Origin of the sequence: Limnothrix sp. PR1529 (genome assembly GCF_002742025.1) — a bacterium.
GTDB lineage: Bacteria > Cyanobacteriota > Cyanobacteriia > CACIAM-69d > CACIAM-69d > CACIAM-69d.
The window spans coordinates 57672-98502 of record NZ_LIRO01000126.1 but is presented as its reverse complement, the minus strand read 5'-3'; the positions used below and the strand labels follow the sequence as shown (position 1 = coordinate 98502).

Below are 40831 nucleotides of genomic sequence, written 5' to 3'. Positions count from 1 at the left end.
CATTAATTTGATTCACTACCCCGGTTCCTTCGTATTGACGGTTCAAGGCGCTATCCACCTGAATGAAGGGCTGGAAGAGCCGTTTCAGGTTTTCTTCGCTGATGCCAATGCCGGTGTCGGTGACGCTGAACCGCAGGGCTTCGTAAAGGTTTGGGCTGTTGGGGTCGGGCTGGTCGATCGAGCCGTCCAGGTTGGCATAGCCCACCTCCAGCAAAATGGAGCCACCTTCTGAGGTGAACTTCACCGCATTATTTAACAGGTTAATCAACACTTGTCGCACCCGCCGTTCATCAATGCGGATGGGCGGAAAGTCCCGGGGCAATTTGGTGCTCAGGCGAATTCGTTTTTCCAAGGCCTGTTGTTTCACAAAGGCCAAACTGGAATCGCAAAGGGGGCGCACTTCCACATCGTTGTAGGCCAATTCCACTCGCCCCGCTTCAATTTTGGCCAAATCCAAAATGTCGTTAATCAGGGACAACAAATGATTGCCGCTGCGTTCAATAATTTGCAGCACTTTGATTTGTTGCTCGGAAACGGGGCCAAACACATTCTCTTGCAGCCCTTCCACAATGCCCAAAATGGCATTGAGCGGGGTTCGTAATTCATGGCTCATATTGGCCAAGAATTCATCCTTGAGGCGGGTGGCGCGGGCCAATTCTTCGTTGTTGAGGGCAAGCTGTTGGTTGCGCTCGGTCAGTTGTGCCTGGGCGGCTTGCCGTTGGGTCAGTTCCTGTTTCAGTCGATCGACCAAGGTGGCTTGCTGAATGGCGATCGCCAATTGGTTAGCAATTTGTTGCAGTAACTGAGCCTCAGATTCTTGCCAAACCCGCTTTTCATGGCAAGCATGAACCACCAAAACGCCCCAAAGTTTGTTGGGTGCGGCAGGGGCAACCCAGCGGTGATCTTCGTGGGCAAAGGCTTCCTGCAAAATCGGAGCCACAATTTTGGATTGAATTTGGCCCTCTTGGGAATATTCCCGCAGACAATCAGTCCAGCGATCGTCCATCACGTCGGCCACAATTCTGGCCTTGCCTTGCCAATACCACTCCAAAATTTCCGAAGACCAAACTTCATCTTCCCAATGGCGATCCTTGAGGTGAACTAATCCTTCAAGGACGGCTTCTTCGACGATCGCGCTGCGGCCATCATCAAACAGTTGAAACACAATCACCCGATCGCACTGCATCACCGCTTGCACCTGCTGGGTGACGGTGTTTAAGATTTGGTGCAAATCTAAGGATTGCCGAATGCGTTCGGTAATTTGTGCCAGAACAGTTTGTTCCTGTAACTGGCGGCTGATGCGTAATTCGGCCTGTTGGCGCACCTCCAGTTCTTGCTGCACTTGGTAATAGAGACTGGATTGTTGAATTGCGATCGCCAATTGATTAGCAAGCCGGTGGGCCAATTCCACCTCATCCGGCAACCAGTGGCGCGGGCGATCGCACTGATGAATGCACAGCAAACCCCACAGTTCCGAACCACAAAGCAGCGGCATCACCAAATTAGCCCGCACTTCAAATTGGGCCAGAATATCGCTGTGGCATTTGGTGAGACCGTTGTTGTAAATGTCATCCACCACAAAATAGCGACCATTGGCATAAAGCTGGGAATAGTTATCCCCAAAACAATGGTCATGAATACGAAGACTGAGGGCAGAAGAATAGGGCGGAATCACCGATTCGGCCACGAAGCAACCATCGTCGTATGTCTGTTTGGGGATAAAACTGAAAAATTCCAACTCGATCGGCTTGCAGCACGGCTCGAATTTCATTGCAAGCCACATCAAAAATAGTTTGTAAATTCAAAGATTGCCGAATTCGTTCAGCAATCATGAGCGCTAAATGCTCACTTTCGGCTTGTTTTTTTAAGGTAGCCTCGGCCTGTTTGCGTCTCGTAATTTCCTGAGCTGTTCCCAAAATTCCAAAAGTTCGACCATGAGCATCTTTGAGCGGAATTTTGTTGGTTTCTAACCAAATTGTCGAGCCATCCACCAAGCCATATTCCAATTCACAGCGGAGAACAGCTTCCCCCGATCGCAAAACTTGTCGATCTTCTTCTTGGATCTGTGCCAGAGTTGCTGGATTCCAAGGTAGTTGATCGTCTCCGACTCCAATTAACTCCTCAGCAGAATTTAGGCCAATGATTGTGGCGCTGTAGTTATTAATGCCTTGATATTTCAGGCGCTGATCTTTCCAAAAAACAGCAATCGGAACCGTATCCAAAATCCCTTGCAGGAGTTGTTGGGATGCATGACACGCACGCTCGGCCTGTTTTTGGGCGCTGATATCACGACAAACGCAAATCAATAATCCATCGTCTGTGACGGTGAGGGATAAGCCCTCGTCAAAGCTACTCCCATCAGACCGCTTGGCAATAGCTTCCCCTTGCCAAGCCCGATCGCGGATCAAAATTGGAAAAATGTCTCGTTTAAAGCGGTCTAATTCTGCCTCGCTATAGAGACTGCGCCAAGACTTTCCCAAAAGCTGCTCTGGGCTGTCATACCCAAACATTTCCAAATGGGATTGATTAAGGTAAACGTAAGTATCTTCCTTGAGAATGGCGATCCCATCTTTGGCGCATTCAATGGCGGCTAATTGCTGCTTCAAAATTGCGTTTAGGTGTTGTTGATCGCGCAAATCAAGAGAGAGATGGGAATGTGATCCGGCGCATAATTCAGAAGATGCAGAGCAGGAAGCGATCAAAGACTGAGCTTGTTGAGCATATTGAGCAATTGGTGGCTGAGAAAGTTCAGGATCTGGCTTGGGTTCTGGCTCAACTTTTTGTTCGATCGCCTGTTTAACCAAACTGCGATGCAACAGCACGGCGGCCACTGTTTTGCGGAGGGCCAAACCGGTTAAATGCTCTTTAACTAAATAATCCATGGCCCCCAGTTTCAGGGCCTGTTCCGCCAAGGATTCTTGGTGGGCTTGAATCAACACAATCACCGGCAGTGGCAATTGACGTTTGATGCCCTCGTGGAGACTTTCGAGCACGTGAATGCCCGTGCGATCAATCAAATCTAACAGCACCACATCGGGCCGGTGCGATCGCCACCACTCAACACCCTGTTCCCGACTCGGCGGAACCAAAATTTCATATTGCCGATGGAAATCACTCTGCAAGATCGCTTGCAAATAACTGGTATAAACTTTTACTTCGCTCTTGGAGGCCCCAATTAATAAAACTTTTGTCGGTGATTGCATCGGCGGAGTAACAGCGGTATTGAGGCGTAGTTGGCTCATGGATCAAGATAGCGCGGTAATTTAGGGAGAGCGAGTTGATTGCGCTGAAGTTGGCAAAAAATACACAGAGCAAAATCTTCCCACCCCAACCGAATCAGGCGAGCATGATGAAATTCCAAAAGACATGGAAAAACTGAAAAAGGGTGAAAATTGTTCAAAACTAGCCCTAATTTGCCATTTGCTGCCCTCAGGGTTCGTTCTCCTTATTTCTAGGATAGATGAATTTTGATGGATGATGATCCGTGAACAAGAGAGAATTAGGATTAAATAGGGTATTAATTTACACAAGTATGGCTTTCTTGAATATTCGTTAAAAATTTAATTCTGAAGAACATGGTCGCGACTGAGTGACCGATGCTGCAAAATCTTTCTGGATTAATTTCCACGGTCAGGGTTTTGAAAGTCCTGACCACAAGAAACTTAATGGGTGAAACGAATCACCCAGTCCCAATATTTTTAATAATCCCTGGTTTCTAGGCTAACAGGGCGAAAAGGCATTGTCTACCGTGATGAAGATGTTCTGAATCTTCAAAAATACCCGCTTAAAACAATTAGAACTTGAAAAAAGTTGAAATACTTGAAAAAAGCTGAAATTACAGGCTGTCTGATTTCTATTCCTGGTTCTGGCTGCCGCTGACGGTGAGTATTGATACCTCTCGGGAATCGCTGATGCCACCAAAATGGCCCAGCCCTGGAAGGCTCATTTTGGAAGCATGATTGAAAAGCATTTCCCAGCCCCTGCTATGACTGTTTTCAGGTCGGTTAGCCGATCGCCCGGAGCAGAGCATACATAGCCGGAGCGATCGCCAGGGCTGGCAAAAACGAACCGACCCGAATTTGAGTCACCGCCAACAGGTTCAACCCGATCGCCACAATGGCCAAGCCGCCCACACCAGTGAGAGCCAAGACCTGGGGATCGGTGGCTGGGTTGGGCACAAATTGGGTCAGCAAGCCCGCCGCCAGGGACAGGGCCCCTTGATAGATCCCCAGGGGCAACACTGAAAAGGCCACCCCCAACCCGGAGCTACCGGCCAGGGCGATCGCCGCCAGTCCGTCCATGGAAGCCTTGAGAATCAAGATTCGATCGTCGCCCGTGAGACCGTTGTTCAGGCAGCCCACCAGGGCCATGGGTCCCACGCAGAACAACAAACTGGCGGCCACAAAGCCTTCGGTGAATTGACCGTCACCCTTGACTTTGCTCTTGAGCCAGTCGCCCCACTGTTGCAAGCGGCGTTCGATTGCCAAGGCTTCTCCCACCAGGCCGCCCACCACCAGCGCCACCAGCCCCAACACAATCCCATCGATCGCAATGCCCTGAAGCCGGCTCAGGCTTTGGGCCATTTGCAACCCCACCAAAATCACAATTAGCGCCACGCCTTGGGTGACGATTTGCAGCATGTTGGCAGACCAGTAGTTGCGCAGTAGCAAACCCAGGCCGCTGCCAACCAAGATGGTGGCAATGTTGATGATGGTTCCGCTGAGGGGATTAAAGGGGGCCATGGGGCGATCGGGGAAGGTTAAGCGAGCAGGTTGAGAAGACGGGGGCGCGAACGCCGCGATCGCGCAACACAATCGACCAGCGTAGGGCCATTTCAGGCGATCGCAAGGGGCTGATTGGTGGGCTGATTGGGATCATGCTTAGGATTTGCTGGGGAGCCATTGGGCCGCGCCAGTGAACAGACCAGCTTTTAAATCTGTTCCTAAATCAAGTTTCTGAATCCCCTGAATTAAATTTCTGAATCATTTGAATGAGTTGCGAGCAATTTGGCCGCGCCAGCGGAAACACCGGCTTTTAAAATGGGCCAGGGAGCCAACTATCAACGCTGCCAATCTTTGTCATAAATTCTGATCATCCATGACCCCACTCAGCTCCTTTAATCCCCCACCCCGTCACTCACAGTCCCCCTTGGGCCGCCGTTTGTGGGCCCTGACCCTGGCGTTGGTGGCCACCGTTGGCCTTTGGTTTAGTGCCAGCGCCCCTGCCGCCGCCACGGGGGTGTATGACATGCCGACCTTTGACCCGCAAACTTGGGTGCTCGATCGCGCCGATTTGTTCAGCCGCCTCACCAAAGGCAGTCTCGAAAAGTCCCTGCGCGATGTGGCCCAGTCCACGGGGGCAGAAGTTCGGTTTGTGACGTTCCGCCGCTTGGACTATGGCGAAACGATCGATAGCTTTGCCCAAGAGTTATTTGAAACCTGGTTTCCGGAAGCCGAAGACCAAGCCAACCAGGTGTTGATGGTGTTTGATGCGGTCACCAACGATGCGGCGATCGAGGTGGGCAGCAACGCCCAAGCAGCCCTCACCGCCAACATTGCCACCAGCGTGGCCCAAGAAACCCTGCGCGTGCCAATCCGCGATGGCAACTACAACGAAGCGTTCATCGCGGCCAAGGATCGGCTGGCGACGGTTTTGGCCGGCGAACCGGATCCCGGCCCGCCGGTTGTCGTCAGCAAAATTTCCGTAGAAAGCACCTTCAAAAAGGCTGAAGAGACCGATCGCAATGGCTCCACGATCCTGGTCGTGGTGCTGTTGATTTTGGCCACCGTGATCCCCATGGTCACCTACTTCGCCTACGTGCGCTGAGGCCGATATTTTTGGGCCTGCGCTGGCGGAGATGTCTTCAGACCTAGACCTGAGGTTGGCTGAGTGCTTCCGAGTTGCCAGAGCCTCTGGGGCCATGGCAAAAGCCATAACCTTGGCTATGGTCGTCTTTCAAGTCATCTCGCGTTGCGGGGGCTGGCCTGGGGCGGTCTAATGGGAGGGGCAAAAATTTCTGGCCCTTCCCTGAATCAAGACCAATTTCGCCGAAATTCAGGCACAATTACGGGCACAATTAATAAAATCATTAACACTCTTGATAGTAGTAATTCCTTCCGGTTAGTTCTGCTCATCTTTAGGCTCAGTTCTAGGACGCTTCCTGACCAATTCAAGGGGCACTGACCCATAGCCCGCCATCAGCCCGAATCAACACAGACCGGCTCGATCGGCTCCTACCCTGGGCCAGATACTTGCCCAATTCAATCGCTGATTACCCCCCATCCTGACTGCGCTCCCCCCCTGGGAACCTATGGCTAGGGTGATAGAATTTCAAATATTTGTTCGGGACAGCGCCGGAAAGCAGCCGCGCGTAGGTGTTGCAGCTCTCAGTGCAGCCCTCCAGTGATGAGCAACCCGATCTCAGTCAACGTTTTCCGACCGTTACCCACGAGGAGAAAAACTACCTATGCCGCAACTCGAGGCACCCGCTGCGATCGACTACCAAAGTGAAACCTACAAAGATGCCTACAGCCGCATCAATGCGATCGTGATTGAGGGCGAAGACGAAGCCGCCAGCAACTACGTGCGTCTAGCCGAGCTGATGCCCACCCATGCCGAAGAATTGGCTGACCTGGCCAAGATGGAGGCCCGCCACAAAAAAGGCTTCACCGCCTGCGGCAAAAACCTGAACGTGACTCCCGACATGGACTTCGCCAAGAAGTTCTTTTCGGATTTGCACGGCAACTTCCAAGTGGCGGCGGCCGGTGGCAACATCGTCACCTGCTTGCTGATCCAAGCGCTGATCATCGAAGCCTTTGCGATCTCGGCTTACAACGTCTACATCCCCCACGCCGATGACTTTGCTCGCAAAATCACGGAAAACGTGGTCAAGGATGAATATCTGCACCTGAACTTTGGCGAGCAATGGCTTAAGGCGAACTTTGAAAGCGCTAAGGATGAGCTAGAGCGTGCCAATCGCGAAAACCTGGCGATCGTCTGGCGCATGTTGGACGAAGTGGCCGCTGACGCACTGGTGCTGGGTATGGAGAAGGAAGCCTTGATGGAAGACTTCACGATCGCCTACCAAGAAGCGCTGCAAAACATTGGCTTCACCACCCGTGAAACCCTGCGAATGCTGACGGCCGGCTTGGCAGCCGCTGCCGCCTAAGGCGAAGGGCAGGCTTGGGGGGTTCCAGTTCACGCTGGGCCCCCCAGCCCAATTCCCGCCGCCCGATCGCTGTAGATTTGCGCCCAGCTTGGGGCCATGATTTTCCAAGACTGTTGCTGTGCAGTCTCCGACCTCGATCGTGATGATTTGGCGATCGGGGTCATGTTCTTGAACGCAGTCACCCCAGCCCGGCCCGTCCTGACAGGGCTTGCAAAAGGGCAGAACCAGTAAAAGGCCAAATCAGTAGCCAAAGCGGCTGATTCTGGCCCAAACCGCTGCTTTGATCACTCTGTGATGGGCTTGTGCAATGGGTTGGATTCCTGCGCTTCCCTGTTCGTTCCCTTCGCTTCCTTATCCCCCTTCAACCCGTTTAGCAAAGAGATGTTTGGTCTTATCGGTCACTCCCCCAGCTTAGAAAGAACGCACGAAATCGCGCGCGAGTTGGGTCTTCCCGAATGTGCCGATCGGGATTTGGAGTTTTGGTGCAGTGCGCCGCCCCAAGCGGTCGATACCGTGCGGGTGAAGAGCGCCACTGGACAAGAAATCGAAGGTCAGTATATTGACTCGGGATTTTTGCCGGAAATGCTCACCAGCAATCGCGGGAAAACCGCTGTGCGCAAGGTGCTGAACGCGATGGCCCATGCCCAAAAGCTGGGGTTGTCAGTGACGGCGCTGGGGGGCTTTTCCTCGATCGTGTTTGAAAATTTCAATTTGTCTCAAACCCGTTTGGTGCGGAATGTAGAGCTAGACTTTGCTCGCTTCACCACCGGCAACACCCACACGGCTTACATCATCTGCCGCCAAGTGGAAGAGATGGCCAAGCGGTTAAATCTGGAACTGTCCCGAGCGACCGTGGCCGTTTGCGGAGCCACGGGTGATATTGGCAGCGCCGTTTGTCAGTGGCTCAATGCCCGCACAAATATCCAAGATTTGCTGTTGATTGCACGCCAGGAAGATCGCCTGCAAGCGCTGCGGGATGATCTGGGACGCGGCAAAATCCTGTCCTTGGAAGAATCTTTGCCCCTAGCGGACATTATCGTTTGGGTGGCCAGTATGCCCAAGGGGGTGGAAATTGATCCGACAATGCTGAAAAAGCCTTGCCTGATCATCGATGGTGGCTATCCGAAAAACATGGGCACCAAAATCCAAGCGCCGGGTGTGCATGTGTTGAGCGGTGGTATTGTGGAGCACACCCTGGACATTGACTCGCGGATCATGCGGGCGATCGGGATGGTGAATCCAAAGCGCCACATTTTTGCCTGCTTTGGAGAATCAATGCTGTTGGAATTTGAGAAGTGGTACACGAACTTTTCGTGGAACCGCAACCAAATCACGATCGAGAAGATGCTGCAAATTGGAGAAGCCTCGATTAAGCACGGTTTCAAACCCTTGTTGCTCGATCCTGTCGGCTAAAGACCCCATGCGCCAGCTTTGGGGCCCCGTTGCCCACCGGGGCCCCTGCTGAAGTTGGCAACCACGACCGTTGCGCGATCGCGCCTGTGTTTGACCTATGGCTACTGCAAATCGAAAACCTCTGTATCTGGACTTTGAAAAGCCGCTCGTGGATCTGCAAGAGCGCATTGAGCGGATCCGTCGCCTCGCGGAGGAGAACGGGGTGGATGTGAGCGATCAAATCCAGCAGTTGGAGGAGCGATCGAACCAGTTGCGCCAAGAGGTCTATGGCGGTTTGTCGGCGGTGCAGCGGTTGCAAGTGGCTCGCCATCCCCGCCGCCCCAGCACCTTGGACTACATCAACGCCATGACCGATGATTGGCTGGAGTTGCACGGCGATCGGCGCGGGGGAGATGACCCAGCGATTGTGGGCGGCGTGGCCAGTTTGGACGGAATGCCCGTGGTGATTTTGGGCCACCAAAAAGGCCGCGACACCAAAGACAATGTGGCCCGGAATTTTGGCATGGCAACCCCCGGCGGCTATCGCAAGGCCATACGCCTGATGGAACATGCCGATCGATTCGGAATGCCGATCATTACCTTTATTGACACGCCCGGTGCTTGGGCGGGGGTTGATGCCGAGCGGCTGGGCCAAGGCGAGGCGATCGCCTATAACCTGCGAGAAATGTTCCGGCTCAATGTGCCCATCCTTTGCACCATCATTGGCGAAGGCGGCTCCGGCGGGGCCCTGGGAATTGGCGTTGGCGACTGGCTGATGATGTTTGAGCACTCGGTCTACACCGTGGCTTCACCGGAAGCTTGCGCCTCAATTTTGTGGCGAGATGCGGGCAAGGCGGCCCAAGCGGCCGAAGCCTTGAAGATCACGGCGCGTGATCTGAAGGATTTGGGAATTTTGGATGAAATTTTGTCGGAACCCTTGGGCGGGGCCCACTCCAACCCGCTGGAAACGGCCGAAACCCTGAAGCAGGCGATCGTGCGGGCCTTGGAACAACTCCTGAGCCTGTCGCCCCAGGCCCGGCGCGATCGCCGCTATCAGAAATTCCGCAAAATCGGTCAATTCACCGAGGGGCCGATCGAATCGCTGGCGACCTCCGCTTCGTAGTCGTTGCCGTGGGCAGATCCAATTAAGCGTCTGTATCCGATCATAGAAATGAGCATCCTGTATTTTTCCCGTGGGGATCAGTCTCGCAGGGGCCTTGGAGGTATCTATGAGCGATGCGACCAGCGGCGCGATCGACAGTGCGATCGCCCCATCTATGGAGTTTTTTGATGGGGTGGTTGAAGATCCCAGCAACGTGAGCCTGCGACGGGATCCCGCCACGGGCGCAAAGATCGTGATGATGGTTTTTGAGCAACTGAACTGCATTGAGCGCTTTCGGGCCGTGACCAATCGGTTTTCCGGGAGCCTGCGCCTGCGAGACGAGGAAGGTGACATTTTGGTAGAACCTTCCAGCGTGCGGTTTATCTTCGGCGGGCCCGAAGGCGATGATTTTGAGCGGTTTGAATGCCAATTTCGGATTGAAATCCCGGAACAGTGGGATCGGTTCATGCGGTTCATGAATCGCTATGCCGATGCCAATGGAATGGGCTATGCCCCGCGCTAGGCGATCGCCATGGCCGGCGATCGGGTGGGTGAATCAATGGCTAATTCACGGCTAATTCATGGGGGCTGATCGACAAATCGACAATGGATCGACAATAGGATGAGTCGATCTTTAGGCATGGATGATGTGTTTTCGGGATCTGAGTCCTTCAAAGCTACTCAGCCAAAATCACTCAGATCCGTTGCGCCCATCCATCCATTCAGATCCCGCGTTTCTACCGTTTTTCTGGCGAAGAGTCCCCCATGAAAGTTGCAATCACTGGAGCAACCGGTTTCGTTGGCCGTGCCTTGGTGCAGCGGTTGAATCAGCAAGGGGATTCCCTGGTGCTTTTCAGTCGCGATCGGGCAAGGGCGGAGCGCTGTTTTCCCCGATCGGCCTTTCCCAACCTGTCAATTGTGGGCTATGAACCCACGGCCGCTGGCGATTGGCAACAGGCGATCGCGGGGTGCGATGGGGTGGTGAACCTGGCCGGTGCGCCGATCGCGGAAGGCCGCTGGACCACGGCCCGCAAGCAAGAAATTTTGGACAGTCGCCAACTGGGAACCCGGCGAATTGTGGAGGCGATCGCGGCGGCCAATCCCAAACCCACCGTTTTGGTGAATTCCTCCGCGATCGGGTTCTATGGCCCCAGCGAAACGGCCACCTTCACCGAGGCCAGCTCGGCCGGCCAGGGCTTTTTGGCCCAGGTTTGCCAAGCTTGGGAAGCGGAAGCCCAGGCCGTCACGGCCCAGCAAACCCGGTTGGTGATTTTGCGCACGGGCATTGTGCTGGGAGATGGGGGTGCTTTGGGCAAAATGCTGCCGGTGTTTCGGGCCTTTGCGGGCGGCCCCTTGGGCACGGGCCAACAGTGGTTTTCCTGGATTCACTTGATGGATGTGGTGAACCTGATTGAGCGATCGCTCAAGGATCCCAGCTTCAGCGGGGTTTATAACGCCACCGCTCCCAAACCGGTGCGGATGGGGGAACTGTGCCAGGTGCTGGGCAGTTTGCTGAATCGCCCCTCTTGGTTACCGGTGCCTGCCTTTGCGCTGGATCTATTGCTGGGGGAAGCGGCTCAGGTGGTGTTGGAAGGTCAATGTGTGCTGCCCGATCGGGCCCAACAGGCGGGCTTCCAATTTGACTATGGGGATTTGTCGGCGGCCTTGCGGGCGATCGTCTAGGGCTTGTCGGGGCCGGGGGAGCCAAAACGGTGGATGCCCCCGCTGCCCGGTGGCTCCTGTTCCTTGCTGGCGCAGAGTCTCCGGTATTTGGACTTCTGGCTTTTTCAACCTTGTTTCCGGTTTTGGTTACAGCCCTATTGCCAGCCCTATTGTCAGCATTAATATCTTTGGCATCCGTCATCTCGCCCGCCCCCCTCTGCCATGTCTCCTCGCACGCTGGATCTGAGCGATCGCCTCTATGACTATCTGTTGGCCGTGTCCCTGCGGGAAGCGCCAATTTTGCAGGAACTGCGGCAGGTAACCGCTCGCCACCCCGCCGCCCAAATGCAAATTGCGCCGGAACAGGGTCAGTTCATGGCCCTGTTGGTTCAACTGATTGGGGCTGAGCGGGCGATCGAAGTGGGAACCTTCACGGGCTACAGCACCCTTTCGGTCGCCTTGGCCATGCCCGATCGGGGGCGGATTGTGGCCTGCGATGTGAGCGCCAACGACACCGCGATCGCCCAGGAATTTTGGCAGCGGGCCGGCGTTGCCCACAAAATCGATCTGCGAATTGCGCCGGCCCTCGAGACGCTCGATCAATTGCTGGCGGACGGTCAGGCAGATTGCTTCGATTTCGCCTTCATTGACGCGGACAAGAAAAATTACCCCAATTATCTCGATCGCTGCCTGGCCCTAGTGCGACCCGGCGGCCTGATCGCCATTGACAATGTGCTGTGGGCCGGGCGCGTGGTCGATCCCAACAACCAGGAAAACAACACGGAAGCGATTCGCGAATTCAACGCTCGGTTGCACCAAGACCCTCGGGTGGATCTAAGCCTCGTCCCGATCGGGGATGGGATGACCCTCGCTCGCCGCCGTCCCTGCCCAAATCTGGCAAGCTAGACATGGGCCGCCCCTTGGAGGGGTTAATCAACAGCCCAACTCGATAGATCCTGTCCATTGCTTCATGACCGCTTGGTTGCCTTTGCCATGACCCTGCCCCTATCCCTCCCGATCGCCCTTGGCCTGTTCGTTGGTTTGCCCCTTTTGGGTCTGGCGTTGTATCTGTGGTCTCCTCGGAAGTACCAATCCGCCAACTCCGTCGCCAACGCCTATGACGAGTGGACCACAGACGGCATTTTGGAATTCTATTGGGGTGAGCATATCCATTTGGGTCACTATGGCTCTCCCCCGCGCCGCAAGGACTTTTTGGCGGCCAAAGCGGATTTTGTCCATGAAATGGTGCGTTGGGGCCAGCTCGATCGCCTGCCAACCGGCACAACCCTGCTGGATGTGGGCTGTGGCATTGGCGGCAGCAGTCGCATTCTGGCCAAGGACTATGGTTTCCAGGTCACAGGCATTACGATCAGTCCCCAGCAGGTGGCCCGGGCCCAATCCTTGACCCCGCCGGATGTGACAGCGCAATTCGCGGTGGATGATGCCATGGCCCTGTCGTTTCCCGATGCCAGCTTTGATGTGGTTTGGTCGATCGAAGCGGGGCCCCACATGCCCGACAAGGCCGTTTTCGCCAAGGAACTGCTGCGAGTGCTCAAACCCGGCGGAATTCTGGTGGTGGCTGACTGGAACCAGCGGGACGATCGACAAGTACCCCTCAACGGCTGGGAGCGCCCCGTCATGAAACAACTGCTGGAGCAATGGGCCCACCCGGCCTTCGCCAGCATTGAAGGCTTTGCCGAAGACCTGGCCGCCACGGGCCTCACGGATGGCGATGTGATGACGGCTGATTGGACTCCTGAAACCTTGCCCTCTTGGCTTGACTCCATCTGGCAAGGGGTAGCCAGACCCGCCGGCCTGATCAAGTTCGGCATTCCGGGCCTGGTGAAGTCTTTGCGGGAAGTGCCCACCTTGCTGCTGATGCGTTTGGCCTTTGGGGCCGGGCTTTGTCGGTTTGGCATGTTCCGAGCAGTGCGGGCGGCGGCTCCGGTTTCGGCTCAACCGGCCACGACTGCCACCGCTCGTTAAGGCAAAAGGCTCGCTCAAGTCGATCGCCCAAGTTGATCGCCCCAGTCGATCGCTCAAGTTGATCGCCCCAATCGATCGCCCAAGTTGATCACTCAAATCGATCGCCCCAATCGATCGCCCAATCTGACGTTCCTCGCAAGTCATGCTTTTTCCCAATCCTGTGCCGAGTCCCGCCGGGTGGCAACTGTTTCGCTGGCTATTTGATCCGCTGACTTTTCTGGATCAATGCACCGATCGATGGGGGTCAACGTTTTCCCTGGGACTGGTCACCGGGTTGCGCATGACCCTTGTGGCGGATCCAGAGGCGATCGCGGATGTGTTTTCTCTAGATCCCAACCACATCGAAAGCGGTTCCATGAATTATCTGCTGGAGCCGCTGGTGGGTCTCAATTCCCTGCTGTTGTTGGATGGTAATCCCCACCGTCGCCATCGCAAGTTGCTGTTACCGCCGTTCCATGGCGAACGCATGACAACCTATGGGCGGTTGATTTGTGACTTAACCCGCCAACAGGCGGCGGATTGGGGATCGCAGCAGGTCATTGCTGGGCGCAAGGTAACCCAAGTCATTACGCTGAAAACCATCCTGAAAGCGGTGTTTGGGCTGGTGGATGGCGATCGCTATGGCCAAATCCAAGTTTTGGCAGCCAAAATTCTAGACCTGCTGGGATCTCCCTTCACTTCTAGCCTGTTGTTTTTGCCGTCCTTGCAGCGGGATTGGGGGCCCTGGAGTCCTTGGGGCTATTTTCTGAAGTTGCGGAATCAGCTTGATGTCTTGCTCTATGGGGAAATTGCCGATCGCCGCGCTGAGCAAGTCCAAGCTCAACAGGACGCTGCTCAACCGAACCCAGCCACCAATCGGGGGCCGAGCGATCGCACCGATATTTTGAGTTTGTTGTTGGCGGCTCGCGATGAAGCGGGCCAGCCCATGAGCGATGAGGAAATTCGCGACGAATTAATGACCCTGCTGCTGGCCGGCCATGAAACCACCGCCACGTCCTTGGCTTGGGCCCTGTGGTGGGTGACGCAGTTTCCGGCCATGGGCGATCGAATCCGGGCGGAAATTGCCGAACTCGGGCCGGATCCGGAACCAATGGCGATCGCCAAACTGCCCTACCTGAACGCTTTTTGCCAGGAAACCTTACGCCTGTATCCCGTGGCCCTGATTGGCAGTCCGCGCCGCTTGCTGAAGCCCACGACGATCGGGCGCTATGACTATCCCGCCGGGGCCATTGTCTCGCCCAACATTTACAGCGCTCATCGTCGGCCGGATTTGTATCCCAACCCAACCCAGTTCCAACCCGAACGATTTTTGGAGCGATCGTTCAGCAATTCGGAATTTTTGACCTTTGGCGGCGGTAGCCGAAGCTGCATTGGCATGGCCTTTGCCCAGTTTGAAATGAAGCTGGTGTTGGCAACGCTGCTGATGGACTGGTCGGTGGCCTATGCCGGGGTGTTGCCTCCCCGCCCGGCCCGCCGAGGGGTGACCGTGGGGCCTGATGGGCCGCTGCGATTGCGGATGACCCGGCGCGATCGGGTGGCTCCTGCCCCAGTGCCCAAGCCCCAAACGGTGGTCTAGGGCTGATCGATCGGGCGGTGAATGATGGGGCCGCGATCAAGTCGGCCCAAGCAAACCGGCCCAAGCCAGCCAGGCCGTGCCATAGGCCGCCTCCGTCTGCTTTGCCGATCGCACGGGACAACCCAAATGACGCGATCGAATGGCCGTCCATACATCATTTTTTGCCCCACCGCCGGCCGTCTGCACCGATTGCAGCGGGCTGGCTCCCAATTGCTGAAGTAACTGATAGCCTTGGGCCTCAATCCGGGCTAAACCCTCCAAAATGCCTTGCAAAAAGGCGGCGGGATCCGCCGGTCGAGGCGTGAGGCGCGGTGGCAAATGGGGATCACAAATGGGGAAGCGATCGCCCGGTTCCAGCAGGGGGTAATAGTCGAGGGGGCTGGGCTGCTGGGGATCAATTTGGGCAGTGAGCCGTTGTAACTCTTGGTCAGAAAAAAAGTGCCGCAACACCCGGCCGCCGGCATTGGAAGCCCCACCCACCAACCAGCGATCGACCAAGGGGGGGTTAACAGTCGCGTCGCCACCTCCAGGGGCCAAGGGGGCCATGGCCAAGCGGGCCATTAACGATCGTCCCAAAAAGTGGCTATAGACCCCATGGGCGCGATCGGCCACGGGCTGCTCGCTCAGTAATTTAATCGCCAGGGTAGACCCCAAGGACGTGACCGCCTGGCCGGGTTCCTGGACTCCGCTGGCCAAAAATGCGGCAATGCTATCGGTAGTGCCGGTGCAAATTTGGCAATCGATCGGGAAATTCCAGCGATCGACCCACAGGGGCAAAATGGTTCCGATCGCCTGGCCCGGTTGTGCAATCTTGGGCAGCGATGGCCCAATATCCAAACGGCGCAACCATTGGGGATAGGTTTGGCGGATCGGGTCGCCCCCCAACTTCAGCGCGTTGTGATAGTCCGTGATGCCAAATTGACCGTGCAGTTGGGCCCCGAGCCAATCCGCTTGATGGAGCAATTGGGGCGGATCCACCGTGGGCCACTGACCGCCATATTCTGTGGCCCGCCACCACAGCAGCTTGGCTAGGCTGGAGGTGGCGCTGTGGGTGACGTGATCTGCCGGGGCGATCGCGGCAATTTGGGGCAAAACAGATTGGCCCCGATCGTCATCGTAAGCAAGAGGAGCGGTCAGGGGATGGCCCTGGCGATCGCACAGCAGCACGGTTCCCGAAGTGCCATTGATGGCGATCGCCCCCGTTTGTTGCCGCACCGATCGGGGCAAATCCGCCAGCAGCGCCGTCAATTGCGCCAGCCAATCCGCTGCACTCCCCGATCCCGTCCCCGATGCGCTTACCTGCGCTTGGGCCACCACGGCTCCCTGTCGATCGACCACCATGGCTCGGGCCCCGGAGGTTCCAAAGTCAATGCCCATGGCCAACTGATTAGCCCATTGTTCATCAAGGCCCCAATCCTGACCCATCATTCCTGCCCATATCGCTAGTTAGTCAATTGCCAATTAACTTGCAAACTAAGATTGCAAATTGCTCGTAATTGCTTGTCGTTGAATCAATGGTTAACGTTGAAGCTTGATTGCTGCCTTTGCCCGATTTTGCCCCTATGCCCCAGCCGATCGCGACTTCTGCCACCTCGCCCCAGGAACTGGTGAAAACCCAGCACGACTTTTTTAAGTTGGGCTACACCCGCGATGTGGATTATCGGCTGCGGCGGCTTCAGGATCTGCGCCGGGCCATTGAAGAACAACAGGATCAGCTCCTGCGGGCCTTGCAGGTGGATTTGGGCAAACCTCCCTTTGAAGCGGTGCTGGCGGAGTTGGAATTTTGCCTGCTGGAAATTGACCACGCCCTCAAACATCTGCGGAGTTGGACTAAGCCCCGATCGGTCGGGTTGCCCGTCACCCTCTGGCCCGGTCGAGCCAAGGTGCAGCGGGAGCCGTTGGGTGTGGTGTTGATTATGGGGGCCTGGAATTATCCGGTGCAGTTGACCTTGGGGCCGCTGGTGGGGGCGATCGCAGCGGGCAACTGCGCAGTGATTAAGCCCTCAGAGGTTGCCCCCCAAAGCTCCCGGGCGATCGCGGATTTAATTCGTCGGGCCTTTGACCCGATGTACGTGGCGGTGGCGGAAGGGGGAATTCAGGTCAGCCAAGCCCTGTTGGAAGAACCCTTCGACCATATTTTCTATACGGGTGGCCCCACGGTGGCCAAGGTGGTGATGGCCTACGCAGCCCAGCGACTCACACCGGTCACCCTGGAACTGGGGGGCAAAAATCCTTGCATTCTCGATCGCTCGGCCGACTTCCCGATCGCGGCCCGGCGAATTGTGTGGGGCAAGTTTTTCAACGCAGGACAAAGCTGCTTGGCTCCTGACTATGTGTTGGTGCCGCGCGATCGGGAAGCGGAGTTTCTGGCGTTGGCCCAAGCGGCCATTACCGACTTCTTTGGCCCCACCCCCAGCCTCAGCCCGGATTTTGCCCGGATTGCCAATGACTATCACCTAGAACGGTTGTTGCGGCTGATTCCCGGTTCGGGCCAGGTGGTGATCGGCGGGGATGCGGATCCGCTGCAACGCTACTTGGCCCCGACCCTGTTGGCGGCGGTGCAGTGGAGCGATCCCGTGATGCAAGAGGAGATTTTTGGGCCCATTTTGCCGGTGTTGGCCTATGACCACCTGGACGGGGCGATCGCCCAAATCAATGCCCGACCCCATCCCTTGGCTTGCTATGTGTTTGCCAGCGATCGCACCATTAGCCGGGCGATCGGCCGGGAAACCACCTCGGGATCCCTTTGTGTGAATGATCTGTTGGTGCAAGCCACCGTGCCCGATTTGCCCTTCGGCGGCGTGGGAGCCAGCGGCATGGGGCGCTATCACGGCCGGGCTGGGTTTGAGCTATTTTCCTATCAGCGCAGCCACCTGTGGCGATCGGCCAAGCCGGAATTTCCGATGCGCTATCCGCCCTACGACGACAACAAATTATCCTGGCTGTCGCGATTGCGGTCTTAACCGTTCCTTAAGCCCAAAGAAACCCTAGGGGACGATCGTGATCGTGATCACCCCCTGTAGAATAGGAGGCTGCAAGTTAGCCCAACCCGCTCCTAAATCACCCAATCGCAGATCCTCAGTGATTTGTCGCGATTTTGGCTGGCAACTTTGGGCCAACCCCTCGCTTCGTCAACCCGCAGCGAACTAGACCTTTCCTATCTGCCAACCGCACACTCGCCCCATGCCGAAGGTACTTGTCTCCGATCCGATCGACAAAGCCGGCCTCGACATTCTGTCGCAAGTGGCCCAAGTCGATGTCCGCACCGGCCTGCCCGAAGATGAGCTGGTGCAAATCATCGGTGAATATGACGCGCTCATGATTCGATCGGGTACCCGCGTCACTGCCCGTGTGATCGAAGCCGGCCAAAGCCTGAAAATTGTTGGCCGCGCTGGGGTCGGAGTCGATAACGTGGATGTGCCCGCCGCCACCCGCCAAGGGGTTGTGGTTGTGAACTCGCCGGAAGGCAACACGATCGCCGCCGCCGAGCACGCCCTGGCCATGATGCTGTCCATGTCGCGCTACATTCCCGCCGCCAACGAATCCACCAAGGCCGGCAACTGGGATCGCAAGAACTTCACGGGCGTGGAAGTTTACAAAAAGACGCTCGGGGTTTTGGGCTTGGGCAAAATTGGTTCCCATGTGGCCTCCTGTGCCAAGGCCATGGGCATGAAGTTGCTGGCCTATGACCCCTTCATTTCCAAGGAACGCGCCGAGCAGTTGGGTTGTCGCTTGGTGGATTTGGACTTGCTGTTCCGTGAGTCGGATTTCATCACCCTGCACATGCCGAAAACGCCGGAAACGGCCAACCTGATTAATGCTGAAGCGCTGGCGAAGATGAAGCCCACGGTGCGGATCGTTAACTGTGCCCGGGGCGGCATCATCGACGAGCAAGCGCTCTACGAAGCCCTGAAGGAAAATCGGATTGGCGGCGCGGCCCTTGATGTGTTTTTGGATGAGCCGTTGGGAGATTCGCCCCTCAAGGGCTTGGGCAAGGAAGTGGTGCTAACTCCGCACTTGGGTGCTTCCACCGAAGAGGCCCAGGTGAACGTGGCGATCGACGTGGCGGAGCAAATCCGCGATGTGCTGTTGGGGCTGCCAGCGCGATCGGCCGTGAACATTCCGGGTCTTTATCCCGATGTGATGGAGCAACTGCGGCCCTACCTGAAGTTGGCGGAAACCCTGGGCACTTTGGTGAGCCAACTGGCTGGCGGTCGGGTGGAATCCCTGACGGTGCGCCTGCAAGGGGAATTGGCAGAAAAAGACAGCAAACCCATCACGATCGCAGCCCTGAAAGGTTTGTTATCCCAGGCTTTGCGGGAGCGGGTGAACTACGTCAACGCCAGCATTGAAGCTAAGGAACGGGGCATCCGGGTGATTGAAACCCGCGATTCTTCCGTTCGGGACTACACCGGCTCGCTGCACCTGTCGGCGGTGGGTTCGTTGGGCGAGCACTCGGCCACGGCCACCCTGCTGAGTGACGGGGAAATTCACATCACCGGAATTGATGATTTTCCGATTAACGTCACCCCCACCCGCTACATGCTGCTGACCAAGCACCGGGATATGCCGGGGATCATTGGGAAAATTGGTTCGCTGCTGGGGAGCTTCAATGTGAACATCGCCAGTATGCAGGTGGGCCGCAAGATTGTGCGCGGCGATGCGGTGATGGTGTTGAGCATTGATGATCTGCTGCCCGATGGCCTGCTCGAAGAGATTGTGAAGGTTCCGGGCATCCGCGATGCCTTCACGGTGGTGCTTTAGCGATCGCTCAGATTAGGGTTCAGATTAGGGTTGGGAAACCCAACCCCTACGGCGGTGGCAATGACGACGGATCCTAGGCTTCTTTGCTGAAAAACTATCCGGAGCTAATGACTGGAGGGCTGAAAACCACTCCATGTAGATGCACCCCGATTGAAACCTCGATTGCTGGCTGGCCCAGCTCGAGGTTTTTTCTTGCGCAAAAACCGGCTGATCACAAAAATCGGCTGATAAGTAGATCGATGGGCTAACCCATGAGTCAGCCTATGAGCAAAATTAATGGTCACTCCCTGACAAAAAAACTAGGCGATCGGGCCTGACCCTGCTACCATACGGCCTAAGTTTTGTTACAAAGACAACAGTTTGCTGGTCGCATCTTTATTGATGCTGCTCACCGAGTCTGGCTGAGTCTAGCTGGATAAAACCTAAAAGGGGTCGGCAATTGGTCGGAGCAACGGCAAAACCGGATAACCGATTAAGCGCGATCCATAACGTTGGCAAGCTGTCCTATACCCATTTGGCTTCGATCGCCCGATCGATCCCAATCATTTCACTGTGGTATGAGCCTCAAGCCGGAACCACTACCGAAGGGAGTTTCACGCTCAAGGCTTTTACGCTTTCGTGCATTGGTCTAAGATTCCCTTCAGTTTGAAGCTCAACCAGTTCAACCACGTTAACGACCAGCAAACCTGAAACCGGGAGGCAAACGTGCTGCGTTTGGAACGCATCCAAAAAATTTACCCAACGGGCCAAGTCCTGCGGGATGTGAGCTGGGAGGTCAAGCCCGGCGATCGGGTTGGGTTGGTTGGTGTGAATGGGGCAGGTAAATCCACCCAACTCAAAATCATCATGGGTGAGATTGAGCCAACGGCCGGGCAAATTATTCGCCCGGCTGATTTGCGCATTGGTTATCTCAACCAAGAGTTTGATGTGGATCCTTGCCGCACGGTGCGCGAAGAACTGTTCTCGGCTTTCACGGAAGCTTGCGAGGTGCAGGATCAAATGCACCAGGTGCAAAACGAGATGGGCGCGGCGGATCCCGATCGCCTAGAAGCGTTGCTGCGCGATCTCGACCACCTACAACGCCGGTTTGAAGCCCTGGATGGCTATGGGTTAGAAGCCCGGGTCGATCGCCTGTTGCCGGAGTTGGGGTTTGAGCCGGACGATGGCGATCGGCTGGTCAGCTCCTTCAGTGGCGGCTGGCAAATGCGGATCTGCTTGGGCAAGGTGATGCTGCAAGAGCCGGATCTGTTGCTGTTGGACGAGCCGACCAACCACTTGGATCTCGAGTCGATCGAGTGGCTAGAAGGCTACCTGAAGCAACTGGGCAAACCGCTGGTGCTGATTTCCCATGACCGAGAATTTCTCGATCGACTCTGCACCACAATTGTGGAAACCGAGCGCGGTGTGTCCACCACCTACTTGGGTAACTATTCCCAATACCTGGCCCAAAAAGAAGAAAATCGCAGCGCCCTCCAGGCGGCCTACGATCGCCAGCAAAAGGAACTAGACAAGCAACAGGCCTTTGTCGATCGGTTCCGGGCCAGCGCCACCCGCAGCACCCAAGCCAAGAGCCGCGAAAAACAACTGGAAAAAGTGGAGCGCCTCGAAGCTCCCGTGGCCGATGTGCGCACCCTGCGATTTCGGTTTCCGCCCGCCCCGCGCAGCGGTCGCGAGGTGGTCAAAATTGAAGACCTGACCCACGCTTGGGCCGATAAGATCCTGTTCCTGGGTGCGAACTTGACCGTGGAACGGGGCGATCGGATCGCCTTCCTTGGGCCCAATGGTTGCGGTAAATCCACCCTGTTGCGCATGATCATGGGTCGGGAAGCCCCCACCGAGGGAACCGCCCAAATTGGTCAACACAACGTGATCCCCGGGTATTTTGAGCAAAACCAAGCCGAAGCCCTGGATTTACACAAAACCGTCATTGACACCCTGCGGGACGAAGCCCCAGACTGGAAAGAGGAAGAGGTGCGCAGCCTCTTGGGCCGTTTCCTGTTCAGTGGCGAAGCGGTTCTCAAGAAAGTTGAATCCTTGAGTGGGGGCGAAAAGGCGCGTTTAGCCCTCGCCAAAATGCTCGTTCAGCCCGTTAATCTGCTGATTTTGGACGAGCCAACCAACCACTTGGACATTCCTGCAAAAGAAACCCTCGAATCAGCCCTGACGCAATTCGATGGCACTGCCTTGATCGTGTCGCACGATCGATACTTTATTTCGCAAGTTGCCAACAAAATTGTGGAAGTTCGTGAAGGCGAACTGCGCGTTTATCAGGGCAACTATCGCTACTATCTCGACAAGATTGCCGAGGAACAAGAGCAAGCAAAGTTGGCAGCCATTGCCCAAGAGAAGGCGGACAAAGCGGCCGCCAAGCGCGAGAAAGAGCGCGAAAAGCAACGGGCCAAGCAGGACGCGAAAAAAGCAAACACCGGTTTGTAAATACCTTGTAACGTCTGGGATGCGCCACAAACCATCCCAGGCTTATAGGTTAAATCTCGGTGCTATTATGGCGGGAAAATTAAGCAAATATGAAGAGCAATCAGAGTATGGTGGAGTCAACTGTCTCCCCTGTCGTGCTGATCATTCTTGACGGCTGGGGCTACCGCGAAGATCGCAACGGTAATGCGATTGCCGAAGCGAAAACCCCGATCGTTGATAGCCTTTGGGCAGCCTATCCCCACACACTGATCCGCACATCAGGTAAGGCGGTTGGACTGCCCGAGGGGCAAATGGGTAACTCTGAAGTGGGCCACCTGAACATTGGTGCGGGTCGGATTGTGCCCCAAGAGTTGGTTCGCATTTCCGATGCCGTTGAAGACGATTCAATTTTGAGCAATCCTGCCCTGGTCGCCACCTGTCAGCAGGTTAAAGCCAGTGGCGGCAAGCTCCATCTGATTGGCCTTTGTTCCGATGGGGGTGTGCATTCTCATTTGGATCATGTGGCCGGGTTGCTGAAGCTGGCAACGCAACAGGGAATCACGGAAGTCTGTATCCACGCCATCACCGATGGTCGCGACACCCAGCCCAACAGTGGCATTGAGTTCCTGACTCGACTGCAAGGGCTGATTGATGACGCGGGGGTGGGTCAAATCACGACGGTTTCCGGGCGCTACTACGCGATGGATCGCGATCGCCGCTGGGATCGGGTGCAAAAGGCCTACCAGGTGATGGCCACGGAGGGTGAAGTGGATGGGCGATCGCCCGTGCAGATCCTTCAGGACTCCTACGCGGAAAAGGTTTTTGATGAGTTCATTCTGCCGGTGCGGGTGGCTCCGGGGGCCGTGGCGGCCCAAGACGGCGTAATTTTCTTCAATTTCCGTCCCGATCGGGCGCGGCAGCTCACCCAAGCGTTCATGGATCCTCAGTTTGATGGGTTTGAGCGCGAACTGGTGCAACCGATCCATTTCGTCACCTTCACCCAATATGATCCCGAGCTACCCGTAGCCGTGGCCTTTGCGCCGCAGGATCTGAAAAACATTTTGGGTGAGGTGTTGGCGAATCATCGCCTTCGCCAGTTTCGAGCCGCCGAAACGGAAAAATATGCCCATGTCACCTACTTCTTCAATGGTGGTTTGGAAGATCCCTTTGAAGGGGAAGATCGGGTGCTGATCCCGAGTCCGATGGTGCCAACTTACGATCGCGCGCCGGCCATGTCTGCGGACGCGGTAACCGATGCGGTGGTTTCCGCCATCCAAAAGGAGGTCTACTCCTTGGTGGTGGTGAACTATGCCAATCCGGACATGGTGGGCCACACCGGACAGATGGAAGCGGCCATTCAGGCCATTGAAACGGTCGATCGCTGTTTGGGCCGGGTGTTAACGGCGGTTTCCAAGGTGGGCGGCACGGTGCTGATCACCGCTGACCACGGGAATGCGGAATACATGTTCGATGAGGCGGGTAATCCCTGGACGGCCCACACCACCAACCGTGTCCCATTCATCGTGGTGGAAGGAGAGCGCCGAAAGGTGGTCGGCCATGGCTGCGATGTTCAGTTGCGGGATGATGGTTGCTTGGCGGATATTGCGCCGACGATTCTGCAATTGCTGAATTTGCCCCAGCCCTCTGAAATGACGGGCAAGTCGATCGTGGCTCCGGCGGCCTATGAAGCCAAGTTGAATCGCACGCCGGTCACGGTAGGCGTTTAGACCCACGGGGGCCGCTGGGGGTCTCCATCCGGCCGTAAAATGTTGATTCCGCTATTGCTGGGTACAATCCTGCGTTTCCTATGTTGACCACGATTTTGGAAATAATCTGGGCCCTGTCTGCCCTCGGTTTGGTGGTGTTTGTGCTGTTGCACAGCCCCAAGGGTGACGGTCTCGGCGGCATTGGCGGCCAAGCTCAACTGTTTTCGAGCACCAAGAGCGCGGAAGCCACGCTAAATCGCATTACCTGGACGCTGGCTTTGGTGTTCATGGGTTTGGCGGTGGTGCTGAGTGCCGGCTGGCTGAAGGGTTAGGGGCGATCGCCCAATGGGTGGGGTGTCCCGCAACCGACAACGATGGCAGAGCGCGATGGTCTATGGGGCGATCGCGCTCTGCTGTGTTTTGGGCGGTTGGGTCTGGAGTGGTCTGGGAATTTCGGGGCTAGCCGATCGAGGGGGTGATTCGCTCGCCCAAGCAACGGAACCACTGCCGGCCCTGCTCTCCCAACTACCACCGCCCCAGGTACACCCGTTGCCAACCTGTTTGCAACAGTGGCGCGATCGCCCGGCGGCCCAATCAGGACTTGTTTCGCCGCGTAACGGGGCCGGGGATGACTTCGACCCAGATTCCTTTGGCTCAGATTACTTCGACCAAATTGAACCCTCGATCGTGGGTCACCTAATCTGGTCGCAGTTTCCGATCACCGTTGCCCTTGCCCCCACACCGCCCCGCGCGGCAGCTTGGCGCAAGGCCGTGACCCAGGCGATCGCCGATTGGCAACCCTATCTATCGCTGCAACTGCTGGACGCTGGGGATTCAACCCCGGCCGACATCACCATCGCCCTGGGCAATCCCACCCTGCGCAATGCGGCCGGTTTGCCCCGAGCCGCCAACGCCCGCACCACCTATGAGTTCTATTGGGATCTACGGGGCGATCGCCCCCGACTGGCCCACCGATTTACGATGCTGTTGCGGGGCGATCGCGCGTTTGCTCAACTGTTGGGCACGGCTCGCCATGAGTTGGGCCATGCCCTGGGAATTTGGGGCCACAGTCCTAATCCCCAAGACGCGCTTTATGCCGCCGCCGTGGCCAATCCGCCCCCCATTTCCGATCGGGATCTGAACACCTTGGTCAAAGTTTATGAACAACCAACACGCCTCGGTTGGTCTCTAAATTCCTATCAAATTCCCAATTAAAACCATGCCTAATCGTCTGATCCAAAGTCAAAGTCTTTATCTCCAAAAACACGCCCACAACCCGATCGACTGGTGGCCTTGGTGTGAGGAAGCCCTTGCCCAAGCGAAACAGGAAAATAAACCGATTTTTTTGTCCATTGGCTATTCCAGTTGCCATTGGTGCACGGTGATGGAGGGTGAAGCCTTTTCAGATCCGGCGATCGCGGATTACCTGAATGCGAATTTCTTGCCCATTAAGGTCGATCGGGAAGAGCGCCCCGACATCGACAGCATCTATATGCAAGCGCTGCAAATGATGATTACCCAAGGGGGCTGGCCGTTGAATATTTGGCTGGATCCCTACGATTTAGTGCCGTTTTATGGGGGAACCTATTTTCCGGTGGAGCCGCGCTATGGCCGGCCAGGATTTTTGCAATTGTTGCAAGCGCTGCGCGATCACTACGACCAACAGCCGGAGCAAGTGGCCCAAATTAAGGGGCAAATTCTGGCGGCTCTGCAACCAACGGTGGATTTGGCCGCGGGGGCCAACTTGTTCGATCGCACCCTGGTTGAGCAAGGTTGGCAGGAAAATGCAGCGGTTTTGGCCGAAGGGCGATCGAGCAATCGGTTTCCAATGATTCCCTATGCGGATTTTGTGTTGCGGGGCTATCGGGTCACCAGTCCCGAGCCTTGGAGCGACCAAATTCCAGAAGCCCTGCGCCCCAGTTTGCAACGGGGGGTGGCCCTGGTCCTGGGCGGCATCAACGACCATGTGGGTGGCGGCTTTCATCGCTACACCGTTGATCCCACCTGGACTGTGCCCCATTTTGAAAAAATGCTCTACGACAATGGGCAAATCGTGGAGTTTTTGGCGAATCTGTGGAGTGCGGGGGCCCAGGATCCCTCCCTGCGATCGGGCATTTTCGGAGCGATCAACTGGCTCCGCCGTGAAATGACCAATCCCGATGGCGGCTTCTATGCGGCCCAAGATGCCGACAGCTTCACCGATCCCGCAGCGGCGGAACCGGAAGAAGGTGCATTTTACGTTTGGGGCTGGGATGAGCTGGAATCTTTGTTGGAACCAGAAGCCCTCTCGGCATTGGTGGAACAGTTCACGGTTTCCGTGCCGGGCAACTTTGAAGGTGTGAATGTGTTGCAGCGGCGATCGGGCGGGACTTTGCCGGATGGGGTGACAGAGGCGCTCGATCGCCTGTTCACGGTGCGTTACGGCCAACCCCGCGCCCAGTTGGCCCAATTTCCACCCGCCCGCAACGCCACCGAGGCCAAAACCGTCGCTTGGCCCGGCCGCATTCCCGCTGTCACCGACACCAAAGCGATCGCCGCTTGGAATGGTCTGATGATTGCCGGGTTGGCCCGGGCGGCCGCCGTGTTTCAAGACTTGCCCGCCTACCAGTTAGCTGCCGGAGCAGCCCACTTTTTGCAAACTCACCACGGTGCGGGCGATCGCTTCTATCGGCTGAACTACGACGGACAACCGGCGATCGGGGCCCAAGCAGAAGACTACGCCGAAGTAATCCGCAGCCTGCTGGAACTGCACCAGGCCGCAACGGCCCTGATCGCCACGGGGCAAATTGCTCCCTCAGAGGCGGATCAGTGGCTAGCCTTAGCGACCCAACTTCAGGCGGAATTTGATCAGCACCTCTGGGATGCCGATCATGGCGGATATTTCAACGCGGACGATCGCCCGGATTTAATCATTCGCGAGCGAAGCATCATCGACAACGCCACCCCCGCCGCCAACGGCACAGCCCTGGGCAACTTGGTACGCCTGGCCTTGCTCACGGAAAATTTGACCTATCTCGATCGCGCTGAACAGGGCTTCCGCAGTTTCCATCGTTTCTTAGACGAGCACCCCCGCGCTTGTCCCAGCTTGCTGGCAGCCTTGGATCAGTTCCAGCGGCCCGTGCTGGTGCGGGCCAAGGCGGAAACCCTGGCCCTCTTGGCCCAGCAATATTTGCCCACTACGGTTTTGCGGCTGGATCAGCAATTACCGCAAGGGGCGATCGCCCTGGTTTGCAAAGGGCTAACCTGTCTGCCTGCCGCCACGGATCAAGCTCAACTCTGGTCTTTGCTGAAGCAATGCCAGGGGTAGGCTTGTGGCGGTTAATCCCGGCCAGAGATGCCCCAGTGCTCCTACAAGCGATCGAATCAGCCCTAGCGATTCAGGTATTTCATCGCCAACCCCATCAAATCCGACATATCAATATCCCCATCCCCGTCACTATCCAAATAGCCACTAAGGAGCGAATTGCCTTGCTCGTTGGACTTTAAAAAGTTCAGCATCAAGGGCACTGCCATCGGCAAAATCGGTTCGATCGACCCGGCGGGCAGCCCTGTGCGGGCCTCAATTTCCCCCAGCATTTGTTCCACCTGGGGTTGATTCAAAAACGCCTCGATTGCCGCCGCATTGGGTTCCGTGCCGCCCAATTGATCAACCAACGCTTGGGTTTGCTCAAAACCATTGGCCGCCTGGTTAGCCTGCAAGCCCTCTTTCAAATATTTCGCCACAATTCCCATCACCGCTTGGGTGTTCGCCAAGTCCAATCCCCCTTGGCTACTGATGGCTTGGAAGGTTTGCAACATAGCTCCCAAGTCCCCTGAACCACCGGCCAGGGCAGGATTTCTCAGCAGCGAAGACAACATATCCAACATGGTCGAATCCTCAAGTTTTCCAATCAAGATCGCAAGCAGGCGTTAATTCCCAGGTTTTAATTCCCAGGTTTTAATTCCCAGGTTTTAATTCTCAGGCTTTGATTGCCATCAACAGCCGTTGGTTAACCCCGTCGCGACAAAAACAAACAAGGGCAAGGTCTGTGGAATCCTTGCCCCTGCTGTTGATTTTATGCGCGCTTTTGCAATGACTCCAGACGGCGCTTCGCCACATCATTTTTGGGATCGGCCGCCAAGGCTGCTTCATAGGCTTCCAAGGCTTGCTTCACCAGTTGTTTTTTCTCGTAGGCAAATCCCAAGTTATTCCAGGCGGTCACGTAGCCGCCGTTGAGTTTGACGGCTTCTTTGTATTGCCGAATGGCCAAATCAAACTGCTCTTGGGCCACGTAGGCAAATCCCAAAGCGTTGTAAACAATGGCCAAGTTATCGGTGGATTCTTCTTCACCTTTCTTGAGCGATCGCTGGAATTGCTCGATCGCCTGGCCATACATTTTTTTATCCATGTAAATACTGCCCAGTTCATAAAACGCCTGAGCACCTGCTTCCCCACTGCTGGCGGCTTTTTGCAAGCGGCTGAGGGTATTTTCTAGGCGACGGGTCTTGAACACCTGACGCAGTACAAAAAAGGCCACGATCGACAGCAGCCCCACCAAAATTGAAATATAGACAATACCAACTGAGCCTTCCATAGGGATTAAAGCAAGAGGATTGAAAGGGGGACTCGTTAATTAAAAAAATTGAAATTGCTAGGGTTTGTCGTTGACCAGCAGCTACATCAATAGCACCACATCAATAGCATCACATCAATAGCAAAGGGCGCGATCGCCCGCGCCCTCACTATCCAGAAGGATCGATGTTGCTATCACGCCTGAGCACCACTGGCCATCGCCATCATTTTGCTGAACGAAGTGCTGAATTAAGCTACACCCATTGGCTGGATTGATTCGCAAAATCAAGCGATCGCACCCTTAGCCCGCAGCTTTTGCCTTGGCAGCCTCGGCCACCTTGCCAAACACTTCAGGATCCAGAACAGCCAACTGGGCCAGCATTTTCCGGTTCAACAGAATATCAGCCTTCTTCAGGTTGCCCACCAATTGGCTATAGCTCGTGCCATTGATCCGAGCAGCAGCGTTGATCCGTGCAATCCACAGGCGACGGAAATCGCGCTTGCGGCGGCGGCGATCACGATAGGCGCTCCGCAGGGCCTTCATCACCTGCTGGTTAGCGGTGCGGAACAGACGCGAGTGGGAACCACGGAAGCCCTTGGCGAGCTTCAGAATCTTTTTGCGGCGTTTGCGAGCAACATTGCCGCGCTTAACACGTGCCATAGGGGTTGACTTTGCTTGAAACTAAAGCAATACAGAAAAAACAGAGGAAAGCGGGGAAGCGCCGATCGAGATAGCGGCAACTAGCATTGACAGGTTCCCCGGGCAAAAGCTGCGAGGATTTTGTCCTTAGAGATAAGGCAACATGAGTTGCACGTTGTCTGCATCGCGCTCGTGCACCAGAGCCGCACCGGCCAAACGACGCTTACGAACAGCGCTCTTCTTTTCTAGAAGGTGGCTACGCAGGGCGCTCCGGCGGGCAAATTTACCGCTACCGGTCTTGCGAAAGCGCTTGGCGGCAGCTTTGCGAGTTTTGAGTTTAGGCATGGACTTACCTCGGGGTTGGGCGCTTGGTTGGCGCGATTTCAAATCCTATCACTGCTAGCCCCATTGCGTAAATGATCGACCTGTGCGGTCAAGGGGGCGCTGGGGGCAATGAAGTCTCCGAGGTCGATCGCGCTAATTGGTTGAAGGTAACAGGGCCTAGGGTTCGTCGCTGGCCATGTCGTCGTCGTCATCCAGCTCGTAGCCCGTTTCTTCGCCCACGAGCATATCGGCGATTTCTTCGTCGCGCTCGTTGTACTCAAAGTCCCGTTCATCGCGATCGCGCAGCCGACCTGATGATTCCAGCCAGTCCAAGATCGAAGCGTTGGTTTGGGCCGGGATCACGCCCGCACGAGCACGGCGCGGTTCTTCACGCAAAGCAGGAGTGTTCATCAATAGTTTAGGGATAGGTTGCTAGCGATATGGTGGATAGGGGCTTGTGCCTGTTGGGCTGGAAGCGGATCCTAGTGTTTCCACAAGAGGCCTCCCCTGTCAAGTGTGCCACGATCGCTCCGCCGCGTCCTACTGGATTGTTGAATTCATCATGCTGGGAAAATCAGATTTGCTTGCGGCCCTGGTGGGTCAAAACTTGGGTTTAAAAACCACGACCTCTGACAAGGCGGCTATTTTGGCGCTGATTACGCGGCTGGAGGAACGCAACCCAACCCCCAGCCCGATCGAGCAGCCGGCCAAGCTCGCGGGCGATTGGCAACTGCTTTACACCACCAGTCGAGAACTATTGGGTATTAATCGCCCCCCGATCGCCAATTTGGGCGCGATTTATCAATGCATTCGCCCCGATCGACAAACGATCTATAACTTGGCGGAACTCAACAACAACTTCCCTTGGCTGGAGGGCTATGTGGCGGTGGCGGCCCGGTTCGAGGCCCTGTCGGCGGTGCGGGTGGCGGTGCGTTTTCAGCGAATTGTGGTGGGTTCCCAGCGGTTAGCGAACTATCGCCAAATTACCGATTGGGTCGATCGGGCTGAACAGGGCGATCGGTTTCGAGCACTGAATTTCACCCTGAACCCCGTCCAGCAACAGGGTTGGTTAGACGTGACCTATTTGGATGATGATTTGCGAATTGGTCGGGGCAACGAAGGAAGCGTGTTTGTGCTGCGGCGAGTCTAGGTTTTTGCCCCAAGGGTTAAGCAACAGCTATTCACTCAAGCGGCTCGATCGCTCCGTGCTGCGCGGATCCAAAGCATCCCGTAGCCCATCGCCCAACAGATTAAAGGACAGCACCGTCAGCACCACCGCGATCGCCGGGGGCCAAACCAACCAAGGCTGCAATGTCAAAATCGAAGCATTGGTTCCCAAAGACAACAGATTGCCCCAGGAAGGATCTGGCTGCTGAATCCCCAGCCCCACCAAGCTCAACACCGATTCCGCCACAATGAAACTCGGCACGGCCAAAGTTGCGGAAATAATCGTGTAAGTGGCCGTTTGGGGCAACACATGCAACACCACAATCCTGAGAGTCCCGGCCCCCATGGCTCGGGCCGCCTGCACAAAGGGCCGCTCCTTGATGGACAACACTTGGCCGCGAATCACCCGTGCCAGTCCCGACCAACTGATGAATGATGTGATGGCCACAATCAGGAAGAACCGCTGGGCACTGCTCAGGCCGGGGGGCAAGACGGCAGCCAAAGCCACCAACAGGTAAATGCCCGGAATGGTCATCAGCACTTCCGTGAGCCGCATGATTGTGCTGTCAATCCAGCCGCCAAAGTAGCCAGAAATGCCGCCAACTAACAGCCCGATCGGGAAAGAAATCGCAATTCCCACCAGTCCAATGCTGAGGCTGATGCGGCTGCCATAGACCAAGCGACTGAACTGATCGCGCCCTTGCTCATCGGTTCCTAACACGTTCCAGCGCCCGGGCCCATCGGTGCCAAATAAATGCCACCGAGCGGGGATCAATCCCCAAAGCCGGTATTCAGGGCCCGTCGTTAGCAGTCGCAGTCGAGAAGGCTGCGATCGATCCACCCGCAAAGGGCGATCGCCCGTCTGCAAATCCGTTGCCCCCAGCGTTGTGGGATAAACATGGGGCCCCAAAAACTGCCCAGCCTGATCCTGCCAATGAATCACCGTGGGTGGCAGCAGGGCCCCCTGCGCTTGGACGCTGTAGGGGTCATAGGGAGCCACAAACTCCGCAAACAGGGCAACGGTGTAAAGCAATCCAAGCACGATCGCGCCCCAGCGTGCCAGCGGACTTCCCTTCAGCTTTTGCCACCATTTCATCGTTACGGAGGCCCCTTAGAATGTTAAGAAATGAATCTGTGCTGACCAATCTTAACTGACCAGCCCCAGCGGGTTTTCCCGGCCGTTCGGCGCTGCCCAGCCTCACCGCCTCGATCGCCCCATTTTTCCTTCCCCTATGACCGCTTCCTCTGACCTCGACCAGCCCCACATCACCCCGCCGGCCATGCCGTCGCCCGAGCCGATCGACCCGATCGACCCCAATGATGAGCTGCCCGATGAAGTGGAAATGTCCCTTTTTGAGCACCTAGAGGAGTTGCGATCGCGCCTCTTTGCGGCCCTGGGGGTGGTGGTGTTGGCAATGGGCGTTTGCTTCGTCTTTGTCCGGCCGATCGTGCGGCTGTTGGAAGCACCGGCCAATGGGGTGAAGTTCCTGCAACTGACACCCGGTGAATTTTTCTTTGTCTCGATCGAGGTCACTGGCTACTCGGGTTTGCTGCTGGCAACCCCCTACATCCTTTACCAAATCATTCAGTTCGTCCTGCCCGGCCTCACCCGGCGCGAGCGGCGGTTAGTGCTGCCCGCCGTTGTGGGATCCAGCGTCCTGTTCATCATGGGGCTAGTGTTTGGTTACCAAGCCCTTGTACCAGCGGCCCTCAACTTCTTCGTGAGCTATGGCGGCGATGTGGTCGAACAGGCTTGGTCGATCGAGAAATACTTTAAATTTGTGCTGCTTTTGCTCTTCAGCACGGCCCTCACCTTCCAAATACCCGTTTTGCAAGTGATGCTGGGTTTATTGGGAGTGGTTTCCTCGGGGCAAATGCTGGCGGGGTGGCGCTACGTGCTGTTGGGCGCGGTGATCCTGGGCGCGGTGCTGACTCCCTCCACCGATCCCTTGACCCAGGGACTCTTGAGCGGCGCAGTCCTTGGCTTGTATTTCAGTGGTGTTGGGGTGTTGCGCCTGCTGGGTCGTTAATTGGGTTGTTAATTGGGATCTTGATTCTACCGAGGCATTTCCCCCGTGCCCCGCGTTGAGGGCCGCCCATCCTGCCAGGAGCCTAAAGAAAGCGACCTAAAAAAGCGACCTAAAAAAGCTGATTCACCAAACTTTCCAAGTTCACGTAGGGTTGACCACCCGATTCTTGTACCGGGTTGCCGCTGCTGAGAACACGCGTGTTGAACAGTCGCTCCAACACTTCACGGGGATCGTTCGATCGGCGGTTGGTTTGGCTGAGGGTAAAAAGCACGTTGTTGCGATTGCAGCCCGATCGCATGTTGCCCACACTACAAACCACCGTGTGGCTATTCACCCGTCCCACGGTTAAGTAGATATTACTGAGGCGATTACCGTTCTCCCGCAGCACACCGTTTAACCGGCTGGTGACTTCGCCGCAACGGCGCTGGGGGGTGTAGCCCGCGTCGCTAAATTCTTCACTGGTCCAGGCAATGACCGGAGCTGTGCGCCCATTTCGCTGAACCGCCACGGTGGCGTAATAGCCATTGACCTGTTGGCATTGGAAGGAGGCTAAGGATTTAATAGCGCCGGCTCTGGCGGTTTCGGCGGTCATCCAAGGCAGGTTGAGGGCCACCAAACCAGCGATCGCCCATTTCATAGCTGACTTCATCGAAAACTCCTGGGTCTGAAACCCCGTACTTTGAGGATGACTTGGCGTTAAGTTTGACTGTATACCGGGGAATATTCGGAAATTCAAGTCTGGGGAGCGAACAGAAAACCGTAACTCCCGCAACCCTTTGAAATCAGGTCAGCACATTGGAGTAGCTTACGAAGCGCAATGGCTGGGGTCTCTGGCCTGAAAGGGGAGCGGATTTCGGCACTATCAAGAACAGCACCACCTGAACGGCATTTCGTTGATAGCTTCTCAGACGTGCTAAGCCCCCAAAAAGCTCCCAGGGATCTCTAACCTGGTGTCTCAAAATCCCAAGGACAGGGGCGCATGGTGACTGATCCTTAGCGCGATCGACGATTGCGCAAAGCGAGGCAGCAACTTAATCAAAAGAATCGGCAAAACGCCACAGGGGCGCAATGCCGATCCGAGGGCTGTTCCGTTTGAGCCGTCTATTCGATGATCAGGGCGCGATCGACCACCGATCGCGGCGTTTGACCAGTGGGCGAAGCGGCCGGCTCCGTGGGGGCCAGCGTTGGCGATTGGCTAGACAAGGCCAGGGACTGCTCAGGAGTCGATCGATAGCTCGCCATTTGCCAGCTTGGCTCCTGCCAGCCCGTGCTGATGGAAGCCAAGGCCGCCGTCACCACCGCCGCGATCGCGGAGCCACCAACCCATTGCAGTCGCTGTTTCCGGCGATCGAGCTTGGCCAACACGCCTTGCACCGTTTGCTCGATCGGGGCCGCAGCGGGCACCGGGATCTGAGTGATCGATCGGCTCAAACCACCCATCGTTCTAAAAACCTGTTGCACCGCTGAATCCGTCGCCAACCAGGCCTCAACCTGCTGTCGCTCTTCAGGGGTGACTTCATCATCAAGATAGGCACTGAGCAACTCAAACTGCTCAAGGCCAATGGGGGAACCCGAACCCCAAGATTCCGTAATCGCAGGATCGGAGTTTGGGTCGAGGTAATCCCGCTCTAGGCGATCGCCGTCTAGGTCTTGGTTGAGGCTGCGATCAGAATCCGATGCCGCAACCCGAGACCAGAACGCTTCGGACCAATCAGGGTCTTGTCCATGGGGACGCATTTCAGAAGTCATAGCAGCACCACAGCCCTTAACAAACCAATCACAACAGCACTCGCGACACACCGTTCAATCACACAAGACCTTGGAACCTGCTAATTGGTTCCAGCTTTAGTCTAAATCTTTAGGAACCGAGATTTCTACCCTGAAACGCTTTCAATGATCAGCATTTGATCGCTGATTTCCTGATGACTTCGCTCGGTTTTTTCTTGGGTATTTGGCAAGTTCTCATTGGAACATCCAAGCAACCGGAACTTTCCCGATTCAAACCAATTTTTGAGTATACGGAGTAGCGAATATAACCTCAAGCTTCTCCGCAATTCAAACCCCAATTTAAATCCCAATTCAAGCCCCTATTCAAACCACTGGCTTAGTCCATTGAGATTAATGGCTCAGCACTAGTGATTGAGGTAATTTTGCAGTTGCGTTTGCAAGCGGGCCCGGGCCCGAGCAATTCGCGATTTCACTGTGCCCAATGAAACTCCGGTCATTTCCGCAATTTGCTCGTAGGGCAAATCTTCAATTTCCCGCAGAATGATCGTGGTGCGGAAGGCTTCAGGCAAATCGGCGATCGCCTCTCGCAGCTTCTCGTAGAACTCTTGCGAGGATAGGTTCTCTTCGGGGCTGGGGTCAGGGGAGGCAATTTCCCAATCCAGTTCGCCATCGTCCAGTTGCCGTGTGGCATCTAAGGAGACGGGAGCCCGATCGCGCTTCCGTTTGCGCAATTCGTCATAGAACAAATTGGTGGCAATGCGGCTCAACCATCCCCGGAACTTTTCTGGCTCCTTGAGGCGGTGGAGGTGGCGATAGACCCGCAACCACACCTCCTGCGCGAGGTCTGCCCGATCGGACCAGTCCGGCGCAAGGTGATACAGCACGCGATCCACATGGGGCTGGTAGCGCCGCAGCAGTTCTGAAAAAGCAGCCCGATCGGGCTGCAAGCCTGCTTGGCAACGCAGCACCAAATCAGCGCTTGATAATTTCTGAGGCGGCACAGGCGTTTGGGGCAAGGCGGCCTCGATCTTGGACCAGGGCACGGGCGGGGAGTAGCTCATACGCGCATCTGGGTTGATGGATATCCCATGCTTTCCAGACGCGGGGGTGGTCTTCAGAGTTCCTGGCTTAAGGATTTTGCGATCGCTCGGGTCTAAAATCACCCGTTCTGGCGCAAGCTTTGGCGGCTAGCGGTAACCCGTCGCTGGACTGAAAACCAGCAGCGACGGGCAAAACGAATTGAATAACCGGGGCCTAGCGTTTGGTACTACCGGGCACATCGGCCTCGAAGGCCGGGGCCGAAGATTGCAACAGGGCGCTAACTTGCGAGAGCACATCGCCGCTGGGCTTGCCAAGGGGTTGCCGCTCCGGGAAGAATTCCGGCTTGGATTGGCTGTGAACAATGGCTTCGTTCACTTGGCTGGCAATCAGGTCTTGGAGCTGTTCCTTGGCCCGTTGGCGTTGGTAGTTGGCTCCCTCCTCAGTGGTGGCATAGAGGGGCGGCAAGCGATTGAGGGCATAGGCAGCAATATCGCCCACATCCAAAGCCCGATCGCTGGTGGTTTCAATTTCCGCGACTCGGGTAATGGCCTCCGTGAGCACCAATTCTTCCATGACGTTGATAAATTGCTTGCGCGGCAGCACAACCACTTCACCAGTCAGCAATGCACCCATCAATCGATCGAGAGCCATATACTCCTCGATCGATAACTCGGAAGCTGTATCGCAAATCCGCCCCACTTCCGCTTCCATGGCCGGAGTCAAATAGCCATCGCGTAACGCTTGTTCAACAATTTTTTCGATGCTCATAACTCTGCGTGATACCAGGATTCGAGGTCAGTCGGGGTCAGATTGACGGGACTTATAGACAGGGTAAAGTATGCGCGGAAAGCCAGCGACCTAATCCCTCCCTCAAGACGTAATGATGATTTGACGTAATGATGATTTGGAGGTGCGGTGCGATTTTCTGCCGTAGCCACTCACACCGGTCTAGAAACGGTTTGATCTAGAAATCCAATCTAGAGGCAAACGTTTTCCATCACCATTTTTTTAATCACTATTTTTGGGTGGCCATTCTTTCACAATTTTCCGCTGCTAATTTGACGTTTGCCAACTTAACCCTACGGCCGATGGCTACCCCGCTCCCATTTAACCTTGCTGGTTTCTCCCTCAATCTCAGGGAACGGCAGGCAGGCGATCGCCCGCTAAGTAATTGTAACTAGCTCCTCAAGGCATCAAACCCAGTCATGGCAGTAGTTTTGGAGCAAGTTCCCCGATCACCACGGGCCACCACCGGAACCGAACCAAACTGAGTTCGGTTGCTGGCTGCTTAACAGTAAGTTACATTTGGTTAAGACTCGGGATCGCCCGAGCCGCATAACAGGCACATAACAGGCATTGATTGAGGGGCAACTCATCAGATGAAATTCTCTTGGAGAGTCGCGCTGCTGTGGACGTTGCCCGTCCTGATCGTAGGGTTTTTCCTATGGCAGGGCGCAGTTTCGGGCCCCACAGCAGACATGGGTAAAAACGCGGCGAATACCCGGATGACCTACGGCCGCTTTTTAGAATATTTGGATGCAGGCCGGATTGTTGAAGTTGACCTGTATGAGGGTGGCCGCACGGCGATTGTCGAGGCTGTCGATCCTGAGCTGGATGGTCGTCTTCAGCGTTTGCGGGTTGATTTGCCCGTGGCCGCGCCAGACTTGATTGCCAAGCTGCGCGAAGCTGGGGTGAACCTGGATTCGCACCCGATGCGCAACGATGGGGCCCTGTGGGGTCTCCTGGGGAATTTGGTGTTCCCAATTTTGTTGCTGTCGGGGTTGTTTTTCCTATTCCGGCGATCGAACAACGTTCCCGGTGGCCCTGGCCAAGCCATGCAATTTGGCAAGTCGCGGGCCCGGTTCCAAATGGAAGCCAAAACCGGCGTGATGTTTGATGATGTGGCCGGCGTGGACGAGGCCAAGGAAGAACTGCAAGAAGTTGTGACCTTCCTGAAGAAGCCGGAACGCTTTACGGCGGTGGGCGCACGAATTCCGAAGGGCGTGTTGTTGGTGGGCCCTCCGGGAACCGGCAAAACCCTGTTGGCCAAGGCGATCGCCGGGGAAGCGGGCGTACCGTTCTTCAGCATCTCCGGTTCGGAATTTGTGGAAATGTTTGTGGGCGTGGGTGCTTCCCGCGTGCGCGACCTGTTCAAAAAAGCTAAGGAAAACGCCCCCTGCATCATCTTCATTGATGAAATTGATGCGGTGGGTCGCCAACGGGGCGCAGGCATCGGCGGCGGTAACGATGAGCGTGAGCAGACCCTGAACCAAATGCTGACCGAAATGGACGGCTTTGAGGGCAACACGGGGATCATTGTGATCGCAGCAACTAACCGCCCAGATGTGTTGGATTCGGCCCTGCTGCGACCGGGCCGGTTCGATCGCCAGGTGACGGTGGATGCGCCGGATGTGAAGGGCCGTGTGGAAATCCTGAATGTCCACGCCCGTAACAAAAAGCTGGCGGATGAAATTTCCCTAGAGGTGATCGCCCGTCGGACTCCTGGCTTTACGGGGGCTGACCTGTCGAACCTGCTGAATGAAGCGGCTATCTTGACGGCCCGCCGCCGCAAGGACGCAATCACGATGCAGGAAATCGATGATGCGGTCGATCGGGTAATTGCTGGGATGGAAGGCACGCCCTTGGTCGATAGCAAGAGCAAGCGCCTGATTGCCTATCACGAGATTGGCCACGCGATCGTGGGGACACTGATGAAGCACCACGATCCGGTGCAGAAGGTGACCCTGATCCCGCGCGGTCAAGCTCGCGGTCTGACCTGGTTCACCCCCAGCGAAGATCAGATGCTGATTTCGCGATCGCAAATCATGGCTCGGATTTCCGGTGCTTTGGGCGGTCGTGCGGCGGAAGATGTGATCTTCGGTGATGCGGAAGTGACCACCGGGGCCGGCGGCGACCTGCAACAGGTGGCCAACATGGCCCGGCAAATGGTGACCCGCTTTGGGATGTCGGACATTGGCCCGATTTCCCTGGAGACCCAATCGTCTGAGGTGTTCCTGGGTCGCGACTGGCTGACCCGATCGGACTATTCCGAAGAGATCGCAGCCCGGGTGGATGCCCAAGTGCGCTCGATCGTGGATCACTGCTATCTGGAAGCCAAGCGGATCGTTCGCGAAAACCGGACGGCGATCGATCGCCTGGTGGATCTGCTGGTGGAAAAGGAAACGATCGATGGTGATGAGTTCCGCCAAATTCTGGCCGAATACACCACGATTCCGGACAAGGAACAGGCCTCGACCCAGTTGGTGTTTTAGGCTGAGCCAACCTTGAGGGCGTAAGCCACAATCTCAATGAAATGACCGGGAGCGATTGACCCATGGGGCGATCGCTCCCGGCTTTTTTGCGGGATCGCCTGCCCGATCGCCCCGAGCAACACCTGGGGGCGATTAACCAACAGGGGCGATCGACTGGATTTTTCGAGCGATCGGGATCAGCAGTGCGGAATCAAAATTCAGCATTGGCAATTGGCTGATCCTGTGCCACAACAATTCTTAATGGATTTTTGATGAGGATTTTGCCAGTCGATCCGGGTTCGGAATTCCAAGGAGCGGATCGCCGATCATCAGGATTCGTGCTTTAATGAGCGCCTAAGGTTGCCCATCCCGTATCTAATCAAACGGGTCATGGTTTTAGCCCCTCAGCGCGGTTTCCTAACATCGTTATCATCCATGCTGCAACACCGTTAACGACCATCTTCGCGCGATGCCCAGGGTCTACCTCCGGGGAGTCAGGGAATGATGGAAAACGTTAAACCGGGAACGCGGCACGGATAGAAGCGATGCTTGGACAGATGGTGTGTGTGGTGTGACGAGTGAGTTACTGGTTTTGTCGTGGATGCTAAATTTCCAGTTCAAAAATCCTTTGCACTAACCGGCACGCAGCTATTTTTGCTGCTGACGGGTTGCCTGAGCGCTGCCGCAGTGACAATCGACGGCCTGTCTGGGCGATCGCCCTATGGCCTGGAATCGCTCACCTTGCCGCTGGTGACAGCCGTCGCTGTGACCGCTGCGATCGGGTCTTGGGTAGTGCCCCTGCTGCGCCGTCTCAAAACCGGCCAGGTGATTCGAGAAGATGGCCCCCAATCCCACTTTGTGAAAGCGGGAACCCCCACCATGGGCGGCATCTTCTTTGTGCCCACGGCCGTGGTTTTGACCCTACTTTTAGGAATAGGTTGCGGTTGGTCTGGTTCCCAGTGGGCCGATGCACTGGCGGTGGGAGCCTTGACCCTAGCCTATGGTTTCATCGGTTGGATTGACGATTGGCAGGTCTTGCGCCGCAAATCAAATAAAGGCATTACCCCGCGCCAAAAGCTGGCGCTGCAAGTGCTGTTTGGTGGATTGTTTTGCATCTGGTTGGGGCTGACAAAATCTTGGGATTTAACAACGGTGGCCTTGCCCTTGGGGTTTGCGCTGCCCTTGGGAATTTTGTTTTTCCCGATCGGCTGGTTCACCCTGGTGGCGGAAAGCAACGCTACAAACCTCACCGACGGCTTGGATGGACTGGCGGGCGGCACTGGGGCGATCGCCCTCTTGAGCCTGGGAGCGATTGTTTACCCCACTTCTCCGGCCCTGGGTCTCTTCTGTGCTTGCCTGTCGGGAGCCTGCCTGGGTTTTTTGGCCTATAACCGCAATCCAGCCCGCGTGTTCATGGGCGATACGGGATCTTTGGCCCTCGGCGGTGCGTTGGCTGCCGTGGCCCTGTTGACCCACTCGCTCTGGAGTTTGGCCATTGTTGGCGGGGTGTTCCTGGCTGAAACCCTTTCGGTGGTGTTGCAGGTGAGCTATTACAAAGCCACCAAAGGCCCGGACGGCAAGGGCAAGCGACTCTTCAAGATGGCCCCGCTGCATCACCATTTTGAGCTTTCTGGCTGGTCAGAATTGCAAGTGGTTTCCACGTTCTATCTGGTGGCTGCGGCCCTTGGTGCTCTGGGACTCTGGTGGCGTTGATCATCCCCTTCATTGCAGTTGCAGTTGCAATTGCAATTGATCTGGTTGCTAGCGCAATTCCCTGCCATCCAAGACTCAGACCCTCAGAAACGCCTGAAACGATACCTGAAATAACGCCTGAAATTGCGGGGCCCCGGGCCCCGTTTTTTGTGGGGCAATCATCCCGTGGAATGGCAAACTCAACAGTATCCTGAAGGGGGCAAGCTGCCGGGGCTGTGGCGATCGCCTGACCGATCGAGCCGATGGCCTTGATCAACCAGCGAATTGAGTCAGCGAATTGAGTCAGAGCATCAAGCCCATTGGTTAAGCAGCATGATTTTTGGATGTTCCTTGGCGTTCTAGCAAGCATGGACGATTCTGATCTGGATTCGAGGGAACCGGTGAGCGCAGAGGGGCGATCGACCGTTGCCATGGAGCCGGAGTCTTGGCCCATGGTGTCCGTGATTGTGCCGATTTATAACGGTGAGGCGGACTTGCCTCCCTTGGTTGATTGCCTGTTGGCTCAGGACTATCCCCCCAGCCAAGTGGAATTTATTCTGGTGGACAATCGCAGCGGCGATCGCTCCTGGGATTGGCTGCAGCGGGCCCAGCAAATGGCTAGCGATCGGGGATGG

Annotated in this window: 36 protein-coding genes (1 of these 36 running past the window's edge); 22 read left to right on the top strand and 14 right to left on the bottom strand. The window is 56.1% G+C overall.

Going from position 1 to position 40831, the window contains the following annotated elements; translation table 11 throughout:
* From AMR42_RS20940 to AMR42_RS17850, 3 genes are all read right to left on the bottom strand, one after another.
* Nucleotides 1–1675: GAF domain-containing sensor histidine kinase (locus AMR42_RS20940; RefSeq protein WP_234407090.1), on the bottom strand; the 1675-nt coding region annotated here is incomplete at its 3' end.
* Nucleotides 1632–3203: a PAS domain S-box protein gene (locus AMR42_RS20935; protein WP_199858233.1), complete on the bottom strand. Its 1572-nt coding sequence runs from the start codon at nt 3201–3203 to the stop codon at nt 1632–1634. The genes AMR42_RS20940 and AMR42_RS20935, both read right to left, overlap by 44 nt.
* 801 nt (nt 3204–4004) lie before the next feature.
* Nucleotides 4005–4742: a DUF554 domain-containing protein gene (locus AMR42_RS17850; RefSeq protein ID WP_099534996.1), complete on the bottom strand. Its 738-nt coding sequence runs from the start codon at nt 4740–4742 to the stop codon at nt 4005–4007.
* A 355-nt stretch (nt 4743–5097) separates the two neighbouring features.
* On the opposite strand from AMR42_RS17850, the gene AMR42_RS17845 reads away from it, so the two are divergent.
* The 9 genes from AMR42_RS17845 to AMR42_RS17805 all read left to right on the top strand — a co-directional run bounded on the left by AMR42_RS17845 (nt 5098) and on the right by AMR42_RS17805 (nt 14886).
* Nucleotides 5098–5826 carry a photosystem II repair protein Psb32 gene (locus AMR42_RS17845; protein WP_099534995.1) on the top strand — a complete coding sequence of 243 codons (729 nt, stop codon included), beginning with the start codon at nt 5098–5100 and terminating at the stop codon, nt 5824–5826.
* 640 nt (nt 5827–6466) lie between these two features.
* A complete protein-coding gene (locus tag AMR42_RS17840) occupies nt 6467–7168 on the top strand; it encodes an aldehyde oxygenase (deformylating) (RefSeq protein ID WP_099534994.1) in 702 nt (233 codons plus the stop codon).
* Nucleotides 7169–7549: 381 nt separating this feature from the next.
* Nucleotides 7550–8581 (top strand): long-chain acyl-[acyl-carrier-protein] reductase, encoded by a 1032-nt coding sequence (locus AMR42_RS17835; RefSeq protein ID WP_099535008.1) that lies wholly within the window; start codon nt 7550–7552, stop codon nt 8579–8581.
* Nucleotides 8582–8678: 97 nt separating this feature from the next.
* Nucleotides 8679–9683: an acetyl-CoA carboxylase carboxyltransferase subunit alpha gene (locus AMR42_RS17830; RefSeq protein ID WP_099534993.1), complete on the top strand. Its 1005-nt coding sequence runs from the start codon at nt 8679–8681 to the stop codon at nt 9681–9683.
* Between the two features lie 106 nt (nt 9684–9789).
* A complete protein-coding gene (gene psb28, locus AMR42_RS17825) occupies nt 9790–10185 on the top strand; it encodes a photosystem II reaction center protein Psb28 (RefSeq protein ID WP_099534992.1) in 396 nt (131 codons plus the stop codon).
* Between the two features lie 242 nt (nt 10186–10427).
* On the top strand, nt 10428–11345 hold the full coding sequence (locus AMR42_RS17820; RefSeq protein WP_099534991.1) for a TIGR01777 family oxidoreductase: 918 nt from the start codon (nt 10428–10430) through the stop codon (nt 11343–11345).
* A gap of 201 nt (nt 11346–11546) precedes the next feature.
* Nucleotides 11547–12230, top strand: coding sequence for a class I SAM-dependent methyltransferase (locus AMR42_RS17815; RefSeq protein WP_099534990.1), 684 nt, complete (start codon nt 11547–11549; stop codon nt 12228–12230).
* A gap of 87 nt (nt 12231–12317) precedes the next feature.
* Nucleotides 12318–13310 (top strand): methyltransferase domain-containing protein, encoded by a 993-nt coding sequence (locus tag AMR42_RS17810; protein ID WP_099535007.1) that lies wholly within the window; start codon nt 12318–12320, stop codon nt 13308–13310.
* A gap of 142 nt (nt 13311–13452) precedes the next feature.
* Entirely contained in the window at nt 13453–14886 is a 1434-nt protein-coding gene (locus AMR42_RS17805) for a cytochrome P450 (RefSeq protein ID WP_099534989.1), read from the top strand.
* A 36-nt stretch (nt 14887–14922) separates the two neighbouring features.
* Here AMR42_RS17805 and AMR42_RS17800 read toward each other — a convergent pair whose 3' ends face one another.
* Nucleotides 14923–16311 carry an FGGY-family carbohydrate kinase gene (locus tag AMR42_RS17800; protein WP_099535006.1) on the bottom strand — a complete coding sequence of 463 codons (1389 nt, stop codon included), beginning with the start codon at nt 16309–16311 and terminating at the stop codon, nt 14923–14925.
* A 137-nt stretch (nt 16312–16448) separates the two neighbouring features.
* Between AMR42_RS17800 and AMR42_RS17795 the strand changes: the two genes are divergently transcribed.
* The 7 genes from AMR42_RS17795 (at nt 16449) to AMR42_RS17765 (ending at nt 27078) form a co-directional block, all read left to right on the top strand.
* The gene (locus AMR42_RS17795; RefSeq protein ID WP_099535005.1) at nt 16449–17849 is read left to right on the top strand and encodes an aldehyde dehydrogenase family protein; all 1401 of its coding nucleotides are present in this window, start codon (nt 16449–16451) and stop codon (nt 17847–17849) included.
* Nucleotides 17850–18069: 220 nt separating this feature from the next.
* A complete protein-coding gene (gene serA / locus AMR42_RS17790) occupies nt 18070–19650 on the top strand; it encodes a phosphoglycerate dehydrogenase (protein WP_099534988.1) in 1581 nt (526 codons plus the stop codon).
* Between the two features lie 705 nt (nt 19651–20355).
* Nucleotides 20356–22086: an ATP-binding cassette domain-containing protein gene (locus tag AMR42_RS17785; protein ID WP_099534987.1), complete on the top strand. Its 1731-nt coding sequence runs from the start codon at nt 20356–20358 to the stop codon at nt 22084–22086.
* Between the two features lie 107 nt (nt 22087–22193).
* Nucleotides 22194–23792, top strand: coding sequence for a 2,3-bisphosphoglycerate-independent phosphoglycerate mutase (gpmI, locus tag AMR42_RS17780; protein ID WP_099534986.1), 1599 nt, complete (start codon nt 22194–22196; stop codon nt 23790–23792).
* A gap of 80 nt (nt 23793–23872) precedes the next feature.
* Nucleotides 23873–24103 carry a preprotein translocase subunit SecG gene (secG, locus tag AMR42_RS17775; protein WP_099534985.1) on the top strand — a complete coding sequence of 77 codons (231 nt, stop codon included), beginning with the start codon at nt 23873–23875 and terminating at the stop codon, nt 24101–24103.
* Nucleotides 24104–24116: 13 nt separating this feature from the next.
* Nucleotides 24117–24986 (top strand): hypothetical protein, encoded by an 870-nt coding sequence (locus AMR42_RS17770; protein ID WP_099534984.1) that lies wholly within the window; start codon nt 24117–24119, stop codon nt 24984–24986.
* A 4-nt stretch (nt 24987–24990) separates the two neighbouring features.
* Complete coding sequence (locus tag AMR42_RS17765) at nt 24991–27078, top strand: thioredoxin domain-containing protein (RefSeq protein WP_099534983.1); 2088 nt, start codon at nt 24991–24993, stop codon at nt 27076–27078.
* A 62-nt stretch (nt 27079–27140) separates the two neighbouring features.
* On the opposite strand, the gene AMR42_RS17760 is transcribed toward AMR42_RS17765, so the two are convergent.
* From AMR42_RS17760 to AMR42_RS17740, 5 genes are all read right to left on the bottom strand, one after another.
* On the bottom strand, nt 27141–27638 hold the full coding sequence (locus AMR42_RS17760) for a hypothetical protein (protein WP_099534982.1): 498 nt from the start codon (nt 27636–27638) through the stop codon (nt 27141–27143).
* 188 nt (nt 27639–27826) lie between these two features.
* On the bottom strand, nt 27827–28345 hold the full coding sequence (locus AMR42_RS17755) for a tetratricopeptide repeat protein (protein WP_099534981.1): 519 nt from the start codon (nt 28343–28345) through the stop codon (nt 27827–27829).
* A 279-nt stretch (nt 28346–28624) separates the two neighbouring features.
* Complete coding sequence (gene rplT / locus AMR42_RS17750; protein WP_099534980.1) at nt 28625–28984, bottom strand: 50S ribosomal protein L20; 360 nt, start codon at nt 28982–28984, stop codon at nt 28625–28627.
* A gap of 126 nt (nt 28985–29110) precedes the next feature.
* The gene (gene rpmI / locus AMR42_RS17745; RefSeq protein ID WP_099534979.1) at nt 29111–29308 is read right to left on the bottom strand and encodes a 50S ribosomal protein L35; all 198 of its coding nucleotides are present in this window, start codon (nt 29306–29308) and stop codon (nt 29111–29113) included.
* A 156-nt stretch (nt 29309–29464) separates the two neighbouring features.
* Nucleotides 29465–29698 carry a DUF3134 domain-containing protein gene (locus tag AMR42_RS17740; protein ID WP_234407086.1) on the bottom strand — a complete coding sequence of 78 codons (234 nt, stop codon included), beginning with the start codon at nt 29696–29698 and terminating at the stop codon, nt 29465–29467.
* A gap of 151 nt (nt 29699–29849) precedes the next feature.
* On the opposite strand from AMR42_RS17740, the gene AMR42_RS17735 reads away from it, so the two are divergent.
* Nucleotides 29850–30437 (top strand): PAP/fibrillin family protein, encoded by a 588-nt coding sequence (locus tag AMR42_RS17735; RefSeq protein WP_099535004.1) that lies wholly within the window; start codon nt 29850–29852, stop codon nt 30435–30437.
* A gap of 27 nt (nt 30438–30464) precedes the next feature.
* On the opposite strand, the gene AMR42_RS17730 is transcribed toward AMR42_RS17735, so the two are convergent.
* Nucleotides 30465–31550 (bottom strand): ABC transporter permease, encoded by a 1086-nt coding sequence (locus AMR42_RS17730; protein WP_099534977.1) that lies wholly within the window; start codon nt 31548–31550, stop codon nt 30465–30467.
* Between the two features lie 184 nt (nt 31551–31734).
* Between AMR42_RS17730 and tatC the strand changes: the two genes are divergently transcribed.
* Nucleotides 31735–32484 (top strand): twin-arginine translocase subunit TatC, encoded by a 750-nt coding sequence (gene tatC, locus AMR42_RS17725; protein ID WP_234407088.1) that lies wholly within the window; start codon nt 31735–31737, stop codon nt 32482–32484.
* A gap of 109 nt (nt 32485–32593) precedes the next feature.
* Here tatC and AMR42_RS17720 read toward each other — a convergent pair whose 3' ends face one another.
* The 4 genes from AMR42_RS17720 to AMR42_RS17705 all read right to left on the bottom strand — a co-directional run bounded on the left by AMR42_RS17720 (nt 32594) and on the right by AMR42_RS17705 (nt 36021).
* Complete coding sequence (locus tag AMR42_RS17720) at nt 32594–33133, bottom strand: COP23 domain-containing protein (RefSeq protein ID WP_099534975.1); 540 nt, start codon at nt 33131–33133, stop codon at nt 32594–32596.
* Between the two features lie 452 nt (nt 33134–33585).
* Nucleotides 33586–34233 (bottom strand): anti-sigma factor, encoded by a 648-nt coding sequence (locus AMR42_RS17715; RefSeq protein WP_099534974.1) that lies wholly within the window; start codon nt 34231–34233, stop codon nt 33586–33588.
* A 383-nt stretch (nt 34234–34616) separates the two neighbouring features.
* Complete coding sequence (locus AMR42_RS17710) at nt 34617–35273, bottom strand: sigma-70 family RNA polymerase sigma factor (protein WP_099534973.1); 657 nt, start codon at nt 35271–35273, stop codon at nt 34617–34619.
* Nucleotides 35274–35466: 193 nt separating this feature from the next.
* Nucleotides 35467–36021 (bottom strand): late competence development ComFB family protein, encoded by a 555-nt coding sequence (locus AMR42_RS17705; protein ID WP_099534972.1) that lies wholly within the window; start codon nt 36019–36021, stop codon nt 35467–35469.
* 611 nt (nt 36022–36632) lie between these two features.
* Here AMR42_RS17705 and ftsH2 point away from each other — a divergent pair.
* The 4 genes from ftsH2 to AMR42_RS17690 form a co-directional block, all read left to right on the top strand.
* Nucleotides 36633–38525, top strand: a complete 1893-nt coding sequence (gene ftsH2, locus AMR42_RS17700) for an ATP-dependent zinc metalloprotease FtsH2 (protein ID WP_099534971.1) — start codon at nt 36633–36635, stop codon at nt 38523–38525.
* A gap of 62 nt (nt 38526–38587) precedes the next feature.
* Nucleotides 38588–38743 (top strand): hypothetical protein, encoded by a 156-nt coding sequence (locus AMR42_RS20710; protein WP_158234535.1) that lies wholly within the window; start codon nt 38588–38590, stop codon nt 38741–38743.
* 415 nt (nt 38744–39158) lie between these two features.
* Nucleotides 39159–40217, top strand: a complete 1059-nt coding sequence (gene mraY / locus AMR42_RS17695) for a phospho-N-acetylmuramoyl-pentapeptide-transferase (RefSeq protein ID WP_368670753.1) — start codon at nt 39159–39161, stop codon at nt 40215–40217.
* Nucleotides 40218–40627: 410 nt separating this feature from the next.
* A protein-coding gene (locus AMR42_RS17690) for a glycosyltransferase family 2 protein (RefSeq protein ID WP_099535003.1) crosses the window boundary here: on the top strand, nt 40628–40831 show its 5' portion. It continues 759 nt past the right edge of the window; only the first 204 of its 963 coding nucleotides appear in the window; it begins with the start codon at nt 40628–40630; the stop codon falls past the right edge of the window.

Excerpts from the sequence above, each read along its gene's own strand:
- AMR42_RS17770 (WP_099534984.1), top strand. The coding sequence starts at position 24,117 with ATGGGTGGGGTGTCCCGCAACCGACAACGATGGCAGAGCGCGATGGTC.
- AMR42_RS17710 (WP_099534973.1), bottom strand. The coding sequence starts at position 35,273 with ATGAGCTACTCCCCGCCCGTGCCCTGGTCCAAGATCGAGGCCGCCTTG.
- secG (WP_099534985.1), top strand. The coding sequence starts at position 23,873 with ATGTTGACCACGATTTTGGAAATAATCTGGGCCCTGTCTGCCCTCGGT.
- AMR42_RS20710 (WP_158234535.1), top strand. The coding sequence starts at position 38,588 with ATGGGGCGATCGCTCCCGGCTTTTTTGCGGGATCGCCTGCCCGATCGC.
- AMR42_RS20935 (WP_199858233.1), bottom strand. The coding sequence starts at position 3,203 with ATGCAATCACCGACAAAAGTTTTATTAATTGGGGCCTCCAAGAGCGAA.
- AMR42_RS17845 (WP_099534995.1), top strand. The coding sequence starts at position 5,098 with ATGACCCCACTCAGCTCCTTTAATCCCCCACCCCGTCACTCACAGTCC.
- AMR42_RS17800 (WP_099535006.1), bottom strand. The coding sequence starts at position 16,311 with ATGGGTCAGGATTGGGGCCTTGATGAACAATGGGCTAATCAGTTGGCC.
- AMR42_RS17835 (WP_099535008.1), top strand. The coding sequence starts at position 7,550 with ATGTTTGGTCTTATCGGTCACTCCCCCAGCTTAGAAAGAACGCACGAA.
- AMR42_RS17705 (WP_099534972.1), bottom strand. The coding sequence starts at position 36,021 with ATGAGCATCGAAAAAATTGTTGAACAAGCGTTACGCGATGGCTATTTG.
- AMR42_RS17760 (WP_099534982.1), bottom strand. The coding sequence starts at position 27,638 with ATGTTGGATATGTTGTCTTCGCTGCTGAGAAATCCTGCCCTGGCCGGT.
- AMR42_RS17715 (WP_099534974.1), bottom strand. The coding sequence starts at position 34,233 with ATGACTTCTGAAATGCGTCCCCATGGACAAGACCCTGATTGGTCCGAA.
- gpmI (WP_099534986.1), top strand. The coding sequence starts at position 22,194 with ATGGTGGAGTCAACTGTCTCCCCTGTCGTGCTGATCATTCTTGACGGC.
- AMR42_RS17830 (WP_099534993.1), top strand. The coding sequence starts at position 8,679 with ATGGCTACTGCAAATCGAAAACCTCTGTATCTGGACTTTGAAAAGCCG.
- AMR42_RS17735 (WP_099535004.1), top strand. The coding sequence starts at position 29,850 with ATGCTGGGAAAATCAGATTTGCTTGCGGCCCTGGTGGGTCAAAACTTG.
- psb28 (WP_099534992.1), top strand. The coding sequence starts at position 9,790 with ATGAGCGATGCGACCAGCGGCGCGATCGACAGTGCGATCGCCCCATCT.
- AMR42_RS17850 (WP_099534996.1), bottom strand. The coding sequence starts at position 4,742 with ATGGCCCCCTTTAATCCCCTCAGCGGAACCATCATCAACATTGCCACC.
- tatC (WP_234407088.1), top strand. The coding sequence starts at position 31,735 with ATGCCGTCGCCCGAGCCGATCGACCCGATCGACCCCAATGATGAGCTG.
- rpmI (WP_099534979.1), bottom strand. The coding sequence starts at position 29,308 with ATGCCTAAACTCAAAACTCGCAAAGCTGCCGCCAAGCGCTTTCGCAAG.
- AMR42_RS17815 (WP_099534990.1), top strand. The coding sequence starts at position 11,547 with ATGTCTCCTCGCACGCTGGATCTGAGCGATCGCCTCTATGACTATCTG.
- AMR42_RS17755 (WP_099534981.1), bottom strand. The coding sequence starts at position 28,345 with ATGGAAGGCTCAGTTGGTATTGTCTATATTTCAATTTTGGTGGGGCTG.
- AMR42_RS17805 (WP_099534989.1), top strand. The coding sequence starts at position 13,453 with ATGCTTTTTCCCAATCCTGTGCCGAGTCCCGCCGGGTGGCAACTGTTT.
- AMR42_RS17740 (WP_234407086.1), bottom strand. The coding sequence starts at position 29,698 with ATGAACACTCCTGCTTTGCGTGAAGAACCGCGCCGTGCTCGTGCGGGC.
- AMR42_RS17730 (WP_099534977.1), bottom strand. The coding sequence starts at position 31,550 with ATGAAATGGTGGCAAAAGCTGAAGGGAAGTCCGCTGGCACGCTGGGGC.
- ftsH2 (WP_099534971.1), top strand. The coding sequence starts at position 36,633 with ATGAAATTCTCTTGGAGAGTCGCGCTGCTGTGGACGTTGCCCGTCCTG.
- rplT (WP_099534980.1), bottom strand. The coding sequence starts at position 28,984 with ATGGCACGTGTTAAGCGCGGCAATGTTGCTCGCAAACGCCGCAAAAAG.
- AMR42_RS17810 (WP_099535007.1), top strand. The coding sequence starts at position 12,318 with ATGACCCTGCCCCTATCCCTCCCGATCGCCCTTGGCCTGTTCGTTGGT.
- AMR42_RS17765 (WP_099534983.1), top strand. The coding sequence starts at position 24,991 with ATGCCTAATCGTCTGATCCAAAGTCAAAGTCTTTATCTCCAAAAACAC.
- AMR42_RS17720 (WP_099534975.1), bottom strand. The coding sequence starts at position 33,133 with ATGAAGTCAGCTATGAAATGGGCGATCGCTGGTTTGGTGGCCCTCAAC.
- AMR42_RS17795 (WP_099535005.1), top strand. The coding sequence starts at position 16,449 with ATGCCCCAGCCGATCGCGACTTCTGCCACCTCGCCCCAGGAACTGGTG.
- AMR42_RS17840 (WP_099534994.1), top strand. The coding sequence starts at position 6,467 with ATGCCGCAACTCGAGGCACCCGCTGCGATCGACTACCAAAGTGAAACC.
- AMR42_RS17820 (WP_099534991.1), top strand. The coding sequence starts at position 10,428 with ATGAAAGTTGCAATCACTGGAGCAACCGGTTTCGTTGGCCGTGCCTTG.
- serA (WP_099534988.1), top strand. The coding sequence starts at position 18,070 with ATGCCGAAGGTACTTGTCTCCGATCCGATCGACAAAGCCGGCCTCGAC.